Source organism: Aggregicoccus sp. 17bor-14, assembly GCF_009659535.1.
GTDB lineage: Bacteria > Myxococcota > Myxococcia > Myxococcales > Myxococcaceae > Aggregicoccus.
Genome location: NZ_VJZZ01000001.1, coordinates 112,243 through 167,896, shown reverse-complemented (window position 1 = coordinate 167,896; position 55,654 = coordinate 112,243). Strand labels below are relative to the sequence as shown.

The following is a 55,654-nucleotide window of genomic DNA, read 5'->3' as shown; positions in this document are numbered from 1 at the left end:
CGCGCCGAGCGCGCCGCCGAGGTGCGCGCGGAGCTCCCGCAGCTCGAGGCGCGCAGCCCGCAGCTGCTGCTGGTGCAGACGCCCGCGGGCTGGCGCGTGCGGGAGGCCGGCGCGGACGCGGCGCCGCGCGCTGCGCTCGAGCGCTTCCTCGAGGCGGCGGAGGCAGGGCGCTGGCCCGAGGCCTGGTCGCTGCTCGCGGGTCCCCTGCGCGCGCGCTACACGCCGGAGCGCCTGGGGGCGGACTTCCGCGCCGAGCCGCTCGCCCGCGAGCGCCTGCAGCGCGCCCGCGCCGCGCTCCCGGGGCCGCTGGTGCTCGAGGGGGCGGAGGCCCGGCTCGAGCTGGGACAGGGCCGCGCGGTGAGGCTCGTGCGGGAGGACGGCGGGTACCGCGTGGCGGCGCTCGAATGAGCCGCCCCAGCCCCGAGCTGCTGCTGCGCCTGGGCCGCAGCCTGCGCGAGATCGATCCCTCCTCGCTCCAGCAGGAGCAGGGTGAGGACCCGGTGCGCTGGTTCCTCGGCGACAGTGGGACCGAGCTCTTCGCCTGGGGGGTCCCCGGCGCGCCGCCGCGCCACCTGCAGCTGGTCTTCTTCCGGGTGTCGCTCGAGTGGACCCGGGAGCAGGGCCTGCGCACCGGCAGCTTCGACGCCCAGTCCTCCACGTCCGGGGGCCGCTACGACCCCTACCTCATGACCCTGGGGCCGGCGGTGGACCCCCAGGTGTGCCGCGCGGCGCTCGCCCTGCTCGAGGCGAGCCGCGTGGACCCGGCCGTCCTCGCCCCGCTGCGCAAGGCCCTGGCGGCCGCGCTAATGGAACCCGGCAGCGCCTCCCGCTGACGGCGCGTGCGCAGGGGCCGGCTTTGGGTTAGAGCAGCGCCCATGAACGTTTCCGAGCGCGACATCCTCGCTGCGATGTCGAAGGTGGTGGACCCCGAGCTGCACGTCGACCTGGTGAAGGCCGGGATGGTGCAGAACGTGCGTGTCGAGGGCAATACCGCGAAGCTCAAGATCGAGCTGACCACGCCGGCGTGCCCGATGAAGGCGAAGATCCAGGCGGACTCCGAGGCGGCGCTGCGCGGCGTGCCCGGCCTCGAGAAGTTCGAGATCGAGTGGGGCGCGCGCGTGCGCTCCGCCCCCGCAGGCATGCCGCAGACGGGCGGCCAGGCGCTGCTGCCGGGCGTGAAGAACGTGATCCTGGTGGGCGCGGGCAAGGGCGGGGTGGGCAAGAGCACCGTCTCGGTGAACCTCGCCGCCGCGCTCGCCCAGCACGGCGCGAAGGTGGGCCTGCTCGACGCGGACTTCTACGGCCCCTCGGTGCCGATGATGACCGGCGTCACCGAGAAGCCGGTGAGCCCGGACGGCAAGACGCTCAACCCGATGACCGCCCACGGCATGAAGGTCATGTCCATCGGATTCCTCGTGGAGCCGGATCAGGCGCTCATCTGGCGCGGCCCCATGCTGCACGGCGCGCTGATGCAGCTGGTGCGTGACGTGAACTGGGGCGAGCTGGACTACCTCGTGCTGGACCTGCCGCCGGGCACCGGCGACGTGGCCCTCTCGCTCTCGCAGAGCGTGCGCGCCGCGGGCGCGGTGCTCGTGACCACGCCGCAGGACGTGGCGCTCGCGGACGTGGTGCGCGCGAAGCAGATGTTCGACCGGGTGCACATCCCGGTGCTGGGCATCGTGGAGAACATGAGCCAGTTCATCTGCCCGCACTGCTCCAAGACCACCGCCATCTTCCACCACGGCGGCGGGCGCAAGGCGGCCGAGGCCTTCAAGGTGCCCTTCCTCGGGGAGATCCCCCTGGAGCTGCGCGTGCGCGAGGGCGGCGACAAGGGCGTGCCGGTGGTGAAGAGCCACCCGGACTCCATCGAGGCCAAGGCCTTCGTGGAGATGGCGCGCAACATCGCGGGCCGAGTGTCCACCGAGAACATGCGCGTGCGCTTGCCGGTGGTGCAGGGCCCGTAGAGGGCTAGGCTCGCTCCTCGCCATGGCTCCCCGCCCGCCCCACGACGACCTGGACGACGACACCGACCCGCTGCTCGGCGACGACGACGGCAGCGTGGGGCGCGAGGGCCGCGCCGGCTTCGTTCCCGACTTCGTCCGCAAGGCGGCGGTCGCGGGCCTGGGCGCCCTCTTCATGACGGAGGACGGCATCCGCTCCCTCGCCGGGCAGCTCAAGCTGCCCAAGGAGGTGCTGGGGCTCATCCTCTCGCAGGCGGAGAAGACCAAGGGCGACATCGGCCGCGTGGTGAGCGAGGAGCTGCGCCGCTTCCTGCAGTCCGAGAAGCTGCGCGAGGAGTTCCTCAAGCTGCTCTCCGGGATGACCGTGGAGGTCACCGCGCAGATCCGGCTCGTGCCTCCCGAGGAGAAGGCGGAGAAGCCGGCCGCCTCGCCCGCGATGAAGCTCACCGTCTCGGATCTCAAGGCCGGGCGCGGCCGCAAGGGCAAGAAGGAGTGAGCGCGGAGCAGGAGCCGGGGGCTCCGAACGAGCCCGCGCCGCCGCCGGCGCGCGACTGGCGCCGCCACCCGCTCCTGCGCCGGCTGCCGGTGCTGGTCCTGGTGGTCGTGGGCTTCGCGCTCTGGGACTGGACGAAGGTGCCCGAGCGCGAGCTGGTGTGGAACCTGGACGGTCCGGGCTGGGCGGGCGTGCGCGGCCTCGAGGTGCAGGTGCTCGACGCGCAGGACGCGCTGCTCAAGCGCGAGGAGCGCTTCTTCTCCGGCCCGCCGCCCTCGCAGCTGGTGGTGCCGCTGCAGCTTCGCGAGGGCCACTACCGCGCGCGCTTCTTCCTGCGCACGGACGCAGGCACGCTGCCGCCCCGGCTGGAGCCCTTCACGGTGGGCCCGGAGCCGCGTGTGGAGCACTCGCTCTACCTCTCCGCGCGCCGTTGACCCCCGGGGGACCGGCGGCTATAGCGCCCGCACGTCGCACACCCCCTTTTTCGAGCAAGGACACGGACACCCATGGCTACGAATCACCTGGTCGTCGTTGGAGCGGGTCAGATGGGCGCGGGCATCGCGCAGGTCGCGCTGCAGGCAGGCCTGCAGGTGACGCTGGTGGACGTGTCCAAGGAGGGGCTGGCCGCGGGTGAGAAGCGCATCAAGGCGGGGCTCGCCAAGCTGCAGGAGAAGGGCATCCTCGACGAGGCCAAGCGCACGGCGGCCGAGGGCGCGCTGCGCACCGCCACCAGCGCGAAGGAGGCGAAGGACGTGGACTTCGCCATCGAGGCGGTGACCGAGAACGAGGACCTCAAGAAGCGCATCTTCGTGGACCTGGACGCGGTGGTGCGCCCCGGCGGCATCCTCGCCACCAACACCTCGTCCATCCCCATCACGCGCATCGCCGCGGCGACGAAGCGCCCCGAGAACGTGATCGGCATGCACTTCATGAACCCGGTGCCGGTGATGAAGCTCGTGGAGCTGATCCGCGGCGCGGCCACCTCGGACGAGACCTACGCGACGACGCGCGCGCTCGCCGAGAAGATGGGCAAGACCACGGTGGTGTCCAAGGACTTCCCCGGCTTCATCATCAACCGCATCCTCATCCCGATGATCAACGAGGCCTGCTACGCCCTGATGGAGGGGCTGGGCACCGTGGAGGACATCGACACCGGCATGAAGCTGGGCACCAACCAGCCCATGGGCCCGCTGCAGCTCGCGGACTTCATCGGCCTGGACACCTGCCTCTACATCGCCGAGGTGCTGCACAAGGGCCTGGGCGACAGCAAGTACCGCCCCTGCCCGCTGCTGCGCCAGTACGTGGACGCCGGTTGGTACGGCAAGAAGAGCGGCCGCGGCTTCTACAAGTACTAGCCCTCTCTCGCACGGAGACACGCTGACCATGGCCTACGAGAACATCCGCCTCGACATCGACGGCGCGCTGGCGATCCTCACCATCGACCGGCCCAAGGCGCTCAACGCGCTCAACAGCAAGACAATCACCGAGCTCGAGGCAGCGCTCGGCTCGCTCGGCACCGGGGTGCGCGCGCTCATCGTGACCGGCGGAGGGGAGAAGGCCTTCGTCGCCGGCGCGGACATCGCGGAGATGGCGCAGCTCGCCGAGGCGCAGGCGCAGGCGTTCGCCGCGGCAGGGCACCGCACGCTGCTGAAGCTCGAGCAGCTGGGCATCCCCACCATCGCGGCCGTGAACGGCTTCGCGCTGGGCGGCGGCACCGAGCTCGCGCTCGCGTGCGATCTCATCTACGCCTCCGAGAAGGCGGTGTTCGGGCTTCCCGAGGTCACGCTCGGCGTCATCCCCGGCTTCGGCGGCACGCAGCGCCTCACGCGCCTGGTCGGCAAGGCGCGCGCGAAGGAGCTCATCTTCACCGGCGGCAAGCTGGATGCCGCGAAGGCGAAGGAGATCGGCCTCGCGCTCGAGGTGCTCCCGGCGGACAAGCTGCTCGAGCACTGCCGCAGCGTCGCCGCGAAGATCCTCAAGGTGGGGCCGCTCGCGGTGGCGAAGGCGAAGCGGGTCATCGAGGACAACGCGGACGCGGACCTGCGCCAGGCGCTCGAGGCCGAGCGCCGCGGCTTCGCGGACCTCTTCGGCTCGGCGGACCAGAAGGAGGGCATGAAGGCCTTCCTCGAGAAGCGGCCCGCGCAGTTCACCGGCAAGTAGAACCGCACGAGCGCTGCCGTCGCGGCGCCGCGCGAAATGTCCCCTCTCCCTCTGGGAGAGGGTCGGGGTGAGGGAAGTGCGCTTCCCCACCCGAGGCACAGGATGACCCGACCCGTCGCCCTCGTCCTGCTCCTGCTGACAGCCGCGGCCCACGCCGAGGACACCCGGCCGCGCGCGCCGCCGCTCGTCTCCTGGAAGCGCACGCTGTGCCTCTACACGCTCTGCTTCCTCGAGCCGCTGATCCCGGACCTGCGCTACGAGTGGGGCCCTGCCCGGCGCGCGGTCCTCTCGTGGCCCGTGCACCCCTGGGCCACGCCGCCCTTGGACATCCCGGGCCCTACGCTCGTCGCCTCGCCCTTCGTGGAGCCGCAGCTGCGCCTGGGCCCCGAGCGCGAGGGGCGCCTGCTCGCCGGCGCGCGCCTCTACGCCTTTCCGGACAAGCACCTCTTCGGCGTGCTCGTGGAGGGCGCGGGGCTGTGGGGCACGGACGGGAAGGGCGGCGTCGCGGGCCTGGGGCTCACCTACGATCTCATCGAGCGCCACCGCACGACGCAGCCCTGGACCCTGTCGCTCGTCCTGCGCCGCACCTGGACGGACCAGGGCCCGCGCAACGACCTGAGCTTCGACGTCACCGTCCCGCTGCGCATGTTCTTCGGCTCGCCGATGAACGTGAACCCGAAGGACGAGGACTGAGCCTGCTCGCTTGCTCTCCAGGCGGGCAGTCTCCAGGGAGTTCGCGAGCCCCGTCGGCTCCCGTACACTCGGAGCCACCTTGGTCCGACTCTTCCGACGCCCCGCTCGCGCTGCGCCGTCCATCGGTCTCACCCTGTCCCGCGACGCCCTGATGGCCTGGGGCGAGTGGGGGTACGTCCACCGCTCGGATCACTGCGCGGAGGAGGGCGTGGGGACGCTCCGGGCGGCCGAGTCCGCGTGGCTGGGGCCGGCGCTGGAGCGCGGCGCGCGCCGCCGCCTCAAGTACGCGGGCGGTGGGGTGGGGGCCATCCTCCTCGCGGGCCTCTTCCTCGGCCCCGCGCTCGCCTCCGGGCTCTTCGCCCTGCTGCTGCTCGCGCTCGCCCACGGCCTGCTCAGCGCCGCGCACGAGGCGCCTCGGCAGGACCTCGGGGCGCTGCCCCGCGAGCCCTCTGCGCTCGCTCGGCACGAGCGGTTCCGGGTGCTGCGCCACCTCGGCCGCAGCCTCTTCCGCGCGAGCGCCGTGTGCGCCGTGGCGGGTCTCGCGGCGGCGCCGGGCACGGCGGCCTCGCTGGCGCTCGCGCTCTTCGGGCTGCTGTCCTGGGCGGCCTCGCGGGTGCTCGTTCTCTAATAGGCATGGCAACCGGGGCTCTCCGCCCCGGTTGACAGTCTCGCTGTACGTCCCCCTCGGCGCGAATAGGATGGACTCCACGTTTCTACCAACGGGAGTGCCATGAACTTCGAGCTGACCGACGTCCAGCGCGAGATCCAGCGGATGTGCCGTGAGTTCGCCGCGCGCGAGCTCATCCCCAACGCGCGCAAGTGGGACGAGACGCACGCGTGGCCCACGGAGGCCGTGAAGAAGCTCGCCGAGCTCTCGCTCCTGGGCGTGGCCGTGCCCGAGCAGTGGGGTGGGGCGGGCCTGGACAACGTCTGCTACGCGCTCGCCATGGAGGAGATCAGCCGCGGCTGCGCCTCCACCGGCGTGATCATGAGCGTGAACAACTCGCTCTACTGCGACCCGGTCTCCAAGTTCGGCACGGACGCGCAGAAGGAGGAGTACCTCGCTCCCTTCGCGCGCGGCGAGAAGCTGGGCTGCTTCGGCCTCACCGAGCCCCAGGCCGGCAGCGACGCCGCCGCCCAGCAGACCGTGGCCGTGAAGAAGGGTGACGAGTACGTCATCAACGGCTCGAAGAACTGGATCACCAACGGCCCCAAGGCGGACGCCATCGTGCTCTTCACGATGACGGACAAGGCCAAGGGCAACAAGGGCATCACCGCCTTCCTCGTGCCCACCAACACGCCCGGCTTCATCCGCGCCGAGCCCGACCGCAAGATGGGCATCAGCGCCGCCCACTCCTGCTCCATGTTCTTCGAGGACATGCGCGTGCCGGCGAAGAACATCCTCGGCAAGGAGGGCGAGGGCTTCAAGGTGGCGATGAGCACGCTGGACGGCGGGCGCATCGGCATCGCGGCGCAGGCGCTGGGCATCGCGCGCGCGGCCTTCGAGGAGGCGGTGCGCTACTCCGGCGAGCGCAAGACCTTCGACAAGCCCATCCGCGAGCACCAGGCCATCCAGTTCATGATCGCGGACATGGCCACCGAGATCGACGCCGCGCGCCTCCTCGTCTGGCAGGCCGCGCTGCTCAAGGACCGGGGCGTGCGCCACTCGCAGGAGAGCGCCATGGCCAAGCTCTACGCGAGCGAGATGGCCAGCCGCGTGGCCAACAAGGCCCTGCAGGTGCACGGCGGCATGGGCTACAGCAAGGAGATGGACGCCGAGCGCCACGTGCGCGACGCGCGCATCACCGAGATCTACGAGGGCACGAGCGAGATCCAGCGCATCGTGATCTCGGCGAACCTCCTCAAGGACTAGCCCCGGGAGCCCCTTGATGAAGACGAAGACCCTCCTCGCCGCAGCCCTGCTCCTCGCCGTCCCCGCGCTCGCCCAGGACGGGGGCACGCCCGCCGCGGCTCCCGCCCAGGCGCCGAAGAAGGCGCCTGCCAAGGCGCCGCTCGACGTGGAGCACATGCCCTTCACCCCGGACTCCATCCGCCAGGTGGTGGGCCACCACTCGGACGAGATCCAGGACTGCTACGAGGAGTGGCTCTCCAACAAGGGCAAGCACGCGCCCGAGGGCAAGCTGATGACCTCCTTCACCATCACGGCCGCGGGCCTGGTGAAGGGGGCGAAGGTGCTCAACAAGGGCACCGCCCCGGCGCTGCGCGACGCCGGGCTCAAGGAGTGCGTGGTGGGCGTGCTCACCGCGATGAGCTTCCCCAAGCCCGACGACAAGCGCGACCACCCCATCGAGTACCCGTTCAACCTCAAGGCCATCAAGTAGGGGCACGCGCCGTGAACTTCGAGCTCACCGAGACCCAGACGCTCATCCGCGACACCGCGCGCAAGATCTCCCGCGAGCGCATCGCGCCCGGCGCGCGGGAGCGCGACCGCAACGAGCGGTTCCCCCGCGAGCTCTACACCGAGCTCGCGCAGCTGGGCCTGCTGGGCGTGAACATCCCCGCGCAGTACGGCGGGGCGGAAGCGGGCGTCGTCTCGTACGCGCTCGCGATGATGGAGGTCTCGGCCGCCTGCGCCTCCACCGCGGTGGGCATGGCCGTGACCAACATGTGCGCCGAGCTCATCTACAAGTTCGGCACCGAGGCCCAGCGCGAGAAGTACCTGCCGCGCCTCACCTCCGGCGAGGCCATCGTGGGGGCCTTCGCGCTGAGCGAGCCGCACGCGGGCTCGGACCCCGGCGCCATGCACACCACGGCGAAGCGCCGCGGCAACAGCTGGGTCATCAACGGCTCCAAGCAGTGGATTACCTCCGGCGCCCACGCGGGCGTGATGGTGGTGTGGGCGCGCACGGGCGGCGAGGGCAACCGCGGCCTCTCCGCCTTCATCGTGGAGGGCGGCACGAAGGGCCTGCTCGTGGGCAAGCACGAGGACAAGATGGGCCTGCGTGCGTCCAACACGGTGGGGCTCACCTTCGAGGACTGCGAGATCCCGCTCGAGAACCTCCTGGGCAAGGAGGGCGAGGGCTTCAAGCTCGCCATGATCGCGCTGGACGGCGGGCGCATCGGCATCGCCTCGCAGGCCTGCGGCGTGGGCCGCGCGGCGCTGGACTCCGCGGTGCGCTACTCCAAGGAGCGCAAGGCGTTCGGGCAGGCCATCGCCGAGTTCCAGGGCCTGCGCTTCATGATGGCGGACATGGCCGTGCAGCTGCGCGCCGCGGAGCTGCTCACCTACCGCGCCGCGGTGCTCAAGGAGCAGGGCGCCCCGTTCAGCCGCGAGGCCTCCATGGCGAAGCTCTTCGCCAGCGAGACGAGCAACCGGGTCTGCGACAAGGCGGTGCAGATCCTCGGCGGCTACGGCTACATCGACGAGTTCCCCGTCGAGCGCTACCTGCGCGACGCGCGCGTGCAGACCATCTACGAGGGCACGAGCGAGGTGCAGCGCATCGTGATCGCCCGCGAGACGATCAAGCTCCTGGGGTGACGGGGCGGGGGAAGAGACTTCCCCACCTCGCGCGTTCTGATCCCAGGACGCAGGCTGGAAGGACCTGGCGCCCCCCCAGTCCCCCCGCTCGCTGAGCGAGGGGCCCAGCAGCTCACCGGGATGGCAGCCGACTACGCCCTGCGTTAGCTCCTACTGACACACCTCTGGCGACCTCCCTTGACTGCCGGAAACTCCGGTGTCTAGGGTGCGCGCCTTCCCTCCCCACAGTGGGGAACACCACGGCTCCCGACACGCCCTGCGGGTCCACCGTCGCCTCTCACAATTGGGCAGCTGTACCGCAGCAAAGGATTCCCAACCACATGCAGCAGAACGTGAACCAGCAGAGCGGGATCGAAGGCATCGACGAGGACTTCGCGGCACTCTTTGAGGCGTCCATCAAGGAGCGCGGAGCCGACGGTCTCTTCAAGGAAGGCGAGATCGTCAAGGGCACCGTCGTCCAGGTGACCAAGGACTACGTCGTCGTCGACGTCGGCTACAAGTCCGAGGGCCAGATCCCTCTCACGGAGTTCACCAACCCCCGCGGTGAGGTGTCGGTCAAGGCCGGCGACCCCGTGGAGGTCCTCCTGGAGAGCCGCGAGAACGACACCGGCATGGTCGTCCTCTCCAAGGAGAAGGCCGACAAGATGCGCATCTGGGACGAGATCAGCGCCGCCTGCGAGCGCGACGAGATCGTCAAGGGCACCATCGTCGGCCGCGTGAAGGGTGGCCTCAGCGTCGACATCGGCGTGAAGGCGTTCCTCCCGGGCAGCCAGGTGGACATCCGCCCCGTGCGCAACCTTGATCAGTACATCTCGAAGGAGTTCGAGTTCAAGGTCATCAAGTTCAACAAGAAGCGCGGCAACATCGTGCTCTCTCGCCGCGTGCTCCTCGAGAAGCAGCGCGAGGAGATGAAGAAGGAGACCCTCAAGAACCTCAAGGAGGGTGCGGTCCTCAAGGGCCAGGTCAAGAACCTCACCGACTACGGTGCGTTCATCGACCTCGGCGGCATCGACGGCCTGCTGCACATCACGGACATGTCGTGGGGCCGCATCGGCCACCCGTCCGAGATGTTCAACGTGGGCGACGAGGTCCGCGTGGTGGTCCTCAAGTTCGACCCCACCGCCGAGCGCGTCAGCCTGGGTCTGAAGCAGATCCAGGAGGACCCGTGGCACCGCGCCGACGAGAAGTACCCGGTCGGCACCCGCGTGTCCGGCAAGGTCGTCTCCATCACGGACTACGGCGCGTTCATCGAGATCGAGCAGGGCGTCGAGGGTCTCGTGCACGTGTCCGAGATGTCCTGGACCAAGCGCCTCAAGCACCCGAGCAAGATGCTCGAGGTGGGCGCGCAGGTCGAGGCCGTGGTTCTCGACATCGATCCCAAGGCCAAGCGCATCGCGCTCGGCATGAAGCAGATCGAGCAGAACCCCTGGACGCTCCTCGAGGACAAGTACCCGATCGGCTCGGTCATCAAGGGCCAGATCCGCAACGTCACCGACTTCGGCGTGTTCGTCGGCGTCGAGGAGGGCGTGGACGGCCTCGTGCACGTCTCCGACATCTCCTGGACCCAGCGCATCAAGCACCCGGGCGAGATGTTCAAGAAGGGTGACGAGGTCGAGGCGGTGGTGCTCAACATCGACGTCGAGAACGAGCGCTTCAGCCTGGGCATCAAGCAGCTCCAGCCGGACCCCTGGGACACCCTCAGCGAGCGCACCCCCGTGGGCAGCCGCGTGAAGGGCAAGGTCACCAAGGTCACCGACTTCGGCGCGTTCGTGGAGATCGAGCCCGGCATCGAGGGCCTCGTCCACGTCTCCGAGCTGAAGGAGGAGCGCGTGGAGAACCCCCGCGACGTGGTGAACGAGGGCCAGGAGGTTGACGTCAAGATCATCGACATCAACACCCAGGACCGGAAGGTGGCGCTCTCCATGAAGGCGCTCATCGGCGAGGGCTCGGACGACTACCGCGAGTACCTGCGCAAGCAGGCCGAGGGCTCCAAGGCCCGCCTCGGCGACGTGATGGCGAGCAAGCTGAAGAAGTAGTCGCCCTGACGTCGTAACCAGTCACACGGAGCCGGGTTCCCGCGAGGGAGCCCGGCTTTCGTGCTTTCTGGGACGCAGCCACACCTACAGTGCTTGACCCCCTCCGAAGGCGCGGTGTTTAAGGGCGGCCGTTACTACTTTGGAAGGCCCGCCCGCGGCGGCTTCCCACCCTCTCTCAGGAGACCTCTTCCATGGCTCGTTCCGTCGTCATCGTCGGCGCTGCGCGTACCCCCATCGGCGCCTTCCAAGGCTCGCTCTCCAAGCTCACCGCGCCGCAGCTGGGCGCCATCGCGATCAAGGCTGCGCTCGAGCGCTCGGGCGTCCCCATGGACCAGGTGCAGGAGGTCATCATGGGCAACGTGCTGCAGGCCGGCGTTGGCCAGGCCCCCGCGCGCCAGGCGATGATCGGCGCGGGCATCCCCAACACCGCCCCGGCGATCACCATCAACAAGGTCTGTGGCTCGGGCCTGCAGGCGGTCGTGATGGCGGCGCAGTCCATCGCGCTCGGGGACGCGGACGTGGTGGTGGCGGGCGGCATGGAGTCCATGAGCAACGCCCCGTACATCAGCCACAGCATGCGCGGCGGCGCCCGCATGGGTGACGTGACCTTCAAGGACGCGATGATCCACGACGGCCTCTGGGACGTGTACGGCAACGTCCACATGGGCAACTGCGCCGAGGAGTGCAGCGTCAGCCACAACATCAGCCGCTCGGCCCAGGACGAGTACGCGAAGGAGTCCACCGGCCGCGCCGTGCGCGCGCAGAAGGAGGGCCTCTTCACCGCCGAGATCGTGCCCGTGCCGGTGCCCGGCAAGAAGCCCGAGGACACCACGATCGTGGCGGAGGACGAGGGTCCCCGCAACGCGAAGCCGGACAAGATCCCGGGCCTCAAGCCGGTGTTCAAGAAGGACGGCACGGTGACGGCCGCCAACGCGTCCTCCATCAACGACGGCGCCGCGGCGCTGGTGCTGATGGAGGAGGAGCGCGCGAAGAAGGAGGGCCGCACCATCCTCGGCCGCATCACCGCCTACGCGAGCGCCGCCCGCAAGCCGGTGGAGTTCACCATCGCGCCCACGGACGCGATCAACAAGATGCTCGGCAAGGCGAAGCTCTCCACCAACGACGTGGACCTCTGGGAGATCAACGAGGCCTTCGCCGTGGTGGCCATCGCGAACAACACCCTGCTCAAGCTGGACCCGAGCAAGGTGAACGTGCGCGGCGGCGCGGTGGCGCTGGGCCACCCCATCGGCGCCTCGGGCGCCCGCCTCCTGGTGACGCTGCTGCACACCATGAAGGACCAGGACAAGAAGCGCGGCGTCGCGAGCCTCTGCATCGGCGGCGGCGAGGGCATCGCGCTGATGGTCGAGCGCTGAAGCAATCCTTCGGGGCGCGAGGGAGCCTGGCGCAAGTCCGGGCTCCCTGATGCCCCCTTCACCTGGAGCAGGAGGGGCGATGGACAAGGTCGTGGCGAACGCGGACGAGGCAGTCCGCGACATTCCGGACGGCGCCGTGCTGATGAGCAGCGGCTTCGGCCTGTGTGGCAACCCCGAGAACCTCATCGAGGCGATCCACCGCAAGGGGATCAAGGGGCTGACCATCATCTCCAACAACTGCGGAACCACGGAGCTGGGCCTCGGCGTCCTGCTCAAGGCGAAGCAGGTGAAGAAGATGGTCAGCAGCTACGTGGGCGAGAACAAGGAGTTCGAGCGCCAGTTCCTCAGCGGCGAGCTGCAGGTGGAGCTCAACCCGCAGGGCACGCTCGCGGAGCGCATCCGCGCAGGCGGCTGCGGGATCGCGGGCTTCTTCACGCCCACCGGCGCCGGCACCCAGGTCTCCGAGGGCAAGGAGACGCGCATGATCGACGGGCGCCTGCACGTGCTCGAGACGCCGCTCAAGGCGGACTTCGCGATCGTGCACGCGTGGAAGGCGGACCGCTACGGCAACCTCGTGTTCCGCAAGACCGCGCGCAACTTCGCCCCCATGATGTGCATGGCCGCGAAGACCACCATCGTCGAGTGCGAGCAGCTGGTGGAGCCCGGCGAGATCGAGCCCGATCAGATCCACATCCCGAGCATCTTCGTGAAGCGGATCGTCGTCGGTAAGAACCTCCAGAAGTGGATCGAGCGGCGCACCGTCCGCAAGCAGGCCTGACACCATGCCCCTCTCCCGCGAACAGATTGCCCAGCGCATCGCCCAGGAGCTGCGCGATGGCTACTACGTGAACCTCGGCATCGGCGTGCCCACGCTGGTGGCGAACTACATCCCGGCCGGCATGGACGTGATGCTGCAGAGCGAGAACGGCCTGCTCGGCATCGGGCCGTGGCCCGTGGAGGGCCAGGAGGACCCGGACCTCATCAACGCCGGCAAGGAGACCGTGACGGCGGTGCGCGGCGCGGCCTTCTTCGACTCCGCGCTCTCCTTCGGGATGATCCGCGGCGGCCACATCGACATGGCCGTGCTCGGCGCCATGGAGGTCAGCGAGCAGGGTGACCTGGCCAACTGGATGATCCCCGGCAAGATGGTGAAGGGGATGGGCGGCGCCATGGACCTCGCCGTGGGCGCCAAGCGCGTCTACGTGGCCATGGAGCACGCGAACAAGGACGGCCAGCCCAAGATCCTCAAGAAGTGCGCGCTGCCGCTCACCGGCCTCAAGTGCGTGCAGCACATCGTGACGGATCACGCGTACATCGACGTGACCCCCGAGGGCCTGGTGCTGCGCGAGCTCGCCCCCGGCGTCACCGTGGAGCAGGTGCAGAAGCTCACCGAGCCCAAGCTGAAGATCGCGCCCGACGTGCGCGAGATGAAGGTCTAGGCTCTGCTAGAGTCCCGGGTGAGCGCATCACCCGGGACCCTGGAGCCGAGCCCATGACGGACAAGGTCGAGTCCTCCCCGCCGCAGCGGCGCGGCAGCCGCCTGCAGCACGAGCTGCTGGTGGCCTACCGCAGCCCGGGCGGCGCCAGCTTCGCCAGCCACTGGGCGGTGAACCTCTCGGGCTCCGGCCTGTTCATCAACACCTCCACTCCGCTGCCCGTGGGCAGCCCCCTGGAGCTCGTGCTCAGCCTCCCGGACGCGCCCACCCCCTTCGAGGTGGAGGGGAGGGTGGCCCGGGTGAGCGGCGCGGACAACGCGCAGCACCAGGGCGCGGGGATGGGCATCGAGTTCGTGAACGTTGACGAGGACAGGCGCTCGCGCATCGAGCGCTTCGTCACCCGCCTGCGCCAGGAGCTGCCGGAGCTGTCCGGCGGCTCTGCGCAGAGCGAAGCAAAGCGCTAGGCGCTGCATCCAAGGCCGTACCCCCATGGCTCTCGAACTTCCCCTCCCAGAGCAGCCGGTCGAGCTGCACATCGACCGCCTCGGCCAGCTGGGGGAGGGCGTGGCCCTCTTCGAGGGGCGCACCGTCTTCGTCACCGGCGCCTTCCCGGGCGAGCGCGTGCGCGCGCGGCTCGAGCAGGCGGGCAAGGTGCTGCGCGGCCACCTGGCCGAGGTGGTCGCCCCCAGCCCCTCGCGCCGCCTCTCCGGGTGCGCGCTCAGCTCCGCGTGCGGCGGCTGCGACTGGCTCGAGCTCGCGGAGCCCGCCCAGCGCGAGGCGAAGCAGGAGATCGTCCTCTCCGCGCTCGAGCACCTGGGGCGCATCCCGCGCGCCCAGCTCACCGTGCGCCCGCTGCTCGTGGCCCCGCGCGATACCGGCTACCGCCGCCGCGCCGTGCTCCACTTCTCGCAAGGGCTGCCCACCTACTTCGGCCGGCGCAGCCACGAGCGGGTCCCGGTGGAGACCTGCGGCGCCCTCGCGGAGCCGCTCGCGGCGCTGCCGGGCCGGCTCGCCCCGCTGCTGAAGCCCCTCGCGAAGGACGCGGACGAGCTGCACCTGCTCTCGGAAGGGACCAAGGCCGCCTTCGCGGTGACCTTCAAGGGCCTGGTCACGGCGCGCCACGTGGAGGTGGCGGAAGGAGCGGTGCGCGCGCTGCGGCTCGAGGGCGCGGTGCTGGTGCCGGGTCCCCAGGCCGGCGCCCCGCGCCTCGTGGGAAAGCCCACGCTGCGCTCGCTGCAGCCGCTGCGCCCCGAGGTGCCGCTCTTCCTGCGCCCGGATGCCTTCAGCCAGGCGCACGCCGAGGCCAACCTGGGCCTGGTGGCGTCGGCCCTCACCGAGCTCGCTCCGCGCACGCACGAGCGGGTGCTGGAGCTCTACTCGGGCAACGGCAACTTCACCTTCCCGCTCGCCGGGACGGCGGCCTCGGTGCTGGGGGTGGAGTCCTCCAGCGTCTCGGTGGAGCTCGCCCAGCGCAGCGCCCGCGAGGGCGGCGTCGCCAACGTGCGCTTCATCCAGGCGGATGCGCGCAAGGCCTGTGACGGCCTGGTGCGCGAGGGGGCCCAGTTCGAGCTGCTGCTCGCGGACCCGCCGCGCACGGGGGCGCCGGGCCTGTCTCGCTGGGCCAAGGCGCTGGGCGTGAAGCGGCTCGTGTACGTGGCCTGCGATCCGGCCTCGCTCGCGCGCGACGCTGGCGAGCTCGCCCAGGCGGGCTACCGGCCGCAGGTCCTCCAGGTCCTGGACATGTTCCCGCAGACGCACCACGTGGAGGCGCTGCTCTCCTTCGAGCGCGCCTGAGGGAAGAGGGGACACGCGTGGACGCCCGCATCGTCGAGTTCTCCGAGGTCCTGCGCCAGAACGGCGTGCGCGTGAGCACCAGCGAGGTGCAGGACGCGCTGCGCGCGAGCGCGGAGGTGGGGCTGCAGGAGAAGGGCGTGTTCCGCGCCGTGCTGCGCACCACGCTCATCAAGCGTGAGCTGGACGTGGAGGTCTTCAATCGCTGCTTCGACTTCTACTTCTCCGGCGCGGCGCAGACCTTCGAGGCTCTGGATCGCTCGCTGTTCCAGCAGATGCAGGAGCAGGGGCTGCTCGAGGGCGACAACCTCACGATGCTGCTCTACCAGATGAACCTGCTGCTGCCGGAGATGAGCCCGCTCACGCAGGCGCTCCTGCAGGGAGACCGCGCGCGGCTCGCGCAGATCTTCCGCGCGGCGACCCTGCAGCTGGATCTCTCGGGCCTCGAGAGCACGCTGCAGGTGGGCTTCTACAGCCGCCGCCTCCTCGCGGGCGCCGGCATGGAGCGCGCCCGCAGCGAGCTCAAGGGCTTCGAGGACGAGCTCAAGGCGCGCGGGCTCAGTGCGGAAGGCGTGGAGGTGGTGAGCCGCCAGGTCGCCGAGGCGATGCGCAAGGTGGAGGACGCGGCGCGCCGCGAGGTGCAGCGCCAGGCGAAGGGGCGCGTGCGGCGCAGCGGGGACGGCTCAGTGGACAAGCCGCTGCACACGCTGAGCGCCGCCGAGGTCGCCCAGATGGAGACGGCCGTGCGCACGCTCGCGGAGAAGCTCAAGAGCCGGCTCATCCGAAAGCAGCGCTCGCGCCGCCGCGGCGCGCTCAACGTGCGGCGCACCCTGCGGCGCAACATGCCGTGGGGCGGCATCCCCATGGTGCCGCAGTTCCGCGCGCGGCGGCCCGAGCGACCCGAGGTGGTCATCCTCTGCGACGTCTCGGACTCGGTGCGCAACGCGAGCCGGATGATGATGCTCTTCATGCACACGCTGCAGAGCCTCTTCGTGCGCGTGCGCTCCTTCGTCTTCGTCTCGGACGTGGGCGAGGTGACGCAGTACTTCAAGGACCTGGACGTGGACCGGGCCATCGATCTCGCCACCGCGGGCCAGGCCATCTCGCTCACCAGCAACTCCAACTACGGCCGCGCGCTCGCGAGCTTCAGCCGCGACCACCTGGGCAGCATCACCCGGCGCACCACCGTGATGGTCATCGGGGACGGGCGCAACAACTTCAACGCGGCCAACGCCTGGGCGCTCAAGGACTTGCGGCGCAAGGCGAAGCGCCTGCTGTGGATCTGCCCCGAGCCCGAGCGCAACTGGGGTGTTGGCGACAGCGAGATGCTGACGTACTCCAAGCACTGCCACCAGGCGGTGGTCGTCCAGTCGGTGGGCGATCTCGCGCGCCTGGCCGACCAGCTCGTCCCCGCCTGAAGGAGACCGCCGCCATGGGCAACCTCTTCGACGATCCCAGTGCCTCGGGCCCCGAGGCCGAGCTCGTCCCGCTCCACCAGGAGCCCGGCACGGGCGACTCGCGCACGCTGCGGCTCGCGTCCCCGGGCATCGACGAGGTCCGGCTCCGGGCGCTCCTGCGCTACCAGGAGGCCTTCCTCGCTCACGCGGAAGGACGCCCCGGCGCGGCGGCGCCCGCGACCCTCGCCGAGGCGCACGCGAAGGGCCTCGAGGCCAGCGCCCTGGGGGTGAAGGAGGTCGAGCGGGGGCTCGCCCTGCTGCGTGCCTTTGGAGGCCGACGCTGGACGCTGCAGCGGGTGCGCACCCGCTACGCCGAGCTCCAGGGCGAGGACAGCCCCCGCGCGGCCGAGCGCCGGGCGAGGGTGGAGGAGGAGCTCGCCCGTCTAGAGAGCCTGCAGGAGCTCGAGCAGCGCTACGGCCCGGAGCAGGTGGCCCTGCTGCTCGCGCACGAGCCGCAGATCCTCGCCCTGCACACCCGGATGGGCCAGGTCCTCCAGGGTTGAGGCCCCCCCCGAGCCAGGGGCCCTCACGGGTTGCTTTCCCCGCGCCTCCGACGGATAAGGTGCCGATTTCCCATGAAGCGCTACTTCATCCACACCTTCGGCTGTCAGATGAACGTCAACGACTCGCTCCGCATGAGCGAGGTGCTGGGGCGCATGCAGTACGCCCCCACGCCCACGGCGGACGACGCGGACCTCATCATCCTCAACACCTGCGCCATCCGTGAGAAGGCGGAGGACAAGATGCTCTCCGCGCTCGGGCGCTACCGCACCCAGAAGACGCGGCGCGGGACGCTCCTGGGCGTGGGCGGGTGCGTGGCGCAGCAGGAGAAGGAGAAGCTGCTCAAGAAGGTGCCCTACCTGGACTTCGTGTTCGGGCCGGACGCCATCGCGAAGCTGCCGGAGATCGTGGGCCAGGTGGAGAACGACCGGGCGCGCGTGGTGGAGACTGCCTGGGTGGACAGCGAGGAGTACGTCTTCCCTCGCGCTGACCCCGAGACGAGCCGCGGCAAGGTGACCGAGTTCGTCACCGTGATGAAGGGCTGCGACAACGTCTGCGCCTTCTGCGTGGTGCCCCACACCCGCGGCCGCGAGGTGAGCCGTGCGTTCCCCGAGGTGCTGCTCGAGGTGGACTCGCTCGCGCGCGTGGGCATGCGCGAGGTGACGCTCATCGGCCAGAACGTGAACTCGTACGCGGGCGGCATCAGCTTCGCGCAGCTGCTCTTGCGCACCGCGGAGGTGCCGGGCATTGAGCGCGTGCGCTTCACCACCAGCCACCCGCACGATCTCTCCGACGAGCTCATCGACGCCTTCCGCATCCAGCCGAAGATCGCCCCGCACTTCCACCTGCCGGTGCAGTGCGGCTCGGATCCGGTGCTCAAGCGGATGCGCCGCGACTACACCGTGGTGCAGTACCTCGAGCGCCTCGAGAAGCTGCGCGCCGCGCGTCCCGGCATCGCCGTCACCACGGACATCATCGTGGGCTTCCCCGGCGAGACGGAGGAGGACTTCGAGCGCACGCTCGCCCTCACCGAGCAGGTGCGCTACGAGAACCAGTTCTCCTTCGTCTTCAGCCCCCGCCCCAAGACGGTGGCGAGCCTCAAGGAGGACGAGTGGGGCGTCATCCCGCACGAGGTGAAGACCGCGCGCCTGGACCGCCTGCAGAAGCTGCAGAAGCGCATCTCCGGTGAGCTGATGGCCGCCCAGGTGGGCCGCGAGGTGGAGGTGCTCGTCGAGGGCCACTCGAAGTATGACCCCACCAAGCGCTTCGGCCGCACGCCGGAGAACCGCACCGTGAACTTCGAGGGCGACGCGCCCGCGGGCGCTCTCGTGAGGGTGAAGATCGAGCGCGCCAGCGTCGCGGCGCTCGCGGGCACCCAGCTCGCCGTGCTGCAGCCGCCCACGGTGATGCCCGAGCCCGCGGAGAGCCCCATCCCGGGCTTCCGGCTCCCCGTCACCGCGTGAGCCGCGCGGGCGCGAGTCGCTGACGCCTATGCAGGCGCGTGGTAAGAAAGCGCCATGGTCGTCACGGATGCGCTGAAGGCGTGCCCCCTCTTCAAGGGGTTCACCGATACCGGTCTCCGCATCCTGGGGGGCGTCGCCAAGGCGCGCGCCTTCCCAAAGGGCGCCCGGCTCTTCGCCGAGAACGCGGCGGGCGACTCGATGCTCATCGTCGAGGAGGGCACGGTGCGCCTCAGCGCCCAGAACGGCGCCGGCGAGGACGTGGCGCTGGGAGACGTGGGGGCAGGCGAGCCCCTGGGCGAGCTGACGCTCGTGAAGCCCGGCCCCCGGCTCTGCACTGCCACGGCCGTTTCGGACGTGCGTGCGCTGGAAATCCGCCATGAGGACTTCCAGCGCCTGATGACCGAGAAGCCTCAGGCCTGCATCAAGCTGCTGATGGGGATGGTCACGCACTTCGGCCAGAAGGTGCGCGACAACCGCGAGCCCCTGCGTTCCCTGGTGGGTAGGACCTGATCAGTCCAGGCGGGCAGACGAGCGATCTTCTGGAATCCCGTAGGGGAGCCGCGCTAAAGACCTTCACCCCCGGCGGAGCCGGGTCTACCTCGCGGAGCGGCCGGCCGGGGGAGGCGGAGTTTTAGGGGCGTGGGCCCGGTTGAAGGGGCGCCGCAGGGGGGACTCCCGGCGGGCCCTGGTTGCCTGCCGGCACGTGCGGGCCTCTTCGAGATCGACAGGACGCAGCGTGGAAGACCTTCTTCATAGCCTTCTGGGCAACTCGCAGGGCCTCATCGCCTACCTGACCGTGTTCGGGGTGCTGGTGATCTGCGGCCTGGGCGTGCCGCTGCCCGAGGACATCTCGCTCATCCTGGGCGGCTTCCTCGCGCACAAGGGCGCGGCGAGCCTGCCAGTGATGATGATGGTGGGCTTCCTGGGCATCCTGGTGGGCGACAGCCTCATCTTCGTCGCGGGACGCCGGCTGGGCACCAAGGTGGGGCGCAAGCCCGGGGGCTTCTTCGCGCGCATCGTCACGCCCGAGAAGCGCGCGAAGGTGGAAGGGCTCTTCGCGAAGCACGGGCAGAAGATCGTGATGATCGCCCGCTTCCTGCCCGGCGTGCGCGCGGTGACCTACTTCACGGCGGGCTCGGCCGGCATGGCCTATACGCGCTTCATCCTGTGGGATGGGCTCGCGGCGCTGGCCTCGGCGCCGCTCTTCATCTGGCTGGGCTTCCACTTCGGCGGCGAGCTGGACCTGCTCATCGACAAGCTCAAGGAGGGCCAGACGGTAGTGCTCGTCGGGCTCGCGGTCGTGGCGGTGGTGACGCTCGTGCTCAGCCGGCGCCGCGCAGCGGCCGCGCGCGCCCAGGCGGCGCAGGACAGCGCGGCGCTGCCCCGCACGGGCTCGCTCGAGCCCGCGCTCGCCAGTGACGGCGACGCGCCGCCCCCGGCGAAGCTCTACGAGGGCACGGGTGGCGTGCGCGGCGAGCTGCGCAAGTAGGCACGGCGGGGCGGCAGAGCCCCGCTAGCGCCCGCCGCCGAAGAGGCGGCCGAGCCATCCGAAGAGACCGCCGCCCTCGCTCTTGGCCGCAGCTGCGGGCGCCGCCGAAACGGTGGGCACGCCCGTCGAGCTCTGCGGCCCCTCGGCGGCGCTCAGGCGCGCCTTCACGGCCTCGGGGGTGTCCCGCGTGGTGAAGGTGCTGGAGACCTGGGCTCCGGTCGTCGCCTCCTTCGCGGTCACCCGCAGCAGCGACTCGTTGCTCACCTCGAAGGTGACCTCCACCCGCACCGCGCCGCGCGGCAGCCTGGGCAGGTTCGCGAGCCGCAGCGTGCCCAGGTACTCGTTCTCCGCGGCCTTGTCCGAGTCGCCCTGGAAGATGGTGAGCTCGAGCTCCGTCTGCCCGTCGCGGCTGGTGGACAGCTGGTAGCTCTTGGTCGCCGGCAGCGACGTATTGCGCTCGAGCACCGCCTTGAAGCGCCCGCCGGGCAGCCCCACGCCAATGGCCATGGGGAGCACGTCGATGAGCACCACGCCCTCGAGCTGCCCGAGGCTGTGCGCGAGCAGCGCGGCGCCCAGCGCCACGGCCTCGTCCGGGTGCACGCCCTTGCTCGGGGCCTTGCCGAAGAAGCGGGTGATCTTCTCGTGCACGAGCGGGAAGCGGCTCTGGCCTCCGACGAGGATGACCTCGTTGATGTCCTCGGGCTTGAGGCCGCGCGCCTGCAGCACCTCGCCGCACACCTGCACGGTGCGGTCCACCAGCCCCTCGGTGAGCGAGATGAGCTTCTCGCGGGTGAGCATCACGTCGAGGTCGTAGGGCTTGTCGTCGAGCACCGTGACGAAGGCCACGTGCACGCGCACCTCGGTGCGCTCGGAGAGCGCCATCTTCGCGCGCTCGGCCGCGTCGTTGATGCGCTGCAGCGCCACGCGGTCGCCCTGGAAGGCGCGCCCCGTCTGCCGCTGGAACTCGGAGAGCAGGTACTCGACGATCGCGTTGTCGAAGTCGATGCCGCCGAGGAAGGTGTCGCCGCCGGTGGAGATGACCTCGTAGACGTTGTCGCTCAGCTCGAGCACCGAGGCATCGAAGGTGCCGCCGCCCAGGTCGTACACGAGCACGCGCTGGGTCAGCTTGCGCCCGTAGCCGTAGGCGAGCGCCGCTGCCGTGGGCTCGTTGAGGATGCGCTCCACGTGGAGCCCGGCGAGCCGTCCTGCCTCACGCACCGCGTGGCGCTGGTTGTCGTTGTAGTAGGCCGGCACCGTGATCACGGCGCGCGAGATGGGCTGGCCGAGCTGGTTCTGCGCCACCTCGCGCACCTCGCGCAGGATGAGCGCGGAGATCTGCTGCAGGGTGTAGACCCGGTCTCCCAGGCGCACCGCCGCCTCGCCCTCGGTGCCGGGGGCGATCTCGTACGCGAAGCGATCCTTGATGGTGCGCACGATCGGCGACTCGAAGGCGCGGCCCACCAGGCGCTTCGCGCCGTACACCGTCTGGCGCGGGTTGGTGAGCATCTGCCCCTTGGCGGGGTGGCCCACCACCAGCTTGCTGCGCGCGTTGAGCGCGATGATCGAGGGCACGGTGTTGTGCCCCTCGCGGCTCGCGAGCACCGCGGGCTTGCCGCCGCGCACGTACGCGGCGCAGCTGTTGGTGGTCCCCAGGTCGATGCCGATGATGAGCCCGGTGCGCTTGGGCTCCTCGGTGGGCTCCTCGAAGGCCGGGGCGCTGGGCGCGGCCACGGGGGCGCCCAGCGTGGGGGCGGGCGCGCTCGCCGTGACGGTGGGAGGCCGGGGCGGCGGGGGAGGAGTGGCGGGGGCCGCCGGGGCCTCGGGTGCGTAGAGCGGCTCACCGACGCCCGCGGGCACCGGAGGCAGCGCGGGGTCCGAGCTCGCGAGCCCCGGCGCGTTCTCGATGAAGGCGCGCGTGGGCTCGTCCAGGGTCACGAAGCGCAGGCCCATGCCCAGCACGCCGGTGCCCGCGGACGCGGTGGTGCCGGTGGTGTAGTGCACCACGGCGGAGGCGTAGATGAGCCGCTCGCCGTTGACCAGCTTGAGGTCCAGCGTGACGGGCGTGCCCGGCGGCTTCACCGTGCGCGAGCGCAGGTAGATGCCGCCGCGGGAGAGGTTCCGGCCGTACTTGGCGAGGAACTCCTCGGGCGTTGCGAAGGGGAGCTTCACGACGAGGCCGATGGCCCCTTGGGTTGTGTCCGCCAATGCCTGGCTCGCGCGCAGAGAGGAGAGGACGGGAGTATCGCCCGAACGCTCGGTGGACGGCCATCAAAACGCGGGGAGGCCCCGCTTCGCGCGGCGAGGTCGTCGCGAGTGCTCCTCGCCCCTACCTCGGGCCCCGCGCTAGCGGCGGCGCCCGCTGCTGGACTCCGCGCCGCCCGGGCTGAGCCGCTTCTCGGCGCCGTCCACGCGCGCGAGCAGCTGCTCGGCGTCGTCGGGGGCGAGCACCTGGATGGCCTGGCGCAGGGTGTTGAAGTCCAGGCGCGCCACCGTCACCGTGTTGCCGCCCTTGATGTCCTGCGCGGTGGGAACCGTGACGAGCTCGCGCACGTAGGTCTCGAACTCCACCTGCACGTCCGCGAGCGTGCGCACGCAGCCGTCCTGCGCGCCCACCAGGGCCTTGGTGTCGTCGCGGTAGGCGAGGTCGGGGTTGCAGGCCATGGCCTGCTCGAAGGCGGCGGTGCGCTGGCGCAGCGAGCGGTACAGGTCGATGTAGCCCTGCATGCGGTCCGTCTCGGGGCGGTTGAGGTCGCGCGCGCGCTCCAGCGCGTCCCCCGTGCTCTCGCACGAGAGCTTGCGCAGCTCCTCGGGGCTCTTGCAGGCGGACGCGCTCGAGTCCGACGTGGCGCGATCCAGCCGCTCCTCCGAGGAGATCTCCTTCACGCAGCCGGTGGCGAAGGACGAAAGCAGGGCGAAGGCAACCGCGGCGGGCAAGCGCATCGGGGCGTCTCTCTCTCGGGAAGCCGGCAGGCTTCTTAAGGGTTGCTTTCCGAAAGTTTGTAGCGATAAGGCCCCCCAAACGTCAACGCGAGAAGCCGGGAGGCCTCGGTGGACCTGCACGCAGAAAAGATTCTGATCCTCGATTTCGGCAGCCAGTACACCCAGCTGATCGCGCGCCGGGTGCGCGAGCTGGGCGTGTACTGCGAGATCCACCGCCCGGACCTCGCGGCGGACGAGATCCGCCGCTTCAACCCGCGCGGCATCATCCTCTCGGGCAGCCCCTCCTCGGCGGAGGCGGAGGGCGCCCCCCGCTGCGACCCCTACGTCTTCGAGTCCAAGCTGCCGGTGCTGGGCATCTGCTACGGCCTGCAGCTCATCTCCAAGCTGCTGGGCGGCAAGCTGGATCGCACCGCGCACCGCGAGTACGGCCCCGCCGAGGTCGAGGTGCTCTCGGCCCGCGGCCCCTTCTCCGAGTTCAAGGTCGGCGACCGGGTGAAGGTGTGGATGAGCCACGGCGACCGCGTGGACGCGCTGCCCCCGGGCTTCGAGGCCATCGGCCGCAGCGCGAACTCCCCGTTCGCCGCCGCCGCCCACCACGAGAAGGGCATCTACGGCGTGCAGTTCCACCCCGAGGTGGTCCACACCCCGGAGGGCAAGCGCATGCTGCACGCCTTCCTCTTCAACGACTGCAAGGTGAGCGGCAGCTGGACGATGAAGGGCTTCGTGCAGGAGGCCGAGGAGGCCATCCGCGCGAAGGTGGGCGAGCACGGCCGGGTCATCTGCGGGCTCTCCGGCGGCGTGGACAGCTCGGTGGCGGCGCTGCTGCTGCACCGGGCCATCGGCTCGCGCCTGCAGTGCATCTTCGTGGACAACGGGCTCTTGCGGCAGGGCGAGCGTGCCCAGGTGGAGGCCCTGTTCGTGGACCGCTTCCACGTGCCGCTCAAGACGGTGGACGCGCGCGAGCGCTTCCTCACCGCGCTCGCGGGCGTCACGGACCCGGAGAAGAAGCGCAAGATCATCGGCCGCGAGTTCATCGCGGTGTTCGAGGAGGCCGCGAAGGACGTGCAGGACGCGGAGTTCCTCGCCCAGGGCACGCTGTACCCGGACGTGATCGAGAGCGTCTCGTACAAGGGCCCCTCGGTCACCATCAAGAGCCACCACAACGTCGGCGGCCTGCCCGAGCACATGAAGATGAAGCTCGTGGAGCCGCTGCGCGAGCTGTTCAAGGACGAGGTGCGCGCGCTCGGCCGCGAGCTGGGCCTGCCGGACGAGATGGTCAGCCGCCAGCCCTTCCCGGGCCCGGGTCTCGCCATCCGCGTGCTCGGCGAGATCACCGAGAAGCGCCTCGAGCTGGTGCGCCGCGCGGACGCCATCGTGCAGGACGAGGTGCGCCAGGCCGGCCTCTACGGCGAGCTGTGGCAGGCCTTCGCGGTGCTGCTGCCCGTGCAGAGCGTGGGCGTGATGGGCGACGAGCGCACCTACGAGTCCACCTGCGTGCTGCGCGCCGTGAGCAGCGTGGACGGCATGACGGCGGACTGGGCCCGCCTGCCCTACGATCTCATTGCCCGCATCTCCACGCGCATCACCAACGAGGTGCGCGGCATCAACCGCGTGGTCTACGACGTCTCGTCCAAGCCGCCGGCGACGATCGAGTGGGAGTAGGGGAGTAGCGCTTCGAAGGCGCGCCCCGAAAAGCGGAGAGGCTGCCCCGGGTGTCCAGGGCAGCCTCTCGTGCTTTCAACGCCTGCGGGAGGCGACTACCCCGGGGTGGGCGCCTTGACCGGAGCCTGCGGGGTGCTGCCCGGGCGCAGCTCCTCGAGCACCCGCTTGGCGCCGTACACCTTGTCCAGCGCCTCGATGAGGGCGTCGCTGTGCACCGCGACCGCACGGTTCACGCTCTCGTCGTAGCCGTAGTCACCGCCGAGCGACTGGATGTTGCCGTCGAAGATGAGGCCCACGATCTCCGCGTCCTTGTTCACCATGGGCGAGCCGGAGTTGCCGCCGATGATGTCGTTGGTGGTCACGAAGTTCATCGGGGTCTGGGCGTTGATCTTGCCGCGCGCGCGCAGCCAGCTGGGCGGCAGCTTGAAGGGGTCCTCGCCCGTGGCGTGATCGTAGGTCCCGCCCATGTAGGTGAACGGCTGCACCCGCTTGCCGTTCTCCTGGTAGCCCTTCACCGAGCCGTAGGACAGGCGCAGCGTGAAGGTCGCATCCGGGTAGATGCCGGTGCCGTAGGCCGCGAACTTCGCCTTGCCGATGAGTTCGCTGGCCTTGTCGAGGGTGGCCTCGGGGCCCTCCTCGTAGGCCTTGCGCACCTGGCGCGAGTCCGCGTCCAGGCGCTTGGCCAGCTCGATCATCGAGTCGTGGCTCGCGTCCACCGCCGCCTTGCCGCCCTTGAGCAGCGCCAGGCGCACCTTGGGGTCGAACATGCGGGTGCCCTTGACCAGGCGCGTGGCGAGCGCCGCCGGGCTCTCGTTGCCCAGCACCTTCTTCACGAAGGGATGGTTGGGCCCCAGGTCCTCACGCATCTTGGTGAGGCTGTGCGTGAGGCGGGCGATCTCCAGCTCGGGATAGAGCGGCGCCGCGCTGCCGATCTGCGCCTTGAGCGCGGGCACGTTGGAGTCCACGTACTCGCGCAGGCGCTGCTCGTTGGGCTTGGCGAGCTCGTCTGCGTACCGCACCAGGCGCAGCGCGTTCTGGAACAGCGGCTCGTTGAGGCCCTGCAGCATGGCGATCTGGCTGACCTCCACGCGCATGTTCTTCGCCTGCTTCACCGCCTGGGCGATCTGATCCCACGCGCCGCCGAACTGCTCCTTCAGCTTCGGGTCCGCGTTGATCTTGGCGCGCAGGTCGTTCTCCTCCTTCACCTTCTTGGCGAAGAAGTCCGAGTCCGTCAGGGCCTCCTGGCGGCCGATGTAGACCTTGAGCGAGTTCTCCGTGCCGAAGAGCAGGTTGCTGGCGGTGCGCTTCTGCTCGGGCCCGCGCTTCATGTACTCGGTCAGCATGCCGCGCATCTCACCGAGGCGCTCCATGCCCTTGGGCAGCAGCACGTCGCGGGTGTACGCGAGCTGGGCCACGGTCAGGTTGCGGCTGGTGCTGCCCGGGTGGCCGGACACGAAGGTGAGCTCGCCGTCCTTGGCGCCCGCCTTGGACCACTTGAAGTAGTGATCGATCTTCGCCGGCTTGCCGTTCTGGTAGACGCGCAGGAACGACACGTCGAGGTCGTAGCGCGGGAACTCGAAGTTGTCCGGGTCGCCGCCGAAGAAGGCGATGGCGTGCTCGGGCGCGAAGACCAGGCGCACGTCCTGGAAGCGGCGGTACTGGTACAGGTTGTAGCGGCCGCCCTGGTACAGCGTCACCACGTCACAGCGCACGTCGTCGCTGGTGGCGCACTCCTTCTCGATCTTCGCCATCTCCGCCTTGAGCGCGGTCGCGTACGCGGCGCCGCTCTGGCCCTGGGTGGCCTTGTCCATCCGGTCGGTGACGTCGGTGATCTTCTCCAGCCGGTTGAGCTCCATCGCCGGGCACTGCCGCTCCTCGCCCTCGGTCTTGGCGTAGAAGCCGTTGTCCAGGTAGTTCTGCTTGGCCGTGGAGAGCTGCTCGACGCAGCCGCGCGCGCAGTGGTGGTTCGTCATCACCAGGCCGTTCTCGGACACGAAGCTGGCCGAGCAACCGCCCGCGAGCCGGGCCGACGAGAGGCGCACGTTGTCGAGCCACTGCTGCGTGGGCTCGAAGCCGTACTTCTGCTTCACCTGCTGCGAGGGGAAGTTGTTGTACGTCCACATTCCCTCGTCCGCTGACGCGCTCACTCCGAGCGCCAGGGATGCCACGACGAGCAGTCGCTTCAAGTTGGTTCCTTTCAGGGGTCCCGAAATCGGGACTGTGTTTCTGCGGGATGCCGGAAGGGGGGTCAAGCGCTGAAGTTGGCCGGACCCCCAACCATTGCTGGTCAGTCAACCTCGCCGCGGCGCGTCAGATTTCAGGGGTTTGGCCTTCTGGTCGAGACCCTGGGTTCACCGGTGAGAATGCCCATATTCACCCGCAGTCCCTGAGGTGCGCCGGCTCGGGCCGGAGGAGTGCGCAGCGATGACCCCACGAGATCTGATGCCCGCGGCCTTCCTCGGACACGGCAGCCCGATGAACACGCTGGAGGCCAACCGGTACACCGAGGCCTGGCGCGCGTTCGGCAGGGCGGTCCCGAAGCCCCGGGCCATCCTGGTCGTCTCGGCGCACTGGTACATCAACGCGACGGCCGTCACGGCGATGCCGAAGCCGAAGACGATCCACGACTTCTACGGCTTTCCCCAGGCGCTCTTCGACGTGCAGTACCCGGCGCCCGGGCTGCCTGAGCTCGCCGACGAGGTCTCGGAGCTTGCGAAGCCCGACTGGGTGGGCGCGGACGTGGACAGCTGGGGGCTGGATCACGGGACCTGGTCCGTGCTCGTCCACGCGTTCCCAGCGGCGGACGTGCCGGTGGTGCAGCTGTCGATCAACTCGCTCAAGCCCTTCGACTACCACCTCGAGCTCGGCGCGAAGCTGGCACCGCTACGCGAGCGCGGGGTGCTCATCCTGGGCAGTGGCAACGTGGTGCACAACCTGCGGGCGATCGACTGGCACAAGCCGGAGACGGGCTTCGCCTGGGCCCAGCACGTGGACGAGCGGGTGCGCGAGATCATGGCCGGGGGTCCCTCGGAGCTCCCGGCCGTGGCCGGCCACCAGGACTTCAAGGCCGCAGCGCCGACGCCCGAGCACTTCATCCCGCTGCTGTACCTGGCAGGGCTCGCGAGCGCCGCCGGCAAGCCCGCGGACGTGCTGGTGGACGGCTACGCCTTCGGCTCGCTCTCCATGACGGCCTATACCCTGGGCGCCGACGGCGCGGCTGCGGGCAGGGCGAACGGAGAGGGAGCCGCCGCGGTGCCGCCCACGACGCCCTGGGACGGCAGCAACGTCTGAAGCACTCTGGAGCGAGGTGAAGGTGCACCGATGAAGGGCCGGCTCACGCTGTCAGCCGTCGCTCGTGGTGACCGCACCGCGGCCATCGCACGCATCGAGGAGGCCATCTCCGCGTGCGGATGGCTCGTCGCCGCACGGCCATTCTCCGGGCTCTACTTCATGTTCCAGGCCGAGCTCGAGACCGCGCGCCTCGGCGACTTCGCGCAGCGCCTCCGTGCGGCGGGGGTCATGCTCGACGAGGTCTCCGCCGCACTGCTCGAGGCCGCGGAGCAGGCGGCGGACACTCCGCGCAACGTCTCCCTGGGCGTCACGTTTCCGGAAGGGGACCCGAACCTCCGACACGTCATCCCGGAGGTTCCCGGGTGATCGGCCCGGAGCCGTGCCTCAGCGGGCCACGTGGATGGTGCCGTTCGTCCGGACGAGGTGCAGCGCGTACTTCTGCGCGAGGTGCGCCAGGCCGAGGTCCCACGGCAGCCAGAGGTGAAGCGTGATCGGCACGTCCGGGACGCCTTCGTCCACCACGATGGGCGTCTTCGCGGCCTCCGCGAGCTGCCTGACTGCTTCCCGAATCGGGGTGTCATCGAACCGGAGGCTGACGCGCGTGCCGGTGAACTCGGTCTGAGGCGCTGGGGGGCTCGATGTCCGGGACACCCAGAAGCACGGGGCTGCGACTCCGTGGACGGTCAATCGCTCGACGCGGAGTCGATGCACCTGGGCGAGCGCCGCAAGGGCGTCCGGCCAGGGAACGGCGTGCGCCGACCAGGTCACGCGACCCTCGATGTCCGGGTCGAGGAAAAGGCTGATCCGGGCCTGCTGCGCGAGCGCCCGGAAGGCCTCGTAGATGTCCTCGTTGTCGAACACGACGTCGATGCGGGCCGGGACCTCCGCAGGGGCGGCCGCCGGGCCTGGAGGAGTGCCGCCCAACGCATGAGGCGAATCCGAGTGCGCGCACGCAGTGAGGCCCAAGGCGACGCCCAGTACGGCACCACGAACAATCGAGCTCATCCTCATGGACCGGCGGGCCTCCCTGAGCTGCAAGGAACCTGGCGAGAACAGGGGCAGGGCGTCACGGCAACCGTGACGCCGCCCGCGGAAGTGTCGTCACACAAGCCGTCGTATCCCAGGACCACGACCGACGTTCGCGAGCTGGCTGGACGCCCGCCGACGGACACCCGGAGCAGGCGAGCGGCTGCGGTTCGGCTCGAGAGCCCAGGCCCCAGAGCCACGCCGGCCATCCACGAGCTAAGTTTACATAACGCATCTTATCCGACGTCTGGTCAGAGGGGGAATGGGGTGTGCGGACCGGCCGAGCGACCCATTTGTGCGCCCCGGGGCTGACTCCGTTCTTCAAAGACCCGGGCCCAGCACGTAGGTTCCGCGCACCATGCGCCTGCGCTCACTCACGATGCTCGCCTGCTGTGTCTTCGTCGCCCCGCTCGCTTGCCGCGAGCAGCCCGCGGGCGTTCCGGACGGCGGCCCCGTCGCCGCTGGAGATGCCGGCGAGGCGCCTGCCAGCATCCCGGACGTGGTCACCTTCACGCTGTCCGAGCAGCTTCTCGACGCGGGCACCCAGGGCGTCGCCGTGGGCGGCTCCGAGCGCCCCGTCATCGAGCCTACGCAGGGCCTCGAGCTCCGCACCGACTTGGGGCTGCGCAACCACCGCGTGCGCCTCTTCGACGAGGCCGGCCGCGCGATGGTCTCCGACGACGAGGCCACGGACTCGGACGCGGGCTTCGTCTACAAGATCGCCCTGCCGGAGCCCCTGAAGGCGGGCCACAAGTACACCCTGGTCGTGGACGCCCAGACAGGCGCGACGATGACGGACGCGGCCGGCCGGCACGTCCCGGACCAGCGCTTCGAGTTCCTGGTGGCTGGCGAGAAGGAAAAGCCTGCCCCGGCCCCGAAGAAGGAAAAGCCCAGCCGCCGACACCGCCGGCACTGAGCCCAGCGACCAGGCTCGCGACGGCCCGAGCTCTCGCCCGGCTGCGTTCCGGTCCAATGGTCCGACCGTCTGCGCAGGCCAAGCTTCGCGACTGACACCCGAGCGGGCGCACGGCGCGCCCGCTCCTCAGGAGCGAGGTCCTGGATGAGCACCGCGATCGAGGCGTGGCCGGCACTGCCGCTCGCTGAGTGGAAGCCCACGTACGAGACCCTGCACCGGTACACGCAGATCGTGGGCAAGGTGCGCCTGGCGCTCTCGCCGATGCTCAACCACTACTGGCACGTCGCGCTCTACGTGACGAGCCGCGGCCTCACGACCTCGCCGATCCCGTACGGCGACCGGACCTTCGAGGTCGACTTCGACTTCCTCGCGCACGAGCTGCGCATCCAGACGAGCGATGGCGAGCGCCACGAGCGCGAGCTGGGCTCGCAGTCGGTCGCCGACTTCTACCGGGAGCTGCTGGCCACCCTGCACGGGCTGGGCATCGAGGTCCGGCTCTCTGATCGGGTCTGCGAGATCCCGGATGCGACCGAGTCGCTGAGCGACGACCGCGTCCACCGGACCTATGATCCGCAAGCCGTGCGCCGCTGGTTCCAGGTCCTCGTCCAGGCGGACGCCCTGCTCAAGGAGTTCCGGGCGCGCTTCACCGGCAAGGTCAGTCCGGTGCACTTCTTCTGGGGAAGCTTCGATCTGGCCGTGACGCGCTTCGCGGGCCGCCGTGCGCCCGAGCGCCGAGGCGCGGACGCGGTGACGCGCGAGTCCTACTGCGAAGAGGTCATCAGCGCGGGCTTCTGGCCCGGCGGCGGTCCGTTCCCGGAGGCTGCGTTCTACGCGTACGCGGCGCCGGCTCCCGACGGGCTCGCCCAGGCCCCGGTGCGCCCCCCGGAGGCGCACTACAACGCCTCGTTCGGCGAGTTCCTCCTGCCTTACGAGGCCGTGCGCACCTCCGCGGATCCCCGCCGGACCGTCTTCGACTTCCTCGAGAGCACCTATGCCGCGGCGGCCGACCGGGCCGGCTGGGACCGCCAGGCGCTGGAGCGTCCGTTGATCAGACCTGTAGCAGTGGGGCAGGTCGCCGCCGAGCAGCCCACGGACGAGGTCCCGGCGCCCTCCTGAAGCGCCCTCCCCCCCTCCGCCCGGCCCCTCAGTCGTCTCGCAGATCCCGGCTCTGGCGGCGGATCCGCTCGATGACGTTCAGGTCGCGCCGCGTGGGGCCGAGCTCCAGCAGCAGCTTGCTCACGTCGTAGAGCACGTCACCGCGATCGAACACGGGAAGGCGCGGCACGTCGCAGTTCAGGTCGTCCGCGCCGCGGTTGTAGGCCGTGTCCATCAGGGTGCGCAGCTGGAAGGAGTCGTAGAGGTTGTACTCCACGAGGAAGCGCAGGGCCTCCACGTCCCCGCGCGCCCGGTAGGCGCGCCACAGGAGCACGGCGTCCCAGCCGTTCACGCCGCGCATGTGCGGCGGGCGGCCGAGGCCCAGGTCGTCCTCGATCTCCTTCAGCCCTCCCCCCATCCCCAGCCGCTTGCAGACGAAGCGCAGGTCGATGTGGGCCGCGGGCGTGGGAAAGCGCTCGGCGCCGAAGTAGTCGCGCAGCACGGGCACGTCGAAGCAGGAGCCGTTGAAGGTCACCCACAGCGCCCGGGCGGCGAGCGCCTCGGGCAGCGCGTCCATGTTGCGGCCCTGGATGAAGACGTGCAGGCCGGTGGAGTCGAAGAGGCTCACCACCGTGGGCCGCTGCAGCTCCTGCCCGTCCGTCTCGATGTCCCAGAACACCGCCGACTCGGCGAACTCGGGGTACAGGCGCCAGTGCTCGCGCGGCGGCAGGAGCGCGGCGAGCGCCGCGAGATCCCGTCGCTCGAGTGCCTCACGGGCCTGGGCGATGCGCTCGCGTGCGACCGCGTCCTGCTTGCGCGAGATAGCGACCGCCGGGCCGCCCGCGGGGAAGTCATCCCAGGTGCGGATGCCGCGCGCCCACAGGTCCTTCTCGCGCCACGGCCCCACTCCGGGGATGTGCTGGAAGGTGCGGCGCAGCATCAGCCGAGCGGGCCCAGCCTTCCCTGGGCGAGCTCCTCGAGCAGCGGGATGTCAGCCTCACAGAAGGGCAGCGCCTGCATCTCCGGGATGGTGAGGAAGCGCAGCGCCTGCGCGCCGAGCGGCCGCGGCTCACCGGACTCGATGCGCGCCGCGTAGAGCACCAGCTCCACCGTGAGATCCGGGTAGCTGTGGCGGCCCTCCCAGAGGCGGCGGCCCACCGCGAGCTGCACGTCCAGCTCCTCGCGGCACTCGCGCGCCAGCGCCTCGGGCTCGCTCTCGCCCGGCTCCACCTTGCCGCCGGGGAACTCCCACAACAGCGCGCGGCTTCCGCCGGGCAGCCGCTGCTGGACGAGGAAGCGCCCGGGCGCGTCGCGCTGGGGGATCAGCGCAGCCACCACGCGCACCGTGCGCACCGCGCCGGAGCTCACCCCGGGCCCCCGTGCAGCTCCAGGGCGTAGAGGCCGCCGAGGTTGGAGAGCACGTAGAGCTGCGACTGGGCGACGAAGGGGGTCGCGGTGACGCCCTTGCCCGGGTTCCAGCTCAGCTCCTTGCGGCCCGTCTTCGGGTCCACGAAGAGCAGCGCCTCCTCGTTGGGGACGATCACCATCCCGCGCGCGAACACCGGGGTCTGCCCCGCGTGGCCGCCGAGATCCGTGGTCCACAGGTGGCGCCCCGTCTCCGCGTGGTACGCGGACACACGGTCATCGCCCGTAGCGAAGAGCGCCTCGCCGCGCGCCACGAGCCCGGTGATGCCCTGGGTCTTGGTGTTCCAGAGCACGTCGCCGTTCTTCGAGTCCACGGCGAAGATGCCGTCCTTGTACGAGGCCACGAAGAGCCGGCCCTTGTCGTCGAGCACCGGGGTGGTGTCCACGTCGAGGAACTCGGAGCCCGCGGAGGACAGCTCCTTCTCCCACTTCACGCTGCCGTCCTCGTGGGCGAGCGCGACGAGGTAGCCGTCCGAGAAGCCGAGGTACGCGAAGTCGCCGCTCACGACGGGGGTGCCCGCGCCGCGCACGGTGAAGCCGCTGGGGGGATCGCGCCGGTACTGCCAGGCCCACTTCCCGCTCGCCGACTCCACGGCGAAGAGCGTGTCGTTCTCGGAGACCACCAGCACGCGGCCGCCGGCGTACACCGGCGGGGTGCTCAGGGCCTCGTTGGAGGCGAAGCGCCACTTGAGGGCGCCCGTCTTCGCATCCAGCGCGTAGAGGGTGCCGTCGCCGCCCGGCGCGTACACGACGCCCTCGTGGACGAGCGCGCCCGCGAGGAAGCGGTTGGGCGTCTTGAACTCCCACGCCACCTGCCCGCCCGGCGCCACGCTGCGCACGTACCCGTCACGCGTGGCGGCGATGACGCGGCCCGAGTCCGGATCCAGCGTGGGCCGCGCCGTCTCCCGGGGCCCGTACTCGAGCATCCGGGGCTCCACCAGCGGCTTCCACCAGTCCACGGTGAAGGTGGCGTAGGGCGGGCGCGCGGTGTCCGAAGTCACGGCGTTGCCGTACAGCGGCATCCCGAAGGTGCAGCCGCCCATCAGGCCGGCCGCCGCCACGGGGATGCACAGGCGCTTCCAGAGGGAGGCGTGCCTCATGCGTGCGGGGCTACTTCCCTTCCGGGGTGGCCTGCGGAGCGGAGGGCGCCGGAGGAGGCGGCGGCAGCTTCACGCCCTGCGAGGCGAGCACCGCGAGGCGCTCGGCCGCGAGCCGCGCGGCGGCCGTGTTGGGGTGCTGGGCGGACAGCTGCGAGAGCACCTTCGCGGCCTCGTCCTTCTGGCCCTTGAGCGCGAGGATGCGCCCGCGGTGGTACTCGCCCATGCCCACCAGGAAGTCGCTCTTCGCCGTCTCCGAGAGCTTCTGGAAGGACGCGAGCGCCTGGTCGTACTGGTTCTTCGCCTCGTAGCTGTAGCCCTGGCCCTCGAGCGCCTGGGCGCGCAGCGTGTCGTCCGCGGGGGCGGACTCGAGGAAGGCGTTGAAGCTGGCGAGCGCGGCGTCGTAGTCGCCGAGCCGGTACTGGGCCTTGCCCAGCGGCAGCGCGGCCGTCACGGCGGCGCGGGTACCCGGGCGCTCCTTGCGGAAGGACTCGAGCGCCTGGCGCAGCGCCTGGTCCTGGGCCTGCACGCTGTCGAAGGGCTGCTCGGTGTCACCGGGCTCGGCGGGCACCTGCCCCTTCACCGGGCGGCTGAGGATCTTGAGCTTCTCGCCCAGCTCGCGCGAGGCCTGCTCCTCGCCGCGCGCGGAGAAGTGGCGGGCCACCAGCACGCCGAGCAGGCCGAGCAGCACGACGACGGCGGCGATCGCCACCGCCTTCTGGCGCTGGTCGAGCCAGTCGCGGGCCTGGGAGCCCACGCGCTGGAACGCGTCCGGCTCCTTGAGATGCTTCAGCTCCTGCTTCGTCATCTTCTGGGACTTCTCGGCCACGGCGGTTCGTCCTCTCTTGCCTCGGGCGAAGGGCGGGCAATCTAAGGACCGCTCCCGAGGGGTGTCAACGCTTCAACGAAGGTGGGGCAAGCCCCCCGCTAGCGCTCCTTGCGCGGGCGGCGGCGGGCCTCGCGCTTGGCCTTGCCGGGGCGCTCGCGGAAGTGGATGCGGATGGGCACGCGCAGATCGAAGGTCTTGCGGATCTGGTTGGTGATGTAGCGCGTGTACATGTCCGGCACGTCGTTGGGCTTGTTCGCGGTGAGCGCGAAGGTGGGCGGAGCGGCGGTGACCTGCGCGATGTAGTACAGGCGCAAGGGCTTCCCCCCCACGATGGGCGCGGGGTTCGAGTCGATCATCTGCTCGAGCAGCCGGTTGAGCTGGGGCGTGGGGGCGCGGAAGCGGAACTGGTCGCTGAGGGCGACCGCCAGCTCCAGCACCTTCTCCACCTTGTCCCCGGTGAGCGCGGAGCAGAAGACGATGGGCGCGTAGCCCACGAACTTCATGGCGTACTTGAGGTCCTCGCGGAACTGGTCCTGCTTGCGCTTGTCCTGCGCAATGAGGTCCCACTTGTTGACCACGATGACCAGCGCGCGGCCCTTCTCCTCGGCGATGCCGGCGAGCTTCGCGTCCTGGTCCACCGCGGGCTCGGTGGCGTCCATGAGGAGCACCGCGACCTCGCTGCGCTCGAGCACCTTGAGCGCGCTCACCACGGCGAACTTCTCCAGCTGGTGCGCCACGGTCTTCTTGCGCCGGATGCCGGCGGTGTCCGTGAGGATGAGCTTGCGGCCCTTGTACTCGAGCGCCGAGTCGATGGGATCTCGGGTGGTGCCCGCCTCGGGGCTGGCCACCACGCGCTTCTCCTTGAGCAGCGCATTGACCAGGGTGCTCTTGCCCACGTTGGGCCGGCCGATGATCGCGATGCGCACCGCGCCGTCGTCCGGCAGCTCCTCGGTGTCCGTCTCGGCGCCCTCGGGCAGCGGGGGCAGGCGCTCCTTGATGGCCGAGAGCAGGTGCCCCATCCCGATGCCGTGCTCGGCGGAGATGGGCAGCACCTCGTCGCTGACGCCCAGGCGGTGGAAGTCCGCCGCGGCGGCCTTCTGCGTGTGGCCCTCGCTGTCGATCTTGTTTACCCCCACCACGCAAGGCTTGCCGCTCTTGCGCAGGTAGGTGGCGACCTCCAGGTCCGCGGCGGTGATGCCTGTCTGGGCGTCCACCACGAAGAGGATGACGTCGCACTCCTCCACCGCGAGCTGGGCCTGCTCGCGCACGGCGCTCAGCAGGTGATCCTTCTCGCCGGGCACGAAGCCGCCCGTGTCGATGATGGTGAAGGCGCGGTCCTCGTACTCGGCGTCGACGTAGTGGCGGTCCCGCGTGACTCCGGGCTCGTCCTGCACGATGGCGAGCCTGCGGCCCGCGAGCCGGTTGAAGAGCGTGCTCTTGCCCACGTTGGGGCGTCCGACGATGGCGACCAGCGGCTTCATTCGTACCCCAGCTTCTTCAGGCCCTCGGGCCGCTCGCTCCAGCGCTCCTCCACCTTCACGCGAAGGGAGAGGTACACGTGGGTGCCCAGCAGCCGCTCGATCGCCTTGCGCGCGTCCGTGCCGATGGTCTTGAGCATCGTGCCGCCCTTGCCGATGACGATCGCCTTCTGGCTCTCGCGCTCCACCACCAGCACGGCCATGATCCGCACCAGGCCCGCGAGCCGTCCCGGCGCCTGCGGCTTGATCGGCTCGCGCTCGGTCTCGTCGAACTCCTCGATGACCACGGCCGCCGAGTACGGGATCTCCTGGCGGCAGTGGCGCAGCACCTGCTCGCGGATGTACTCCGCCACGATGGCGCGCTCGGCCTGGTCGGTGAGCATCTCCTCGTCGAAGAGGCGGTCTCCCTCCGGCAGGTGCCCGAGCACGGTCTGGAACAGGTTGTCCACGCCGTCGCCCTCGCGCGCGCTCACCGGCACCACCTCCGCGAAGGGGAACTCCTTGCGGTACAGGTCGATGAGCGGCAGCAGCGCAGGCTTCGCGATCTGGTCGATCTTGTTGATGACCAGGAAGGTGGGCTTCTTCGCCGCCTGCAGCCGCTCCAGGATGGTGCGGTTGCCGGGGCTCACCGAGGGGGCGTCTCCGCCCGGCGGCTCGATGAGGAAGAGCACCAGGTCCACGTCGTCCACGGCCGCGAGCGCCGCCTCGACCATGTACCGGTTGAGCTCGCCCTTGGCCTCGTGGATGCCGGGGGTGTCGATGAAGGCGACCTGCCCCTCGGGGCGCGTGACCACGCCGAGGATGCGGTTGCGGGTCGTCTGCGGCTTGGGCGAGACGATGGCGATCTTCTCGCCGGTCAGCTGATTGAGCAGCGTGCTCTTGCCTACGTTGGGACGGCCGATCAACGCGGCAAAACCGCTGCGATGTGTCTTGGAAGGCATCGCTTGGGAGGTGGTCTGGGGACGGCCCTGCGGCTGCCCCGTGGGACTGCGGGCCCGCGCTGCCCGGGGAGGCGCAGCGCGGGATGAAGGGGTACGGCTAGGCGGAGGTGCTGATGGAGAGCTTCTTGATCTTCACGTCCGTCTTGGGGCGGTCACCGGCCCCCTTGGGGATCTCGTTCGCCACCCTGTCTACCACCTCCTGGCCCTTGATGACCTCACCGAAGATGGTGTGCTTGTTGTTGAGCCAAGGGGTCGGAATCACGGTGATGAAGAACTGGGAGCCGTTGGTGCCCGGGCCGGCGTTGGCCATGGCGAGCAGGCCCTTCTTGTCGAACTTGCGGCCGCTCTGGAACTCGTCCTCGAAGCGGAAGCCGGGGCCGCCGGTGCCGCGGCCCAGCGGGTCGCCGCCCTGCACCATGAAGTCCCCGATGCAGCGGTGGAAGATCGTGCCGTCGTAGAGCGGCGTGCCGTTCTGCTTCTCGTTGGTGGCCGGGTGGGTCCAGGGCTTCTCGCCCGTGGCCAAGCCCACGAAGTTTTCCACCGTCTTGGGGGCGTCCTTCGTGAACAGCTTCACCACGATGGTGCCCTCGGTGGTGTCGAAGGTGGCGTACAGGTCCTTGCCGGCGCGTGCCTCGTCCATCATTCCCATGCTCTGTCTCCCGACCTGCGTTGTGGTGGGCGGCCCGTGCGCTGGCGAGGACCCCCCGAGGAAGCTTGCGTGTGTGCCCCGGCCTCAGGGCTTGTGGGCCGCGGAGGCGCCCTTGCCCTTGGCCGGAGCCGCCTTCGCGGGAGGCGCCTTGGCCCCCGGGGCCCGGTCGCTCAGGACCACCTTGCGGATGACCACCGGCTCCTCGGGGCGGTTGCCGCGCGAGGTGGGGACCTTGGAGATCTTCTCCACCACGTCGTAGCCCTGCACGACCTCGCCGAAGATGGTGTGGCGGTCGTTGAGGTACTGGGTGGGCGCCACGGTGACGAAGAACTGCGAGCTGTTCGTGTCCGGGCGGCCCACGTTCGCCATCGCCGCCATGCCCGGCTTGTCGAAGGTGTGCCCGTTGTGGAACTCGTCCGGCACGTTGAAGCCCACGCTGCCCGCGCCGGTGCCGGTGGGGTCGCCGCCCTGGATCATGAAGCCCGGGATGACGCGGTGGAAGGTGACGCCCTCGTAGAGGGGCTTCTTCGTGGGCTTGCCGGTCTCCGGGTTCGTCCACTCCTTCTGCCCCGTGGCCAGCCCCACGAAGCTCGCCACCGTCTTCGGCGCGTCCTTGGAGAAGAGGCGGAGGGTGAAGTCGCCCTGGCTCGTCTGCACCGTGGCCCACACGTCCTGGCCGGCCGCGACGCGCTGGGTCCACTTGTTGCCGGCGGCGAAGGCCGGGGCAGCGAGCATCAGGACGGCGAGCAGCAGCGCGGAGAGGGAGAACGGGCGGGACATCGGGCGGGGCTCCTGAGGGGGCGCGATGTAGGCGTAAAGCCGACGGGCGCCGGACCTTATTCCTCTGGACCTACCCCACCAAGCCCTTTCACGGGAGCCGATTCCGGGGCGACACCGGGCGCTGCCGGCGCCTGCTCGCCCGCGCTGTGAGCGGGCGACTGCTGCGCGGCGCGCAGCATGGCGAGCGTGGCGCGGGCCGCCGCCTGCTCGGCCTCCTTCTTGTTGCGCCCCGTGGCGCGCGCGTAGAGGTTCGCGCCGATGGTGACCTCCACCTCGAACTGCTTCGCATGCTCGGGGCCGGACTCGGAGACCAGCCCGTAGCGCGGGCTGATCTTCAGCCGCGCGTGGATCTCCTCCTGCAGCAGCGTCTTGTAGTCGAGCCCGTGGCGGCCCTCGGCCAGCTCCACGAAGGCGTCCGCGAAGTGCAGGTCCACGAGCTTCAGCACCTCGGGGAGCCCTCCGCCCAGGTACACCGCCGCGATGACCGCCTCCATCGCGTCCGCGAGCAGGGAGGCACGGTCGCTGCCGCCGGTGCGCTGCTCGCCCCGGCCCAGCAGCAGCAGCTCCCCCAGCCGAAGGCTGCGGGCCACCCGCGCGAGCCCCTCCTCGTTGACGATGAGGGCGCGGCGCTTGGTCAGCTCGCCCTCGTTCGCCGCGGGGTAGCGCTCCATGAGCCGGTGGCTCACCGCGAGATCGATGACCGCATCCCCGAGGAACTCGAGCCGCTCGTTGTCGGTGAGCCCCTCGTCGCGGTGCTCGTTGACGTAGCTCTTGTGGGTGAGCGCCGCCCGCCCCAGCTCGGGCCTGGCGAAGCGCAGCTGCAGCCGCTCCTCCAGGGCCTGCACGCGCTCGGTGGCGCTCAGCTTTTCGCCCGAGCCCACGCGCCGCTACTCCGCCAGCTGGTGCGCCAGCTCCTCGGCGAGCGCGTAGGGGTCCGCCTGGCGCGAGGCGATGCGCCCGGCCACCTCGTCCAGCTGCCCCTTCTCGCGCTCGAGGCGCTCCAGCGCGCTGCGCAGCAGGCGCTCGCGCAAGAGCGTGACGAACTGCATCGCCGCGCGCGTGCGCTCCTTGAGCCCGCGCGTGCCGCTGCTGTCGAGGAAGGCCCGGTGCTGCTCCACCGCCTGCACCAGCTTGTCCACGCCCTGGTCGCGCGCGGCCACCACCTTGAGGATGGGCGGCTCCCACTCGGGCGCGGCGGCTTCCGCGGCCGGCTCGGGCGCCTGCGTGCCCTCGGCCTTCGCGCGCACCATGCGGTGGTACGCGTCGTGGTCCAGGGGTGGGGCGCGCACGGCGTGGCGCAGCTCGAGCATCATGCGCAGCTCGCGCACGGTGCGGTCCGAGCCGTCCAGGTCCGCCTTGTTCACCGCGAAGACGTCCGCCACCTCGAGGATGCCGGCCTTGATGGCCTGGATGTCGTCGCCCATGCCGGGCACCACCACCACGATGGTGGTGTGCGCCATCTGGGCGATGTCCAGCTCGTCCTGGCCCACGCCCACCGTCTCCACGATGACCACGTCGCGGCCCATCGCATCCATCACGCGGATGCAGTCGCCGGTGGCGCGCGAGAGGCCGCCCAGGTTGCCGCGGGTGGCGAGCGAGCGGATGAACACGCCGGGGTCGGTGGCGTGGTCCTGCATGCGGATGCGGTCTCCGAGGATGGCGCCGCCGGTGAAGGGGCTCGTCGGGTCCACCGCGATGACCCCCACCGTCTTGCCCGCCTGCCGGTAGTGCGCGATGAGGCGGTCGGTCAGGGTGCTCTTGCCCGCGCCGGGCGAGCCGGTGATGCCGATGACGTAAGCGCGGCCCGTCCTGGGGAACAGGGCCTGCAGCTCGCCGGTGGCGCCGGGCGCCCCGTCGTCGATGTTGCGCATCAGCCGGCTGGCGGCCCGCACGTCACCTTCCAGCACCCTCTGGGACAGACTGGACTTCGTTGCCAAGACTCACTCCCCTTCGGAATGCGGGGCTGCCTCTCCGCCCACCACCTGCACGGCCTCGGGCGGGACGTGGAGCAGCCGGGAGACCAGCGCCACCACGCCCGGGAACTCCTCGAGCTCGAAACGCTCGGCCCACAGCTTGCCCTGCGCTCCCGCCAGCAGGCCGCGGAAGCTGCGCCCCGCCACCCGTGCGGCGGCGAAGCGGTACGTCTTGCCCTCCACCACCACCTCGGCGAGCAGCTCCAGCGCGCTGCGCGGCGGGACGATCAGCCCCGCCCCGAAGGTGGCCACGAGCTCGCTGTAGCGCAGCGGCGCCTCCTGCGGCTCGGCGGCCTCCCGGGGCGAAGCCGTCTGGGGGGCGAGCTCCTCACCCACCAGCGCCGCGAGGTAGCCGACCAGGGCGCTCTTCTCCCGGAACTCCGAGAGGTCGAAGGGCGCCGCGGCCGCCTCGGGGATGTCCAGCGTCGCCCCGTCGCGCTCGGCGCGGGTGAGCCGGAACTGGCCCTGGCGGTCGGCCGTCAGCGTGAGCTGCAGGAGCGCGCGGCCCCGGCCCCCGGTGCCCTCCACGGCCACGACCGCGTCGAGCTCGGCGCTCAGCTCGAGCGAGTCCGGGTCCACCCGCGGCGTCACGCCCAGGACCTGGAGCTCCGCGGAGCGGCGCTGCATGCTCAGGATGGCCGCGTTGAAGAGGGCGCTCACCTGCGCCTCGAGGTCCGCCGAGCGCTCCACGCCCGCGAGAGGCACGGGCGCGAGCCCCCGCACCTCCGCGGGCGCCACGGGGAGGAGCGCGCCTTGCGCGCCTTCGCCCTCGGGCCGCAGGCGCACCTGGTCGATGAAGTGGCGGGTGAGCGGATTGACGAGCGGCAGCGAGTGCAGCTCGAGCACCGCCTCGCCGCCGCCCTCCTCCGCCTCCCACGCCAGCCCGAGCTTCTGAAGGAGTGCCGCGTCCATCGGGTCCTTGCTAGCCCTTGAAGATCTCGCGCGCAATGATGCTGCGCTGGATCTCGCTGGTGCCCTCGCCGATCTCGCACAGCTTCGCGTCGCGCAGGTAGCGCTCCACGGGGAACTCGCGGGTGTAGCCGTAGCCGCCGTGGATCTGCACCGCCTTGTTCGCCGCGCGGGTGGCCACCTCGGAGGCGAAGAGCTTCGCCATGGAGGCCTCGCGGCTGTAGGGCTGCTTCGCGTCGCACAGGCGCGCCGCGCGGTGCACGAGCAGGCGCGCCGCCTCCAGCTCGGTCTTCATGTCCGCCATCATCCAGCGCAGGCCCTGGAACTCGGAGATGGGCTGGCCGAAGGCGGTGCGATCCTTGGAGTACTGCACCGACTCCTCGAGCGCCCCGCGCGCGAGCCCCACGCTGAGCGCGCCGATGGTGATGCGGCCGCGGTCGAGGATCTTCAGGGTGTCGATGAAGCCCTGGCCCACCTCGCCCACGCGCTGCGAGTCCGGCACCTCCACGTTCTCCATGATGAGCTCGGCGGTGTCCGAGGAGCGCATGCCGAGCTTGCCGTGGATGGCGCGCTGGCTGAAGCCCTTCATCCCCTTCTCCAGCGCGAAGGCGGTGATGCCCTTCTGCTTCTTGGAGGGGTCGGTGAGCGCGAGCACCACGAACACGTCACCCACGGTGCCCTGGGTGATGAACATCTTGGCGCCGTTGAGCACCCAGGTGTCGCCGTGGCGCACCGCGGTGGTCTTCATGCCGGCCGCGTCCGAGCCGCTTCCCGGCTCGGTGAGGCCCCACGCGCCCAGGTACTCGCCGGTGGCGAGCTTGGGCAGGTACTTCTTGCGCAGCGCCTCGTTGCCGAACACGCGCAGGTGGCTGGTGCCCAGGCCGTTGTGGCTCGCCACGGTGAGCGCGAGCGAGCCGTCGTAGCGGGCGATCTCCTCGACCGCCACGGCCACCGCCAGGCAGTCCAGCGCCGCGCCGCCGAACTCCTCGGCCACCAGCATGCCGAGCACGCCCAGCTCGCCCAGCTCCTTCACGACCTCCATCGGGAACTTCTCGTCGCGGTCCCAGTCGCGGGCGTACGGCTTGACCTTGCGCTCGCAGAAGTCGCGCAGCGACGCCTTCAGGGCGCGGTGAGTCTCGGGCAGTTCGAAGTCCATGGGATCGAGGATGTATCGCAAAGGGTGGCGCGGCGGGGCTTTCGCGGGCCCGGCCGCAAGTTGCGCTTCTCGCAGCGTCCGCCCGTCACTCATCCCGGCGCGGCAGAGCGTCGGGAGTCGGACGGACGGGCAGCCTGTGGCGCGGCGTGTCAGACCGGCAGCACGCCGTGCTTCTTCTCCGCGCGCGGCTCGAAGCGCCGGCTGTACAGGGCATAACGCTTGTCCAGCTCGGCGCGCAGGCTGTCTCCGGGGACGATCTCGTCGATGACGAGCTCGCCGGCGAGCTTGTAGATGTCCACGTCCGCCCGGTACTCGTCGCGCAGCTGCTGCACGTAGGCAGCGCGCTCGGCCTCGGGCTTCTCCTGGATCTTGTTGAAGTACACGGCGTTCACCGCCGCCTCGGGGCCCATCACGGCGATCATCGCCTGGGGCAGCGCCAGCGTGGCCTCGGGGGCGAAGCCCGGGCCGCTCATGGCGTAGAGGCCGGCGCCGTAGGCCTTGCGCACCACCACGCAGATGCGCGGCACGCTCGCCTCGGAGACCGCGAAGATCATCTTCGCGCCGGCGCGGATGATGCCCGCGCGCTCCACCTTCGTGCCGATCATGAAGCCCGGCACGTCCGCGAGGTACAGCAGCGGGATGTTGAAGGCGTCGCACAGCCAGATGAAGCGCGCGGCCTTGTCCGCCGAGTCCACGAAGAGCACGCCGCCCTTGTACTTGGGCTGGTTCGCCACGATGCCCACCGGGCGCCCGCCGATGCGCGCGAGGCCCGTGATCAGCTCCTGGGCGAAGAGCTTCTTCACCTCGAACCAGCTCCCCTCGTCGATGAGCTCCGCGATGAGGGCGTGCATGTCGAAGGGCTTGTTCTGGTCGCCCGGGATGATCTCGTCCACCCGCTTGCCGCTGGCCTTGGGGGCCTTGGGCTCCACGGTGGGGGGCAGCTGGCGGAAGTTCTCCGGGAAGTAGGAGAGGTACTTCTTCGCGGCGGCAATGGCCTCCGGCTCGCTCTTCACCAGCACGTCGCCGCAGCCCGAGACGGAGCAGTGCATCTTCGCGCCGCCCATCTCCTCGAGCGTCACCTTCTCGCCGATCACCATCTCGGCCATGCGCGGGCTGCCCAGGTACATGGAGGCATTGCCGTCCACCATGATCACCAGGTCGCAGAAGGCCGGGATGTAGGCGCCGCCAGCGGCGGAGGGCCCGAAGAGGAGGCAGATCTGCGGCACCTCACCCGACAGGTGCACCTCGTTGTAGAAGATGCGGCCCGCGCCGCGGCGGCCGGGGAACATCTCCACCTGGTCCGTGATGCGCGCGCCTGCGGAGTCCACCAGGTACAGCAGCGGGCAGCGCAGCCCCTTCGCCGTCTCCTGGATGCGCAGGATCTTCTCCACCGTGCGCGCGCCCCAGCTGCCGGCCTTCACCGTGGAGTCGTTGGCCATGATGGCCACGGTGCGGCCGTCCACCTTGCCCACGCCGATCACGACGCCGTCGGAGGGCAGCTCCGGGTCCATGTTGTTGGCGAGCTTCGCGTCCTCCACGAAGGAGCCCTCGTCCACCAGCAGGCGGATGCGCTCGCGGGCGAACAGCTTGCCCGCCTCGGCGTTCTTGGCGTGGTACTTCTGGGCGCCGCCCTTTTCGACTTGGGCGATCTTCTGGAGCAGGTTCTGGTCGAGAGACATGGCGCGGGCGGCATAGCAAAATCCCGCCTGCCTGGCTGCCCCGAGTGTGCGCTGCCGGCGCGCATCGTCCCGGGGATCGTCATGCGAGCAACGCCTGGAGCGCCCGCCTGGTCGCACGGGCGGATTCGCACCTCCCGGGGGGATGCCCCGCTGCCCTGCCCGCCCTACCTTGGGCACGATGGAGGGGGTGGGCCCCCTCCGGCTACCCGCACCACAGGACAGGGGGAACTCGATGTTCGCGAAGAAGGCGAAGTGGAAGACCAAGGGCCTGCTCTACAAGAACTGGCTCGAGAACAAGCTGACGGACGACCTGCCCCGCTACTCCAAGGAGAAGTGGGACGACTTCGACGCCGACGACGTCCTGAACCTCATCGGGCTCGCCAAGCACAAGCCGGTCTCCACCGGCCTGGGCGTGACGGGGGCCTTCCTCCTGGGCGCCGCCGCCGGCAGCATCGTGGCCCTGCTGCTCGCGCCGAAGCCCGGCTCGGACCTGCGCACCGACGTGCGCGAGAAGGCCATGAACTACCTGGACAAGGCCAAGAACACCCGCAGCGAGACCCAGGCCAGCGCCTAGGCACGCACGCGCCGCGCAAGCCGCGCACACACGGGACGCTCCGGGAGACCGGGCGTCCCGTCGTCGTTTCTGCGCAGCCCGGGTGGCGCCCTAGCGGCCCTTGAACACGGGCGGCCGCTTCTCGGCGAAGGCGCGCAGCCCCTCGAGCCGGTCCTCCGTCTTGAGCACGGCCTCGTACTTCTGCAACTCCAGGGCGAGCGCCTGGTCGAGCTCCATCGCCACGCCCTCGTCGATGGCGTGCTTCGCGGTGGACACCGCCACGGGCGCGTTCTCCACGATCGCCTCGGCGAGCGAGTACGCGGCGTCCAGCAGGCGCCCCTCGGGGGCGAGCCGGTTCACCAGCCCGATGCTGAAGGCCTCGGCGGCGTTGAGGCGGCGGCCGGTGAGGATGAGATCCTTCGCGCGGCCCGGCCCGATGAGCCGCGCGAGCCGCTGGGTGCCGCCGCCGCCGGGGATGATGCCGAGCTTCACCTCGGTGAGGCCCAGCTCCGCGGCGGGCGCGGCCACGCGCAGGTCGCAGGCGAGCGAGAGCTCCGTGCCGCCGCCGAAGGCCGTGCCGTTGAGCGCAGCGATGAAGATGCAGTCGCTCTTCTCGATGGCGCGCAGCGTGCGGCGCAGCTGATCGAGGAAGGCGCGCACCTCGGGCTCGCTCATGGTGCTGCGCTCCTTGAGGTCCGCGCCCGCGCAGAAGGCCTTGTCCCCCGCCCCCGTGAGGATGACCGCCCGGGTGTCGCGCGAGGCCGAGACCCGCTCGACCAGGCTGGCGAGCTCCTGCAGCATCGCGCGGCTGATGGCGTTGCGGCGCCCCTCCCCGTCGATGGTCCAGATCTCGATGGGACCGCGCGCGTCGATCTTGAACTCCGGCATGCGTCTCGCTCCTCGTTCGTAGGCCCTTCGTACGGCCAACGGGGCCACGAGAGGGCCCCAGCTGGGTGCGGCAGACTGCGTCCGGCCGCAGGCCCTGGCAAGGCGGAAAGGCGGTAGAGTCCGAAGCGATGCGCACCCCCACCCTCCCGCGCCGGGGCGGGCGCAGGCCCCTGGCCGCGCTGCCCACGCTGCTGTCCCTTCTCGTGCTGCTGCTGGTGCCCTGCGTGGCGCTCGCCCGCGCCGGTGGCGGCGAGCACTACCGCGGCCACGGCCCGAGTGGCGGCGGGGGCGACGGCGACTTCGGCTTCATCCTCTGGATGCTGCTGGATCTCACCCTGCACTACCCGCAGCTGATGCTGCCGGTGCTGGGGCTCGCGGTGGTGGGCTACGTCGTGTACCAGCGCCGGCTCAGCCCCCGGGGCAGCACCCAGCGCGCCTTCCAGCAGCGCGAGGCCGAGCTGCGCACGCAGGTCTCCTCGCGGGACGTGCAGGGCTGGGTGAACGCGCTGCAGCTCAAGGACCCGGGCTTCGAGCTGCTCCCGCTGCTCGACCGCACGAGGGGCCTCTTCGTGCGGCTGCAGGAGGCGTGGTTCCGCCGCGACCTGACCGCCCTGCGCCCCTTCCTCTCGGACGCGACCTACCAGCGCCTGGGGGTGCAGCTGCAGCTGCTCTCGGCGCAGGGCGTGCGCGACGCCATGGCGGACGTGCAGGTGCTCGAGGTGCAGATCATCGGGCTGAACCAGAGCCGCTGGTTCGACAGCGTGCAGCTGCGGGTGCGCGCCCAGATGCGGGACACGGACGTGCCGGCGGGCATGAGCGACGAGGCGGCGCTCGCGGCCGCGCGCCGCGTGGCCCCCGAGCCCTTCGTCGAGGTGTGGACCTTCGTGCGCCGCCCGGGCGCGCTCACGCGCATCGGGCAGGACCTGTACCAGGGCAAGTGCCCGAACTGCGGCGCGCCGTTCCGGGGCGGCGCGAGCAACGCCTGCGAGTATTGCAGCGCCATCGTGAACAGCGGCAACTACGACTGGACGCTCTCGGAGATCACCCAGGGCAGCGAGCACGTGCGCCACCACACCACCGTGGACGGCCTGCTCGACGCCCGCCAGGCGGACCCGGCGCTCAACCTCGAGATGCTCGAGGACCGCACCTCGCTCGTGTTCTGGCGCTGGGTGGAGGCGCAGAGCCGAAGGGATCCCACCCGCCTCGCGAAGCTCGCCCACGCGGACGCGCTCGCGGCGCTCTCCGCCGAGCTCGAGGCGCTGCGGCGCCAGGGCCGGCGCAAGGTCTTCCTCGAGTGCGCAGTGGGCGCGGTGCTCACGCGCGCGCTCGAGGTGCACGCGGGGGACTGGGACCGGGCCCACGTGGAGGTGCGCTGGAGCGCGCGCATGGGCGTGGGCCCCGAGGGCGAGCGCCCGCCGCAGCTTCCCACCGTGCCCCAGCGCTGGATGTTCACCCTGCTGCGCCGCCACGGCGCGCTCACCCCCACCGAGCACGGCCTCTCCACCGACCGCTGCCCGCAGTGCCACGCACCGCTCACCGACAGCGCCGCCCCCAGCTGCGACTACTGCAGCACGCCCCTGGGCAGCGGCGAGCGCGACTGGGTGCTGCACAGCGCCCTGCCCTTCGAGGCCTGGGATGCGCGCGAGGCGGCGCGCGTGCGGGCGCCCCGCAGCGGCGCCCCACCGGCCGCGCCGACGGATGCCCCGATGGACGCCCAGGAGCGCCAGCGGCTGCTCTACATGATGGCGGCGCTCGCGGCGGCGGACGGCGAGGTGGACGCCCGGGAGCGCCGGCTCCTGCGCACCTGCGCCGAGCGCTGGAGCGTGCCGTGGGTGAACGTGGAGCGGGCGCTGAGCGCCGGTCCCGCGCTCTTCGACCGGCTCATCCCCACCGCCTCCGCCGAGGCGGAGGTGTTCCTGCGCCACATCGTGCAGATGGCGCTGGTGGACGGGCGCGTGGACCGTCAGGAGCGCCGCATGCTCGAGGCGGCGGCGCAGCTGCTGGGCATCCCCGAGCGGCTCGGGCCGCTGCTCGCGGGGCGCTGAGCGCGGGAGCGCCCCTCCCTGCGGGAGCGGACCCCGGGCTCAGGTGGCGGCGCGGCGCGAGGCCTTCTTCTCGCGCTCGCCGAGCGCGGCCTGCAGGTACTTGCCCGCGAGCTTGCGGCCGATGAGCTCCTGCGCGATCTCCCCGGCCTCCACGAGCTTGTCCAGGTCGATGCCGGTGTCCACGCCCATGCCGTGCAGCATGAAGACGGCGTCCTCGGTGGCGAGGTTGCCGGCCGCTCCGGGCGCGTAGGGACAGCCGCCGAGGCCCCCGATGCTCGCATCGAAGGTCGTCACGCCCGCAGACAGGCCCACCAGGGCGTTGGCGAGCGCGGTGCCGCGCGTGTCGTGCAGGTGCAGCGCGATGCGGTCCACGGGGATGTGCGGCGCGAGCGCCTCGAGGATCTGCTCCGTCTGGCGCGGGGTGCCCACGCCGATCGTGTCCCCCAGGCTCAGCTGGTAGATGCCCGCGTCGGCGAGCTCGCGGCAGATGCCCACCACGCGCTCCACCGGCACCGCGCCTTCGTAGGGGCAGCCCCACACCGTGGAGAGGTAGCCGCGCACGCGCATGCCCTCGCCCGAGGCGGCGTGGATGACCTCCTTGGCCCCCGCCACCGCCTCCGCGATGCTCTTGTTGATGTTCTTCTTCGAGTGGGCCTCGCTCGCGGAGATGAAGACCGCGGCCTCCTCCAGCCCGGCGTCCCGCGCGCGAGAGAGCCCCTTGAGGTTGGGCACCAGGGCGCTGAACACCACGCCCGGCTTGCGCCCCACCAGGCGCAGGAGCTCCTCGGCGTCCGCGAGCTGCGGAATCCACTTGGGGCTGACGAACGAGGTGACCTCGATGCGCTTCTCACCCGCCGCGACCAGCGCCTCGATGAGGCGCGCCTTGTCGCGGGTGGGCAGCGTGCGCAGCTCGTTCTGCAGCCCGTCGCGAGGGCCGACCTCGTAGATGTCGACCTTGCGCGGGAGCGAGTTGAGCCAGCCTACAGGCGGCTGGAGATGTTGTTTCGGATCCACTGGACGATGTCCTGCGTCGAGCTGCCGGGCGTGAAGATCTCGGTCACCCCGAGCTTCTTCAGCTTGGGAATGTCGTCGTCCGGGATGATCCCGCCACCAAAAACGGCGATGTCGGTGGCCTGGCTGCCCTTGAGCAGATCGATCACCGCCGGGAACAGGGTCATGTGCGCGCCGGACATGATGGACATGCCGATGGCGTCCACGTCCTCCTGCACCGCCGCGTTCACGATCATCTCGGGGGTCTGATGCAGCCCCGTGTAGATGACCTCCATGCCGGCATCGCGCAGCGCCCGGGCGATGATCTTCGCCCCGCGGTCGTGTCCGTCCAGGCCCGGCTTGGCCACCAAAATTCGAAGCTTCCTCTCAGCCATGTGTGCGCTCTGCTCCCAAGATGAGGTCGGTCGAGGTGGACGACAACGGCTCCCCCGCCAGGCCGCCGTGCACCCATGCCACTGAAAACCCGGCACTTTCCAGCAGTTGTGTCAGATCCGCGAGCGGATAGTAACGAATGGCGTATGCGCCGCACAGCACGCGGCCATCAGGAATGCTCAAGCGCCGCTCCCCGTGGTCGCGTCCCGTGCGGGGGTCGAAGCGGCTCGTCTCCTCCAGAACGCTCCCGTCGGGAAGCGCCTGGCGGAACGCCGCCTCGGGCGCGGCCGCCATCCGCTCCCAGGGCACCGTCTGCAGCACCAGGGGCGCGCCGGGCCGCAGCACCCGGGCGAGCTCGCGCAGCATCTCCCGGTGCTCCTCGTCCGAGTAGGTGAAGAGGCTGGTGTACCAGGCGTAGGCCCCGGCGAGCGCCCGGGCGCCGAAGGGCAGCGTCCGGAGGTCTCCCCGCACCACGGGAAAGCCCGGCAGCCGCTGCGCAAGCGAGCGCTCGTCGCGCTCCAGGCCCATGACGCGCCCCGCCAAGGGCCCCTCCCGGTTCAAGGGGGCCGCGTGGCGGCCGTGGCCGCAGCCCAGGTCCACGACCCAGCCGGCAGGAGCGCGCGGGCCGAGCGCGCGCGCGAGGTAGTCCACCTCGCGCGCGGTGAGCTGCTCCGAGAGGAACGGGAGGGTGGAGCGCAGGTACAGCTCGCCGAAGAAGCTCACGGCCCTGCCCTCCCCTCGCGCGCCGCTCTAGAACGCGCCGCCCTCGCGGTAGGGGCCCCACACCTTGCGGAACACGTCGCACACCTCGCCCAGCGTGGCGTAGGCCTTCACCGCCTCGAGCACCGCGGGCACCACGTTCTCGGTGCCGCGCGCCGCCGCCTCCACCTTGGCGAGCGCCGCGTTGACGGCCTCGTTGTTGCGCTCGGCCTTCACCTGCTTGAGGCGGGCGATCTGCTCCTCGGCCACCTTCTCGTCGATGTGCAGCAGCTCGATGGGCGCGCTGCCCTCGCTCTTGAAGGCGTTCACGCCGACGATGAGCCGGTCGCCCTGCTCCACCTCGCGCTGGAAGCGGTAGGCGCTCTCGCCGATCTCCTTCTGCGGGTACTGCTCCTCCACCGCGCGGATGATGCCGCCCATCTCGTCGATGCGGCGGATGTACTCGAGCGCGCGCTTCTCCATCTCGTCGGTGAGGTACTCCACGTAGTAGCTCCCCGCGAGCGGGTCCACCACGCGGTCCGCGCCGGACTCGTGCGCGATGAGCTGCTGGGTGCGCAGCGCGATGGTGACCGACTCCTCGGTGGGCAGCGCGTAGGTCTCGTCCAGCGAGTTGGTGTGCAGCGACTGGGTGCCGCCGAGCACCGCGGCGAAGGCCTGCAGCGCCGTGCGCACCACGTTGTTGTAGGGCTGCTGCGCGGTGAGGCTCACGCCGGCCGTCTGCGCGTGCGTCTTGAGCTGCATGGAGCGCGGGTTCTTCGCGCCGAAGCGGTCGCGCATCACGTGCGCCCAGATGCGGCGCGCGGCGCGGAACTTCGCGACCTCCTCGAAGAAGTCGTTGTGCACGTCCCAGAAGAAGGAGAGCTGCGGGGCGAAGCTGTCCACGTCCAGCCCGCGCTTCACGCACTCCTCCACGTAGCCGATGCCGTCCGCGAGCGTGAAGGCCAGCTCCTGCACCGCCGTCGCTCCGGCCTCGCGGATGTGGTAGCCGCTGATGGAGACCGGGTACCACTTGGGCATGTTCTTCGTGCAGAACTCGATCATGTCCGTCACGATCCGCACGGCGGGCCGCGGCGAGACGATCCACTCCTTCTGCGCGATGTACTCCTTGAGCATGTCGTTCTGGATGGTGCCGGCGAGCTTCTCCATCGGAACGCCCTGCTTCTCACCCACCGCGATGTACATGCACAGCGCGACCACGGCGCTCGCATTGATGGTCATCGAGGTGCTGACCTTCTCGAGCGGGATGCCGTCGAAGAGGACCTCGAAGTCCTTGAGCGAGGAGATGGCCACGCCCTCCTTGCCCACCTCGCCGCGGCTCATGGGGTGGTCCGCGTCGTAGCCCATGAGCGCGGGCATGTCGAAGGCGGTGGAGAGCCCGGTCATGCCGTGGCTGATGAGGTACTTGAAGCGCTTGTTCGTGTCCGCGGGCGTGCCGAAGCCGGCGAACTGGCGCATGGTCCAGAGGCGGCCGCGGTACATGGACGGCTGCACGCCGCGGGTGAACGGGAACTGACCCGGCAGCCCGATGCGCTCGAAGTCCTCGGCCTTGCGGTCCGCCGCGGTGAGCACGTCCGGGATGGGCACGCCCGAGTCGGTGATGAAGCCGGGGCGGCGCAGCGGCGCCTTCGCGGTGATCTTCGCGAGCTCGCCCTTGGCCCACACGTCCGTCGCCTTCGCCACGGCCTTGAGCGCCGCCGCGTCGTAGACCTTGGTGCCCTTGCCGGCCTTGCGCGCCGCGGGCTTCGCCGCGGCCACCGCTGCGACCTTCTTCGCGGCCTTCTTCACCGGAGCGGCCACCGCCTTCGCGGCCTTGGACACCTTGGACACCTTGGCGAGGGCGCCGCGCTTCTGCGGAGCCTTGGCGGAGGCCTTGCCGGCGGCCTTGGAGGACTTCGCCGGGGCGGGCTTGGCGGTGCGGGAGGCGACGGAACGGCTGAGCTTCTTGGGGCTGGGCGGAGTGCGCGCGGGCATGCCCGGCCTAGTAGCAAAGGGGGTTGGGGGTCGCAAGGCGCGCAAGAGCGCGCGCTTCACCCCGTGCGCGCCAGGCCACGCACCAGCCGGCGGCGCGCCTCGTCCAGCACCGCCTCCGTTTTGCAGAAGGCAAAGCGGGCGAAGCCCTGCCCGAGCGCGCGGTGCTCCGGAGAGTAGAAGACGCTGGGCGGGATGGCCGCCACCCCCACCTGCGTCACCAGGTGCCGGCAGAAGGCCACGTCGTCCGCGAAGCCGCGCCCGCGGATGTCCGCCATGGCGAAGTAGCTGCCCTCCGGAGCGTGCGCCGTCAGGCCCGCCTCGCCGAGCGCCCCGAGCATCCGCGCCCGCTTGTCCGTGTAGAGGGCGGTGAGGTCGCGGAAGTACGCGTCCGGCAGCCGCAGGGCCACGGCCACCGCCGCCTGCAGCGGCGAGGGCACGGCGAAGGTGATGAACTGGTGGGCGCGCTGCACCGCGTCACGCAGGGCCGGCGGCGCGATGGCCCAGCCGATCTTCCACCCCGTGAAGCTGAAGCTCTTGCCCGCACTGCTCACGGTGACGGTGCGCTCGCGCAGCTGCGGGAGCGTGGCCGCGCGCAGGTGGCGCGCGGGCGCGAAGACGAGGTGCTCGTAGACCTCGTCCGCGAGCACGTACGCGCCGCGCTCCTCGCACAGGCCCGCGAGCAGCTCCAGCTCCGCGCGCGTGAACACCTTGCCGGTGGGGTTGTGCGGGGTGTTGAGGACGAGCAGGCGGGTGCGCGGCCCGAAGGCGGCGCGCACCTCGGCCTCGTCGAACCACCAGGTGGCGTGCTGCGCGTCCGGCGGGTGCAGGGGCACGTGGCGCGCGACGCCGCCCGCGAAGGCGATGCTCGCGTCGTACGAGTCGTAGACCGGCTCGAACACCACCACCTCGTCGCCCGGGTTCACCAGGCCCAGCAGCGTGGCGAGGATCGCCTCGGTGGCGCCGCTGGTGACGGTGACCATGGTGTCCGGGTCCACGCCCTGGCCGTAGAAGCGCTGCGCATGCTCCGCGATGGCCTGACGCAGGTCGCGCGCGCCCGCGCTCAGCGCGTACTGGTTCACGCCGTCGCGGATGGCGCGCTGGGCAGCCTCCTTCACCGCGTCCGGCCCGTCGAAGTCGGGGAAGCCCTGCCCCAGGTTCACCGCGCCGTGCTGGACGGCGAGCGCGCTGAACTCGGAGAAGACGGTGGTGCCGAAGCGGGAGACGCGGGCTGCCAGCACGGACATGGAGGCTCCTGGGGGCTCGTGGCGCGGGAGGGCTCACTGCGGTTCGGACTCCGGGACGCCGGGCTCGGCGCGCGCCACGGCGCCCTCCGTATCCGGCAGGCGACGGTAGAGCGCCTCGGCCGCCGCCGCCACCCCGCAGGCGAGCGGCAGCGCCGCGGCGAGGTCCACCGCGTAGTGGAAGCGGCCCACGAGCGTCGCGGCGATGAGCCCCGCGCACGGCGCGAGCGCCACCCAGAAGACGCCCCGGGCGCGCCGCCACGCGGTGATCAACACCAGCAGCGCGAGCCCCGTGTGCCCCGAGGGAAAGCAGTCGCGCAGGAAGGCCGGGAGCATCATCAGCCCGGCGAGCCGCGGCGCGAGCCACAGGCCCCGCAGCGGCTCGGCGAAGTGGGCCGCGAGGAAGAAGCGCGGGCCCACGGCCGGCACCAGCGCATAGAGCGCGTAGTTGGCCGCGAGGTAGACGGAGACCGCGAGCAGGAAGGTCTCGAAGGCGCGGCGCTCGGCCCGCGCGTACAGCGCGCCGGCGAGCACCAGCGACCAGACGAAGTGCCCGTAGTAGCAGACCAGCAGCACGTCCTCGAGCCAGCGCGGGCCGTGCTGCTCGGCCCACAGGGCGAACTGCACGCCGAGCAGGTGCGCGTCCAGCTGCGCGAGCTGCGCGTCGTAGAGCGGGTGCCCCACGGCGTCGACGAGCGGGTTGAGCAGCGTGTGCGCGAGCCCCGCCACCGGCAGCATCCAGAAGGAGGCGAGCAGCCGCAGCGTGCGGCTTTGCGGCGCACGCGCCTGCAGCCAGCGCAGGAGCAGGGGCCCCAGCGCGAGCACTCCGAAGCCCGCCGCCGAGCGCGCTGCCCCGGGCGCCCAGCGCCCCCAGGGGGAGAGCAGCGCGAGGCTCGCGCCCGCGCACACGGCGACGATCACCGCGTCCACTGGCAGCAGGCGCACCGGGAGCTGCAGGGGGCTGGGGGCGGTAGGCCTCACGCCTACAGTCTGACACGCCTGTCAGGGTTGCGGCCTGATCTCGGACGCTGCGGCGGCCGGCGCGGCGCCGTGTTAAACGCTGCACGCGAGCACACGGACGGGCGGTCCGCCTGCTCCGCGGATGTTGCCGATCCCACCGGAGGCCCGCCTGCCTTCTTGGCCTCCAGGGGAATTGAGTGTTCTCCCAGAGTTAGGACCGGGACCCGGCCTTCGCCTTGACACCGCCAGACCCAATCTCTAAGAGCCGCCCCCGCGTCGACGCGGAGCGGCACCCGCCGGAAGGCTCCGCCTGGAATGCCCATTGCACTCCAGCTCGCCCCCTTTATCCCCACCCGGGCAACCGACGCCCCGAGGCCCCGCGATGAGTGACGTGTTCGAGAAGTGCAGCAGCTGGAAGGACTACAAGATCGCGAAGGCGACGGGGCTCTACCCCTACTTCCGGGTGATCGAGGCGAGCCACGGGGCCACCGAGGTGGAGATCGACGGCCGCCGCGTGATCATGGTCGGCTCGAACAACTACCTCGGCCTTTCCGCGGACCCCCGGGTGAAGGAGGCCGCGATCAAGGCGGTGGAGAAGTTCGGCTCCACCTGCTCCGGCTCGCGCCTGCTCAACGGCACGCTGGTGCTGCACGAGGAGCTCGAGCACAAGCTCGCCCAGTTCCTCAACCGCGACGCGGCGGTGGTGATCTCCACCGGCTTCCAGACGAACCTGGCGCTCGCCTCCATCCTGGGCCGGCACGACATCGTCTTCTCGGACCGCGGCAACCACGCCTCGCTGGTGGACGGCATCCGCCTCTCCTTCGCCACCGAGCGCAAGTTCCGCCACAACGACCTCGAGCACCTGGAGCAGCTGCTGCAGGCGGCCGACCCCGAGGCGGGCAAGATCATCGTCACCGATGGCGTCTTCTCCATGGAGGGCGACATCTGCAACCTGCCGCGCATCGTGGAGCTGGCGAAGAAGTACAACGCCCGCGTCATGACCGATGACGCGCACGCCATGGGCGTCATCGGCGAGCACGGCCGCGGCACCAGCGAGTACTTCGGCCTCGAGCGCGAGACGGACCTGGTGATGGGCACCTTCTCCAAGAGCTTCGCCTCGCTCGGCGGCGTGCTCGCGGGTCCCCAGGACGTCATCACGTACATCCGCCACAAGGCGCGCTCGGTCATCTTCAGCGCGTCCATGACCCCGGCCAGCGTGGCCGCGGCGCTCAAGAGCCTGGAGATCATCCAGGCCGAGCCCCAGCGCCGCGCGCGCCTGCTGGACATCGCGGAGAAGATGCACAACGGCTTCCGCGCCATGGGCTTCGACACCGGCGTCTCGGTGACCCCGGTGGTGCCGGTGCTGATCGGCGACCAGGTGAAGTGCTTCCGCTTCTGGCGCGCGCTGCACGAGGCGGGCGTGTTCGCCAACCCCGTCACCGCCCCCGCGGTGGAGCCGGGCCACGCGCTCATCCGCACCAGCTACATGGCCACGCACACGGACGCGCAGCTGGACCGCGTGCTGGATACCTTCGAGCGCATCGGCAAGAAGATGGGCGTCATCCCGGAGACCCGTCCCACGGTGTACACGCCGGTGCAGATCGCCCGTCCGGGCACCGCGGTGCTCTCCAACGAGGCCAGCCAGCGCTGGGCGGCCGCGAGCGCGGGGCTCCTCGCCGAGCGCGGCTTCTCCCT

The 55,654-nt window shown here is 70.7% G+C and carries 55 protein-coding genes (2 of these 55 running past the window's edge); 31 read left to right on the top strand and 24 right to left on the bottom strand.

The features are described 5' to 3' along the window. The 23 genes from FGE12_RS00780 to FGE12_RS00670 form a co-directional block, all read left to right on the top strand. Positions 1 to 408 carry the 3' portion of a hypothetical protein gene (locus FGE12_RS00780; RefSeq protein ID WP_370458837.1) on the top strand. Its footprint begins 210 nt before the window's first position, so only the last 408 of its 618 coding nucleotides appear in the window; its start codon lies off the left edge, out of view; it ends in the stop codon at positions 406 to 408. Then, the gene (locus tag FGE12_RS00775) at positions 405 to 833 is read left to right on the top strand and encodes a hypothetical protein (RefSeq protein ID WP_153864292.1); all 429 of its coding nucleotides are present in this window, start codon (positions 405 to 407) and stop codon (positions 831 to 833) included. Before FGE12_RS00780 ends, FGE12_RS00775 begins: the two co-directional genes overlap by 4 nt. A gap of 42 nt (positions 834 to 875) precedes the next feature. Further along, positions 876 to 1,964 carry an Mrp/NBP35 family ATP-binding protein gene (locus FGE12_RS00770; RefSeq protein WP_153864291.1) on the top strand — a complete coding sequence of 363 codons (1,089 nt, stop codon included), beginning with the start codon at positions 876 to 878 and terminating at the stop codon, positions 1,962 to 1,964. 22 nt (positions 1,965 to 1,986) lie between these two features. Continuing rightward, entirely contained in the window at positions 1,987 to 2,457 is a 471-nt protein-coding gene (locus FGE12_RS00765) for a hypothetical protein (protein WP_194797434.1), read from the top strand. Then, complete coding sequence (locus tag FGE12_RS00760; RefSeq protein ID WP_153864290.1) at positions 2,454 to 2,888, top strand: hypothetical protein; 435 nt, start codon at positions 2,454 to 2,456, stop codon at positions 2,886 to 2,888. Before FGE12_RS00765 ends, FGE12_RS00760 begins: the two co-directional genes overlap by 4 nt. Before the next feature lie 72 nt (positions 2,889 to 2,960). Next, positions 2,961 to 3,809 carry a 3-hydroxybutyryl-CoA dehydrogenase gene (locus FGE12_RS00755; RefSeq protein ID WP_153864289.1) on the top strand — a complete coding sequence of 283 codons (849 nt, stop codon included), beginning with the start codon at positions 2,961 to 2,963 and terminating at the stop codon, positions 3,807 to 3,809. Between the two features lie 28 nt (positions 3,810 to 3,837). Continuing rightward, positions 3,838 to 4,614 carry an enoyl-CoA hydratase/isomerase family protein gene (locus FGE12_RS00750; RefSeq protein WP_153864288.1) on the top strand — a complete coding sequence of 259 codons (777 nt, stop codon included), beginning with the start codon at positions 3,838 to 3,840 and terminating at the stop codon, positions 4,612 to 4,614. A 102-nt stretch (positions 4,615 to 4,716) separates the two neighbouring features. Continuing rightward, a complete protein-coding gene (locus FGE12_RS00745; protein ID WP_228530493.1) occupies positions 4,717 to 5,307 on the top strand; it encodes a hypothetical protein in 591 nt (196 codons plus the stop codon). Positions 5,308 to 5,386: 79 nt separating this feature from the next. Then, positions 5,387 to 5,935 (top strand): hypothetical protein, encoded by a 549-nt coding sequence (locus tag FGE12_RS00740; RefSeq protein WP_194797433.1) that lies wholly within the window; start codon positions 5,387 to 5,389, stop codon positions 5,933 to 5,935. A gap of 102 nt (positions 5,936 to 6,037) precedes the next feature. After that, the gene (locus tag FGE12_RS00735) at positions 6,038 to 7,180 is read left to right on the top strand and encodes an acyl-CoA dehydrogenase (protein ID WP_153864286.1); all 1,143 of its coding nucleotides are present in this window, start codon (positions 6,038 to 6,040) and stop codon (positions 7,178 to 7,180) included. Between the two features lie 16 nt (positions 7,181 to 7,196). Next, positions 7,197 to 7,649, top strand: coding sequence for an AgmX/PglI C-terminal domain-containing protein (locus FGE12_RS00730; RefSeq protein WP_153864285.1), 453 nt, complete (start codon positions 7,197 to 7,199; stop codon positions 7,647 to 7,649). Between the two features lie 11 nt (positions 7,650 to 7,660). Next, a complete protein-coding gene (locus FGE12_RS00725; protein WP_194797432.1) occupies positions 7,661 to 8,806 on the top strand; it encodes an acyl-CoA dehydrogenase family protein in 1,146 nt (381 codons plus the stop codon). Positions 8,807 to 9,126: 320 nt separating this feature from the next. Further along, a complete protein-coding gene (locus FGE12_RS00720) occupies positions 9,127 to 10,842 on the top strand; it encodes a 30S ribosomal protein S1 (RefSeq protein ID WP_153864284.1) in 1,716 nt (571 codons plus the stop codon). Between the two features lie 191 nt (positions 10,843 to 11,033). Then, positions 11,034 to 12,215, top strand: a complete 1,182-nt coding sequence (locus FGE12_RS00715; protein WP_153864283.1) for an acetyl-CoA C-acetyltransferase — start codon at positions 11,034 to 11,036, stop codon at positions 12,213 to 12,215. Positions 12,216 to 12,294: 79 nt separating this feature from the next. Continuing rightward, positions 12,295 to 12,993, top strand: a complete 699-nt coding sequence (locus tag FGE12_RS00710; RefSeq protein ID WP_153864282.1) for a CoA transferase subunit A — start codon at positions 12,295 to 12,297, stop codon at positions 12,991 to 12,993. 4 nt (positions 12,994 to 12,997) lie between these two features. Next, on the top strand, positions 12,998 to 13,654 hold the full coding sequence (locus FGE12_RS00705; RefSeq protein WP_153864281.1) for a CoA transferase subunit B: 657 nt from the start codon (positions 12,998 to 13,000) through the stop codon (positions 13,652 to 13,654). A 53-nt stretch (positions 13,655 to 13,707) separates the two neighbouring features. Continuing rightward, on the top strand, positions 13,708 to 14,115 hold the full coding sequence (locus FGE12_RS00700; RefSeq protein WP_153864280.1) for a TIGR02266 family protein: 408 nt from the start codon (positions 13,708 to 13,710) through the stop codon (positions 14,113 to 14,115). Positions 14,116 to 14,140: 25 nt separating this feature from the next. Then, entirely contained in the window at positions 14,141 to 15,445 is a 1,305-nt protein-coding gene (locus tag FGE12_RS00695; protein ID WP_153864279.1) for a class I SAM-dependent RNA methyltransferase, read from the top strand. Positions 15,446 to 15,462: 17 nt separating this feature from the next. Next, positions 15,463 to 16,860 carry a VWA domain-containing protein gene (locus FGE12_RS00690; protein WP_194797431.1) on the top strand — a complete coding sequence of 466 codons (1,398 nt, stop codon included), beginning with the start codon at positions 15,463 to 15,465 and terminating at the stop codon, positions 16,858 to 16,860. A 14-nt stretch (positions 16,861 to 16,874) separates the two neighbouring features. Further along, positions 16,875 to 17,402 carry a hypothetical protein gene (locus tag FGE12_RS00685; RefSeq protein ID WP_153864277.1) on the top strand — a complete coding sequence of 176 codons (528 nt, stop codon included), beginning with the start codon at positions 16,875 to 16,877 and terminating at the stop codon, positions 17,400 to 17,402. A gap of 72 nt (positions 17,403 to 17,474) precedes the next feature. Continuing rightward, the gene (gene miaB / locus FGE12_RS00680) at positions 17,475 to 18,863 is read left to right on the top strand and encodes a tRNA (N6-isopentenyl adenosine(37)-C2)-methylthiotransferase MiaB (protein ID WP_153864276.1); all 1,389 of its coding nucleotides are present in this window, start codon (positions 17,475 to 17,477) and stop codon (positions 18,861 to 18,863) included. 54 nt (positions 18,864 to 18,917) lie between these two features. Beyond that, positions 18,918 to 19,373 carry a cyclic nucleotide-binding domain-containing protein gene (locus FGE12_RS00675; protein ID WP_153864275.1) on the top strand — a complete coding sequence of 152 codons (456 nt, stop codon included), beginning with the start codon at positions 18,918 to 18,920 and terminating at the stop codon, positions 19,371 to 19,373. A gap of 226 nt (positions 19,374 to 19,599) precedes the next feature. Further along, the gene (locus tag FGE12_RS00670; protein ID WP_194797430.1) at positions 19,600 to 20,352 is read left to right on the top strand and encodes a DedA family protein; all 753 of its coding nucleotides are present in this window, start codon (positions 19,600 to 19,602) and stop codon (positions 20,350 to 20,352) included. 24 nt (positions 20,353 to 20,376) lie between these two features. Here the strand turns inward: FGE12_RS00670 and FGE12_RS00665 are convergent, their stop codons facing one another. Both FGE12_RS00665 and FGE12_RS00660 read right to left on the bottom strand, forming a co-directional pair. Beyond that, positions 20,377 to 22,557 carry a TIGR02266 family protein gene (locus tag FGE12_RS00665; protein ID WP_153864274.1) on the bottom strand — a complete coding sequence of 727 codons (2,181 nt, stop codon included), beginning with the start codon at positions 22,555 to 22,557 and terminating at the stop codon, positions 20,377 to 20,379. Positions 22,558 to 22,695: 138 nt separating this feature from the next. Then, on the bottom strand, positions 22,696 to 23,292 hold the full coding sequence (locus FGE12_RS00660) for a hypothetical protein (RefSeq protein WP_153864273.1): 597 nt from the start codon (positions 23,290 to 23,292) through the stop codon (positions 22,696 to 22,698). A gap of 108 nt (positions 23,293 to 23,400) precedes the next feature. On the opposite strand from FGE12_RS00660, the gene guaA reads away from it, so the two are divergent. Next, positions 23,401 to 24,954, top strand: a complete 1,554-nt coding sequence (gene guaA, locus FGE12_RS00655; RefSeq protein ID WP_194797429.1) for a glutamine-hydrolyzing GMP synthase — start codon at positions 23,401 to 23,403, stop codon at positions 24,952 to 24,954. 95 nt (positions 24,955 to 25,049) lie between these two features. On the opposite strand, the gene FGE12_RS00650 is transcribed toward guaA, so the two are convergent. Next, a complete protein-coding gene (locus FGE12_RS00650; RefSeq protein WP_194797428.1) occupies positions 25,050 to 27,140 on the bottom strand; it encodes a S46 family peptidase in 2,091 nt (696 codons plus the stop codon). A 238-nt stretch (positions 27,141 to 27,378) separates the two neighbouring features. On the opposite strand from FGE12_RS00650, the gene ygiD reads away from it, so the two are divergent. Both ygiD and FGE12_RS00640 read left to right on the top strand, forming a co-directional pair. Continuing rightward, positions 27,379 to 28,245, top strand: coding sequence for a 4,5-DOPA dioxygenase extradiol (gene ygiD / locus FGE12_RS00645; RefSeq protein WP_228530492.1), 867 nt, complete (start codon positions 27,379 to 27,381; stop codon positions 28,243 to 28,245). A 30-nt stretch (positions 28,246 to 28,275) separates the two neighbouring features. Then, a complete protein-coding gene (locus FGE12_RS00640; protein WP_153864272.1) occupies positions 28,276 to 28,611 on the top strand; it encodes a hypothetical protein in 336 nt (111 codons plus the stop codon). Positions 28,612 to 28,629: 18 nt separating this feature from the next. Here the strand turns inward: FGE12_RS00640 and FGE12_RS00635 are convergent, their stop codons facing one another. Beyond that, on the bottom strand, positions 28,630 to 29,106 hold the full coding sequence (locus tag FGE12_RS00635; protein ID WP_153864271.1) for a hypothetical protein: 477 nt from the start codon (positions 29,104 to 29,106) through the stop codon (positions 28,630 to 28,632). 523 nt (positions 29,107 to 29,629) lie between these two features. Here FGE12_RS00635 and FGE12_RS00630 point away from each other — a divergent pair. Next, positions 29,630 to 30,187: a hypothetical protein gene (locus FGE12_RS00630; RefSeq protein ID WP_153864270.1), complete on the top strand. Its 558-nt coding sequence runs from the start codon at positions 29,630 to 29,632 to the stop codon at positions 30,185 to 30,187. 144 nt (positions 30,188 to 30,331) lie between these two features. Beyond that, the gene (locus tag FGE12_RS00625; RefSeq protein ID WP_153864269.1) at positions 30,332 to 31,303 is read left to right on the top strand and encodes a DUF5996 family protein; all 972 of its coding nucleotides are present in this window, start codon (positions 30,332 to 30,334) and stop codon (positions 31,301 to 31,303) included. A 28-nt stretch (positions 31,304 to 31,331) separates the two neighbouring features. Here FGE12_RS00625 and FGE12_RS00620 read toward each other — a convergent pair whose 3' ends face one another. The 13 genes from FGE12_RS00620 to FGE12_RS00560 all read right to left on the bottom strand — a co-directional run bounded on the left by FGE12_RS00620 (position 31,332) and on the right by FGE12_RS00560 (position 44,198). Beyond that, positions 31,332 to 32,222 (bottom strand): ribonuclease H-like domain-containing protein, encoded by an 891-nt coding sequence (locus tag FGE12_RS00620; RefSeq protein ID WP_153864268.1) that lies wholly within the window; start codon positions 32,220 to 32,222, stop codon positions 31,332 to 31,334. After that, positions 32,222 to 32,650, bottom strand: coding sequence for a (deoxy)nucleoside triphosphate pyrophosphohydrolase (locus FGE12_RS00615; RefSeq protein ID WP_194797427.1), 429 nt, complete (start codon positions 32,648 to 32,650; stop codon positions 32,222 to 32,224). The genes FGE12_RS00620 and FGE12_RS00615 overlap by 1 nt, the downstream gene beginning before the upstream one ends. Next, positions 32,647 to 33,807: a PQQ-binding-like beta-propeller repeat protein gene (locus FGE12_RS00610; protein WP_153864267.1), complete on the bottom strand. Its 1,161-nt coding sequence runs from the start codon at positions 33,805 to 33,807 to the stop codon at positions 32,647 to 32,649. The genes FGE12_RS00615 and FGE12_RS00610 overlap by 4 nt, the downstream gene beginning before the upstream one ends. A gap of 10 nt (positions 33,808 to 33,817) precedes the next feature. Next, positions 33,818 to 34,633 (bottom strand): tol-pal system YbgF family protein, encoded by an 816-nt coding sequence (locus tag FGE12_RS00605; protein WP_370458836.1) that lies wholly within the window; start codon positions 34,631 to 34,633, stop codon positions 33,818 to 33,820. Between the two features lie 98 nt (positions 34,634 to 34,731). Further along, complete coding sequence (der, locus tag FGE12_RS00600; protein WP_153864266.1) at positions 34,732 to 36,114, bottom strand: ribosome biogenesis GTPase Der; 1,383 nt, start codon at positions 36,112 to 36,114, stop codon at positions 34,732 to 34,734. Then, positions 36,111 to 37,052, bottom strand: coding sequence for a GTPase Era (era, locus tag FGE12_RS00595; RefSeq protein WP_153864265.1), 942 nt, complete (start codon positions 37,050 to 37,052; stop codon positions 36,111 to 36,113). The genes der and era overlap by 4 nt, the downstream gene beginning before the upstream one ends. Before the next feature lie 97 nt (positions 37,053 to 37,149). Beyond that, positions 37,150 to 37,695, bottom strand: a complete 546-nt coding sequence (locus FGE12_RS00590; protein ID WP_370458835.1) for a peptidylprolyl isomerase — start codon at positions 37,693 to 37,695, stop codon at positions 37,150 to 37,152. 90 nt (positions 37,696 to 37,785) lie between these two features. Further along, positions 37,786 to 38,481, bottom strand: coding sequence for a peptidylprolyl isomerase (locus FGE12_RS00585; protein ID WP_194797426.1), 696 nt, complete (start codon positions 38,479 to 38,481; stop codon positions 37,786 to 37,788). A gap of 56 nt (positions 38,482 to 38,537) precedes the next feature. After that, positions 38,538 to 39,362 carry a ribonuclease III gene (rnc, locus tag FGE12_RS00580; protein WP_194797425.1) on the bottom strand — a complete coding sequence of 275 codons (825 nt, stop codon included), beginning with the start codon at positions 39,360 to 39,362 and terminating at the stop codon, positions 38,538 to 38,540. Positions 39,363 to 39,368: 6 nt separating this feature from the next. After that, positions 39,369 to 40,373, bottom strand: coding sequence for a methylmalonyl Co-A mutase-associated GTPase MeaB (gene meaB, locus FGE12_RS00575; protein ID WP_370458834.1), 1,005 nt, complete (start codon positions 40,371 to 40,373; stop codon positions 39,369 to 39,371). A 48-nt stretch (positions 40,374 to 40,421) separates the two neighbouring features. After that, entirely contained in the window at positions 40,422 to 41,366 is a 945-nt protein-coding gene (locus tag FGE12_RS00570; protein ID WP_153864262.1) for a hypothetical protein, read from the bottom strand. Between the two features lie 10 nt (positions 41,367 to 41,376). Further along, entirely contained in the window at positions 41,377 to 42,519 is a 1,143-nt protein-coding gene (locus FGE12_RS00565; protein ID WP_153864261.1) for an acyl-CoA dehydrogenase family protein, read from the bottom strand. 149 nt (positions 42,520 to 42,668) lie between these two features. Beyond that, a complete protein-coding gene (locus FGE12_RS00560) occupies positions 42,669 to 44,198 on the bottom strand; it encodes an acyl-CoA carboxylase subunit beta (protein WP_153864260.1) in 1,530 nt (509 codons plus the stop codon). 232 nt (positions 44,199 to 44,430) lie between these two features. On the opposite strand from FGE12_RS00560, the gene FGE12_RS00555 reads away from it, so the two are divergent. Next, complete coding sequence (locus FGE12_RS00555; RefSeq protein ID WP_153864259.1) at positions 44,431 to 44,772, top strand: YtxH domain-containing protein; 342 nt, start codon at positions 44,431 to 44,433, stop codon at positions 44,770 to 44,772. A gap of 90 nt (positions 44,773 to 44,862) precedes the next feature. Here the strand turns inward: FGE12_RS00555 and FGE12_RS00550 are convergent, their stop codons facing one another. Beyond that, positions 44,863 to 45,639 (bottom strand): enoyl-CoA hydratase-related protein, encoded by a 777-nt coding sequence (locus tag FGE12_RS00550; protein WP_153864258.1) that lies wholly within the window; start codon positions 45,637 to 45,639, stop codon positions 44,863 to 44,865. 128 nt (positions 45,640 to 45,767) lie between these two features. On the opposite strand from FGE12_RS00550, the gene FGE12_RS00545 reads away from it, so the two are divergent. Next, a complete protein-coding gene (locus FGE12_RS00545; RefSeq protein WP_153864257.1) occupies positions 45,768 to 47,684 on the top strand; it encodes a TIM44-like domain-containing protein in 1,917 nt (638 codons plus the stop codon). Between the two features lie 39 nt (positions 47,685 to 47,723). Here the strand turns inward: FGE12_RS00545 and FGE12_RS00540 are convergent, their stop codons facing one another. Genes FGE12_RS00540 through FGE12_RS00515 form a run of 6 tightly spaced genes read right to left on the bottom strand, consistent with a single transcriptional unit; the run spans position 47,724 to position 53,980 of the window. Continuing rightward, entirely contained in the window at positions 47,724 to 48,698 is a 975-nt protein-coding gene (locus tag FGE12_RS00540; RefSeq protein ID WP_194797424.1) for a hydroxymethylglutaryl-CoA lyase, read from the bottom strand. Then, positions 48,665 to 49,069, bottom strand: a complete 405-nt coding sequence (locus FGE12_RS00535; RefSeq protein ID WP_153864256.1) for a cobalamin B12-binding domain-containing protein — start codon at positions 49,067 to 49,069, stop codon at positions 48,665 to 48,667. Before FGE12_RS00535 ends, FGE12_RS00540 begins: the two co-directional genes overlap by 34 nt. Then, positions 49,062 to 49,790, bottom strand: coding sequence for a class I SAM-dependent methyltransferase (locus tag FGE12_RS00530; RefSeq protein WP_194797423.1), 729 nt, complete (start codon positions 49,788 to 49,790; stop codon positions 49,062 to 49,064). Before FGE12_RS00530 ends, FGE12_RS00535 begins: the two co-directional genes overlap by 8 nt. Before the next feature lie 27 nt (positions 49,791 to 49,817). Further along, positions 49,818 to 51,758 carry a methylmalonyl-CoA mutase gene (locus FGE12_RS00525; protein ID WP_194797422.1) on the bottom strand — a complete coding sequence of 647 codons (1,941 nt, stop codon included), beginning with the start codon at positions 51,756 to 51,758 and terminating at the stop codon, positions 49,818 to 49,820. Positions 51,759 to 51,814: 56 nt separating this feature from the next. Continuing rightward, the gene (locus FGE12_RS00520) at positions 51,815 to 53,002 is read right to left on the bottom strand and encodes an aminotransferase class I/II-fold pyridoxal phosphate-dependent enzyme (RefSeq protein ID WP_153864255.1); all 1,188 of its coding nucleotides are present in this window, start codon (positions 53,000 to 53,002) and stop codon (positions 51,815 to 51,817) included. A gap of 33 nt (positions 53,003 to 53,035) precedes the next feature. After that, positions 53,036 to 53,980 (bottom strand): phosphatase PAP2 family protein, encoded by a 945-nt coding sequence (locus FGE12_RS00515; protein WP_153864254.1) that lies wholly within the window; start codon positions 53,978 to 53,980, stop codon positions 53,036 to 53,038. A 361-nt stretch (positions 53,981 to 54,341) separates the two neighbouring features. Between FGE12_RS00515 and FGE12_RS00510 the strand changes: the two genes are divergently transcribed. Beyond that, positions 54,342 to 55,654, top strand: partial view of an aminotransferase class I/II-fold pyridoxal phosphate-dependent enzyme gene (locus tag FGE12_RS00510; RefSeq protein WP_153864253.1) — the 5' portion only. The gene runs 217 nt beyond the window's last position; 1,313 of the gene's 1,530 nt are visible here — the first part of the coding sequence; it begins with the start codon at positions 54,342 to 54,344; its stop codon lies off the right edge, out of view.

Excerpts from the sequence above, each read along its gene's own strand:
- FGE12_RS00775 (WP_153864292.1), top strand. The coding sequence starts at position 405 with ATGAGCCGCCCCAGCCCCGAGCTGCTGCTGCGCCTGGGCCGCAGCCTG.
- FGE12_RS00770 (WP_153864291.1), top strand. The coding sequence starts at position 876 with ATGAACGTTTCCGAGCGCGACATCCTCGCTGCGATGTCGAAGGTGGTG.
- FGE12_RS00765 (WP_194797434.1), top strand. The coding sequence starts at position 1,987 with ATGGCTCCCCGCCCGCCCCACGACGACCTGGACGACGACACCGACCCG.
- FGE12_RS00755 (WP_153864289.1), top strand. The coding sequence starts at position 2,961 with ATGGCTACGAATCACCTGGTCGTCGTTGGAGCGGGTCAGATGGGCGCG.
- FGE12_RS00750 (WP_153864288.1), top strand. The coding sequence starts at position 3,838 with ATGGCCTACGAGAACATCCGCCTCGACATCGACGGCGCGCTGGCGATC.
- FGE12_RS00745 (WP_228530493.1), top strand. The coding sequence starts at position 4,717 with ATGACCCGACCCGTCGCCCTCGTCCTGCTCCTGCTGACAGCCGCGGCC.
- FGE12_RS00735 (WP_153864286.1), top strand. The coding sequence starts at position 6,038 with ATGAACTTCGAGCTGACCGACGTCCAGCGCGAGATCCAGCGGATGTGC.
- FGE12_RS00730 (WP_153864285.1), top strand. The coding sequence starts at position 7,197 with ATGAAGACGAAGACCCTCCTCGCCGCAGCCCTGCTCCTCGCCGTCCCC.
- FGE12_RS00720 (WP_153864284.1), top strand. The coding sequence starts at position 9,127 with ATGCAGCAGAACGTGAACCAGCAGAGCGGGATCGAAGGCATCGACGAG.
- FGE12_RS00715 (WP_153864283.1), top strand. The coding sequence starts at position 11,034 with ATGGCTCGTTCCGTCGTCATCGTCGGCGCTGCGCGTACCCCCATCGGC.
- FGE12_RS00710 (WP_153864282.1), top strand. The coding sequence starts at position 12,295 with ATGGACAAGGTCGTGGCGAACGCGGACGAGGCAGTCCGCGACATTCCG.
- FGE12_RS00705 (WP_153864281.1), top strand. The coding sequence starts at position 12,998 with ATGCCCCTCTCCCGCGAACAGATTGCCCAGCGCATCGCCCAGGAGCTG.
- FGE12_RS00700 (WP_153864280.1), top strand. The coding sequence starts at position 13,708 with ATGACGGACAAGGTCGAGTCCTCCCCGCCGCAGCGGCGCGGCAGCCGC.
- FGE12_RS00695 (WP_153864279.1), top strand. The coding sequence starts at position 14,141 with ATGGCTCTCGAACTTCCCCTCCCAGAGCAGCCGGTCGAGCTGCACATC.
- FGE12_RS00685 (WP_153864277.1), top strand. The coding sequence starts at position 16,875 with ATGGGCAACCTCTTCGACGATCCCAGTGCCTCGGGCCCCGAGGCCGAG.
- miaB (WP_153864276.1), top strand. The coding sequence starts at position 17,475 with ATGAAGCGCTACTTCATCCACACCTTCGGCTGTCAGATGAACGTCAAC.
- FGE12_RS00675 (WP_153864275.1), top strand. The coding sequence starts at position 18,918 with ATGGTCGTCACGGATGCGCTGAAGGCGTGCCCCCTCTTCAAGGGGTTC.
- FGE12_RS00660 (WP_153864273.1), bottom strand. The coding sequence starts at position 23,292 with ATGCGCTTGCCCGCCGCGGTTGCCTTCGCCCTGCTTTCGTCCTTCGCC.
- ygiD (WP_228530492.1), top strand. The coding sequence starts at position 27,379 with ATGACCCCACGAGATCTGATGCCCGCGGCCTTCCTCGGACACGGCAGC.
- FGE12_RS00640 (WP_153864272.1), top strand. The coding sequence starts at position 28,276 with ATGAAGGGCCGGCTCACGCTGTCAGCCGTCGCTCGTGGTGACCGCACC.
- FGE12_RS00630 (WP_153864270.1), top strand. The coding sequence starts at position 29,630 with ATGCGCCTGCGCTCACTCACGATGCTCGCCTGCTGTGTCTTCGTCGCC.
- FGE12_RS00625 (WP_153864269.1), top strand. The coding sequence starts at position 30,332 with ATGAGCACCGCGATCGAGGCGTGGCCGGCACTGCCGCTCGCTGAGTGG.
- FGE12_RS00620 (WP_153864268.1), bottom strand. The coding sequence starts at position 32,222 with ATGCTGCGCCGCACCTTCCAGCACATCCCCGGAGTGGGGCCGTGGCGC.
- FGE12_RS00610 (WP_153864267.1), bottom strand. The coding sequence starts at position 33,807 with ATGAGGCACGCCTCCCTCTGGAAGCGCCTGTGCATCCCCGTGGCGGCG.
- der (WP_153864266.1), bottom strand. The coding sequence starts at position 36,114 with ATGAAGCCGCTGGTCGCCATCGTCGGACGCCCCAACGTGGGCAAGAGC.
- era (WP_153864265.1), bottom strand. The coding sequence starts at position 37,052 with ATGCCTTCCAAGACACATCGCAGCGGTTTTGCCGCGTTGATCGGCCGT.
- FGE12_RS00590 (WP_370458835.1), bottom strand. The coding sequence starts at position 37,695 with ATGATGGACGAGGCACGCGCCGGCAAGGACCTGTACGCCACCTTCGAC.
- FGE12_RS00585 (WP_194797426.1), bottom strand. The coding sequence starts at position 38,481 with ATGTCCCGCCCGTTCTCCCTCTCCGCGCTGCTGCTCGCCGTCCTGATG.
- FGE12_RS00570 (WP_153864262.1), bottom strand. The coding sequence starts at position 41,366 with ATGGACGCGGCACTCCTTCAGAAGCTCGGGCTGGCGTGGGAGGCGGAG.
- FGE12_RS00565 (WP_153864261.1), bottom strand. The coding sequence starts at position 42,519 with ATGGACTTCGAACTGCCCGAGACTCACCGCGCCCTGAAGGCGTCGCTG.
- FGE12_RS00560 (WP_153864260.1), bottom strand. The coding sequence starts at position 44,198 with ATGTCTCTCGACCAGAACCTGCTCCAGAAGATCGCCCAAGTCGAAAAG.
- FGE12_RS00555 (WP_153864259.1), top strand. The coding sequence starts at position 44,431 with ATGTTCGCGAAGAAGGCGAAGTGGAAGACCAAGGGCCTGCTCTACAAG.
- FGE12_RS00550 (WP_153864258.1), bottom strand. The coding sequence starts at position 45,639 with ATGCCGGAGTTCAAGATCGACGCGCGCGGTCCCATCGAGATCTGGACC.
- FGE12_RS00545 (WP_153864257.1), top strand. The coding sequence starts at position 45,768 with ATGCGCACCCCCACCCTCCCGCGCCGGGGCGGGCGCAGGCCCCTGGCC.
- FGE12_RS00535 (WP_153864256.1), bottom strand. The coding sequence starts at position 49,069 with ATGGCTGAGAGGAAGCTTCGAATTTTGGTGGCCAAGCCGGGCCTGGAC.
- FGE12_RS00525 (WP_194797422.1), bottom strand. The coding sequence starts at position 51,758 with ATGCCCGCGCGCACTCCGCCCAGCCCCAAGAAGCTCAGCCGTTCCGTC.
- FGE12_RS00520 (WP_153864255.1), bottom strand. The coding sequence starts at position 53,002 with ATGTCCGTGCTGGCAGCCCGCGTCTCCCGCTTCGGCACCACCGTCTTC.